General features: G+C 48.4%; 44 protein-coding genes (1 of these 44 running past the window's edge). 33 read left to right on the top strand and 11 right to left on the bottom strand.

Features of this window, described 5'->3' with window-relative positions:
- The 11 genes from HQ49_RS01470 to HQ49_RS01420 form a co-directional block, all read left to right on the top strand.
- Nucleotides 1-1,307, top strand: the 3' portion of a protein-coding gene (locus HQ49_RS01470; protein WP_080745521.1) for a nucleoside kinase. It extends 358 nt beyond the left edge of the window; 1,307 of the gene's 1,665 nt are visible here — the last part of the coding sequence; its start codon lies beyond the left edge, outside the window; it ends in the stop codon at nt 1,305-1,307.
- 1,085 nt (nt 1,308-2,392) lie between these two features.
- Nucleotides 2,393-3,211: a 3-deoxy-8-phosphooctulonate synthase gene (gene kdsA, locus HQ49_RS01460; protein ID WP_039418035.1), complete on the top strand. Its 819-nt coding sequence runs from the start codon at nt 2,393-2,395 to the stop codon at nt 3,209-3,211.
- A 72-nt stretch (nt 3,212-3,283) separates the two neighbouring features.
- A complete protein-coding gene (locus HQ49_RS12380) occupies nt 3,284-3,409 on the top strand; it encodes a hypothetical protein (protein WP_262498669.1) in 126 nt (41 codons plus the stop codon).
- A gap of 50 nt (nt 3,410-3,459) precedes the next feature.
- The gene (locus tag HQ49_RS01455) at nt 3,460-4,887 is read left to right on the top strand and encodes an aspartate ammonia-lyase (RefSeq protein WP_039418034.1); all 1,428 of its coding nucleotides are present in this window, start codon (nt 3,460-3,462) and stop codon (nt 4,885-4,887) included.
- Nucleotides 4,888-5,033: 146 nt separating this feature from the next.
- The gene (locus tag HQ49_RS01450) at nt 5,034-5,942 is read left to right on the top strand and encodes a Ppx/GppA phosphatase family protein (protein ID WP_039418033.1); all 909 of its coding nucleotides are present in this window, start codon (nt 5,034-5,036) and stop codon (nt 5,940-5,942) included.
- Entirely contained in the window at nt 5,939-6,970 is a 1,032-nt protein-coding gene (locus HQ49_RS01445) for a phosphatase PAP2 family protein (protein ID WP_039418031.1), read from the top strand. The genes HQ49_RS01450 and HQ49_RS01445 overlap by 4 nt, the downstream gene beginning before the upstream one ends.
- 217 nt (nt 6,971-7,187) lie before the next feature.
- Nucleotides 7,188-8,339: a choice-of-anchor J domain-containing protein gene (locus HQ49_RS01440; RefSeq protein WP_080745520.1), complete on the top strand. Its 1,152-nt coding sequence runs from the start codon at nt 7,188-7,190 to the stop codon at nt 8,337-8,339.
- Nucleotides 8,340-8,577: 238 nt separating this feature from the next.
- Nucleotides 8,578-9,537 (top strand): ROK family protein, encoded by a 960-nt coding sequence (locus tag HQ49_RS01435; protein ID WP_018965110.1) that lies wholly within the window; start codon nt 8,578-8,580, stop codon nt 9,535-9,537.
- Nucleotides 9,522-10,073, top strand: coding sequence for an NUDIX domain-containing protein (locus tag HQ49_RS01430; RefSeq protein ID WP_039418027.1), 552 nt, complete (start codon nt 9,522-9,524; stop codon nt 10,071-10,073). The genes HQ49_RS01435 and HQ49_RS01430 overlap by 16 nt, the downstream gene beginning before the upstream one ends.
- The gene (locus HQ49_RS01425) at nt 10,073-10,984 is read left to right on the top strand and encodes a bile acid:sodium symporter family protein (protein WP_046200998.1); all 912 of its coding nucleotides are present in this window, start codon (nt 10,073-10,075) and stop codon (nt 10,982-10,984) included. Before HQ49_RS01430 ends, HQ49_RS01425 begins: the two co-directional genes overlap by 1 nt.
- Entirely contained in the window at nt 10,981-11,418 is a 438-nt protein-coding gene (locus HQ49_RS01420; RefSeq protein WP_039418024.1) for a DUF695 domain-containing protein, read from the top strand. Before HQ49_RS01425 ends, HQ49_RS01420 begins: the two co-directional genes overlap by 4 nt.
- Nucleotides 11,419-11,727: 309 nt before the next feature.
- Here HQ49_RS01420 and HQ49_RS01415 read toward each other — a convergent pair whose 3' ends face one another.
- From HQ49_RS01415 to HQ49_RS12480, 3 genes are all read right to left on the bottom strand, one after another.
- Nucleotides 11,728-14,553, bottom strand: a complete 2,826-nt coding sequence (locus HQ49_RS01415; protein ID WP_039418023.1) for a M16 family metallopeptidase — start codon at nt 14,551-14,553, stop codon at nt 11,728-11,730.
- 150 nt (nt 14,554-14,703) lie between these two features.
- Nucleotides 14,704-15,432 carry a nitroreductase family protein gene (locus HQ49_RS01410; protein WP_039418022.1) on the bottom strand — a complete coding sequence of 243 codons (729 nt, stop codon included), beginning with the start codon at nt 15,430-15,432 and terminating at the stop codon, nt 14,704-14,706.
- A 342-nt stretch (nt 15,433-15,774) separates the two neighbouring features.
- Nucleotides 15,775-15,834: a DUF1661 domain-containing protein gene (locus HQ49_RS12480; protein WP_235317537.1), complete on the bottom strand. Its 60-nt coding sequence runs from the start codon at nt 15,832-15,834 to the stop codon at nt 15,775-15,777.
- Between HQ49_RS12480 and HQ49_RS11095 the strand changes: the two genes are divergently transcribed.
- Nucleotides 15,821-15,895: a DUF1661 domain-containing protein gene (locus HQ49_RS11095; RefSeq protein WP_152566925.1), complete on the top strand. Its 75-nt coding sequence runs from the start codon at nt 15,821-15,823 to the stop codon at nt 15,893-15,895. The two genes, HQ49_RS12480 and HQ49_RS11095, sit on opposite strands and share 14 nt — an antisense overlap.
- Before the next feature lie 254 nt (nt 15,896-16,149).
- Here the strand turns inward: HQ49_RS11095 and php1 are convergent, their stop codons facing one another.
- The 3 genes from php1 to HQ49_RS01390 are packed head-to-tail and all read right to left on the bottom strand — an operon-like array spanning nt 16,150 to nt 20,207.
- The gene (php1, locus tag HQ49_RS01400) at nt 16,150-16,908 is read right to left on the bottom strand and encodes a polysaccharide biosynthesis protein-tyrosine phosphatase Php1 (protein WP_052073409.1); all 759 of its coding nucleotides are present in this window, start codon (nt 16,906-16,908) and stop codon (nt 16,150-16,152) included.
- Nucleotides 16,909-16,916: 8 nt separating this feature from the next.
- Complete coding sequence (gene ptk1 / locus HQ49_RS01395) at nt 16,917-19,385, bottom strand: polysaccharide biosynthesis tyrosine autokinase Ptk1 (protein ID WP_039418019.1); 2,469 nt, start codon at nt 19,383-19,385, stop codon at nt 16,917-16,919.
- A gap of 18 nt (nt 19,386-19,403) precedes the next feature.
- Entirely contained in the window at nt 19,404-20,207 is an 804-nt protein-coding gene (locus tag HQ49_RS01390; protein ID WP_039418017.1) for a polysaccharide biosynthesis/export family protein, read from the bottom strand.
- Nucleotides 20,208-20,467: 260 nt separating this feature from the next.
- Here HQ49_RS01390 and HQ49_RS01385 point away from each other — a divergent pair, with 260 nt between their 5' ends.
- From HQ49_RS01385 to HQ49_RS01295, 19 genes are all read left to right on the top strand, one after another.
- The gene (locus HQ49_RS01385) at nt 20,468-21,340 is read left to right on the top strand and encodes a GLPGLI family protein (protein ID WP_230623967.1); all 873 of its coding nucleotides are present in this window, start codon (nt 20,468-20,470) and stop codon (nt 21,338-21,340) included.
- A gap of 20 nt (nt 21,341-21,360) precedes the next feature.
- Nucleotides 21,361-22,236 (top strand): GLPGLI family protein, encoded by an 876-nt coding sequence (locus tag HQ49_RS01380; RefSeq protein ID WP_316931227.1) that lies wholly within the window; start codon nt 21,361-21,363, stop codon nt 22,234-22,236.
- Nucleotides 22,237-22,239: 3 nt separating this feature from the next.
- Nucleotides 22,240-24,873, top strand: a complete 2,634-nt coding sequence (locus tag HQ49_RS01375; protein WP_235290022.1) for a carboxypeptidase-like regulatory domain-containing protein — start codon at nt 22,240-22,242, stop codon at nt 24,871-24,873.
- 599 nt (nt 24,874-25,472) lie between these two features.
- Entirely contained in the window at nt 25,473-26,489 is a 1,017-nt protein-coding gene (locus tag HQ49_RS01370; protein ID WP_039418015.1) for a DUF6261 family protein, read from the top strand.
- Between the two features lie 188 nt (nt 26,490-26,677).
- Nucleotides 26,678-28,657, top strand: a complete 1,980-nt coding sequence (locus HQ49_RS01365; RefSeq protein WP_039418013.1) for an OPT family oligopeptide transporter — start codon at nt 26,678-26,680, stop codon at nt 28,655-28,657.
- A gap of 16 nt (nt 28,658-28,673) precedes the next feature.
- A complete protein-coding gene (gene pepT / locus HQ49_RS01360; protein ID WP_039418011.1) occupies nt 28,674-29,891 on the top strand; it encodes a peptidase T in 1,218 nt (405 codons plus the stop codon).
- Nucleotides 29,892-30,026: 135 nt separating this feature from the next.
- On the top strand, nt 30,027-30,734 hold the full coding sequence (locus tag HQ49_RS01355; RefSeq protein WP_052073410.1) for a HesA/MoeB/ThiF family protein: 708 nt from the start codon (nt 30,027-30,029) through the stop codon (nt 30,732-30,734).
- A 44-nt stretch (nt 30,735-30,778) separates the two neighbouring features.
- The gene (locus HQ49_RS01350) at nt 30,779-31,513 is read left to right on the top strand and encodes a type III pantothenate kinase (protein ID WP_039418008.1); all 735 of its coding nucleotides are present in this window, start codon (nt 30,779-30,781) and stop codon (nt 31,511-31,513) included.
- On the top strand, nt 31,506-32,810 hold the full coding sequence (locus HQ49_RS01345) for a hypothetical protein (protein ID WP_039418007.1): 1,305 nt from the start codon (nt 31,506-31,508) through the stop codon (nt 32,808-32,810). Before HQ49_RS01350 ends, HQ49_RS01345 begins: the two co-directional genes overlap by 8 nt.
- Before the next feature lie 41 nt (nt 32,811-32,851).
- Nucleotides 32,852-34,204 carry a tetratricopeptide repeat protein gene (locus HQ49_RS01340; protein ID WP_026292329.1) on the top strand — a complete coding sequence of 451 codons (1,353 nt, stop codon included), beginning with the start codon at nt 32,852-32,854 and terminating at the stop codon, nt 34,202-34,204.
- A 30-nt stretch (nt 34,205-34,234) separates the two neighbouring features.
- Nucleotides 34,235-34,939: an LPS export ABC transporter periplasmic protein LptC gene (gene lptC / locus HQ49_RS01335; protein WP_039418006.1), complete on the top strand. Its 705-nt coding sequence runs from the start codon at nt 34,235-34,237 to the stop codon at nt 34,937-34,939.
- Nucleotides 34,936-36,189: a hemolysin family protein gene (locus HQ49_RS01330; protein ID WP_018965821.1), complete on the top strand. Its 1,254-nt coding sequence runs from the start codon at nt 34,936-34,938 to the stop codon at nt 36,187-36,189. The genes lptC and HQ49_RS01330 overlap by 4 nt, the downstream gene beginning before the upstream one ends.
- A gap of 106 nt (nt 36,190-36,295) precedes the next feature.
- Entirely contained in the window at nt 36,296-38,443 is a 2,148-nt protein-coding gene (locus HQ49_RS01325; RefSeq protein WP_039418004.1) for a peptidylprolyl isomerase, read from the top strand.
- 426 nt (nt 38,444-38,869) lie between these two features.
- Entirely contained in the window at nt 38,870-40,144 is a 1,275-nt protein-coding gene (locus tag HQ49_RS01320; RefSeq protein ID WP_039418003.1) for an MgtC/SapB family protein, read from the top strand.
- A gap of 437 nt (nt 40,145-40,581) precedes the next feature.
- Nucleotides 40,582-41,232 (top strand): hypothetical protein, encoded by a 651-nt coding sequence (locus HQ49_RS11620; protein ID WP_052073408.1) that lies wholly within the window; start codon nt 40,582-40,584, stop codon nt 41,230-41,232.
- 165 nt (nt 41,233-41,397) lie between these two features.
- Entirely contained in the window at nt 41,398-42,042 is a 645-nt protein-coding gene (gene pdxH / locus HQ49_RS01310) for a pyridoxamine 5'-phosphate oxidase (protein ID WP_039418002.1), read from the top strand.
- Between the two features lie 36 nt (nt 42,043-42,078).
- Nucleotides 42,079-42,483, top strand: coding sequence for a rhodanese-like domain-containing protein (locus tag HQ49_RS01305; protein ID WP_039418001.1), 405 nt, complete (start codon nt 42,079-42,081; stop codon nt 42,481-42,483).
- 89 nt (nt 42,484-42,572) lie between these two features.
- Nucleotides 42,573-44,918, top strand: coding sequence for a GH92 family glycosyl hydrolase (locus tag HQ49_RS01300; RefSeq protein WP_039417999.1), 2,346 nt, complete (start codon nt 42,573-42,575; stop codon nt 44,916-44,918).
- A gap of 24 nt (nt 44,919-44,942) precedes the next feature.
- Nucleotides 44,943-47,243, top strand: coding sequence for a GH92 family glycosyl hydrolase (locus tag HQ49_RS01295; protein WP_039417997.1), 2,301 nt, complete (start codon nt 44,943-44,945; stop codon nt 47,241-47,243).
- 15 nt (nt 47,244-47,258) lie between these two features.
- Here HQ49_RS01295 and HQ49_RS01290 read toward each other — a convergent pair whose 3' ends face one another.
- From HQ49_RS01290 to mltG, 5 genes are read right to left on the bottom strand one after another with little or no spacing between them, the layout of a single operon-like run.
- Nucleotides 47,259-47,861: an L-threonylcarbamoyladenylate synthase gene (locus HQ49_RS01290; RefSeq protein ID WP_018965999.1), complete on the bottom strand. Its 603-nt coding sequence runs from the start codon at nt 47,859-47,861 to the stop codon at nt 47,259-47,261.
- Nucleotides 47,862-47,867: 6 nt separating this feature from the next.
- A complete protein-coding gene (locus tag HQ49_RS01285; protein WP_039417996.1) occupies nt 47,868-48,572 on the bottom strand; it encodes a ComEA family DNA-binding protein in 705 nt (234 codons plus the stop codon).
- Nucleotides 48,573-48,603: 31 nt separating this feature from the next.
- Complete coding sequence (locus HQ49_RS01280; protein WP_080745519.1) at nt 48,604-49,263, bottom strand: ABC transporter ATP-binding protein; 660 nt, start codon at nt 49,261-49,263, stop codon at nt 48,604-48,606.
- On the bottom strand, nt 49,260-50,009 hold the full coding sequence (locus HQ49_RS01275; protein ID WP_039417994.1) for a tRNA threonylcarbamoyladenosine dehydratase: 750 nt from the start codon (nt 50,007-50,009) through the stop codon (nt 49,260-49,262). Before HQ49_RS01275 ends, HQ49_RS01280 begins: the two co-directional genes overlap by 4 nt.
- Complete coding sequence (gene mltG / locus HQ49_RS01270; RefSeq protein ID WP_039417992.1) at nt 50,006-51,100, bottom strand: endolytic transglycosylase MltG; 1,095 nt, start codon at nt 51,098-51,100, stop codon at nt 50,006-50,008. The genes HQ49_RS01275 and mltG overlap by 4 nt, the downstream gene beginning before the upstream one ends.
- 1,194 nt (nt 51,101-52,294) lie before the next feature.
- On the opposite strand from mltG, the gene HQ49_RS01265 reads away from it, so the two are divergent.
- Both HQ49_RS01265 and HQ49_RS11925 read left to right on the top strand, forming a co-directional pair.
- Entirely contained in the window at nt 52,295-55,588 is a 3,294-nt protein-coding gene (locus HQ49_RS01265) for a helicase-related protein (RefSeq protein WP_039417991.1), read from the top strand.
- Between the two features lie 8 nt (nt 55,589-55,596).
- The coding region (locus HQ49_RS11925) for an Eco57I restriction-modification methylase domain-containing protein (RefSeq protein ID WP_039417990.1) at nt 55,597-57,671 on the top strand (2,075 nt) is incomplete at its 3' end.

The raw sequence follows: 57,671 nt of genomic DNA, 5'->3' as shown, positions 1-57,671 counted from the left end.
TCGTGCGGATCAAGGAGCGAATGGAGTCGCTTATAGCCGCAGACATACCCTTCCAAGCACATTGCGAGCGCACCGAAGAGGTGGCGGCCATGTTCCGTTCGATGGGTTATCAGGACAAAGCCGATTTGCTGGAGACCAGCGGTATGCCTTATTCGCGTTATTATGATTTGGATGGCTACCCCGATCATTATTATGGTAGCCTCACTCCCTCGACCGGTTATATCGGGCTGTTCGGCTTGGAGCCTTATTTGGACGGAGCCCTTCTGCGTATTCCGAGACGAGACAAGCCGGAGGAGCTGGCACCATTCGTACCCCAACCGATGATGAGGCAGGTATTCGCCGACCACGATCGGCTTTTGGATATTCTGCAAGTGACCCACGTGGGCAGCCTGAACAAGGCTATCGACCGAAACGACATATCCACGATGGTACAAGTGTCGGAAGCTATGCAGGAGAAGCAGATCGCCGCTATAGCTGATGATATAGCACATAAATATAAGGAAGGCGTCAGGGTAGTACTGATATCGGGACCTTCTTCCTCGGGTAAAACCACTTTCTGCAAAAGACTGCAAACGCAGCTCCTGACCAATTATATTCGCCCCTACGGACTTTCGCTTGATGACTATTTCATCAACCGCGAGGATACGCCACGGGATGAATCCGGAGACTATGATTTCGAATCGCTCTACGCATTGGATCTACCTCTTTTCAATAAGGATCTGAAGCAGATGATCGCCGGCGAGGAAGTGAGTCTGCCCACCTATGACTTCACAACCGGCATGAGGGTGTACAAAGGAAATACCATACAGCTGAAAGACGGAGACATCCTAATCCTCGAAGGCATTCATGCACTGAATCCGGAACTGATACCCGGTGTGCCAGAATCAAGTACGTATAAGATCTATGTGAGTGCTCTCACAGCAATAGGATTGGATGCACACAATCGAATCCCCAGTACAGACAACCGACTGATCAGGCGATTGGTGCGTGACTATCGCTATCGCAATTACTCCGGTCTGGATACATTGCGTCGTTGGCAGAGTGTCCGGCGAGGAGAGGAAAAATGGGTATTCCCGTTCCAAGAGAATGCACATGTCATGTTCAATAGTGCTATGCTCTACGAGTTGGCTGTTTTGCGAGCTTATGCGGAGCCGATCTTACAGGCGATCCCTCGTAACGAACCGGAATATGCTGAAGCCCGCAGATTACTACGCTTTTTGAGTAGTTTCCGCATGATACCGGCACGTCTGCTCCCGAACAACTCTCTGATGCGTGAATTCCTCGGAGGAAGCACATTCCACTACTGATGCCGAATCAGGCCCTAATAGCAGGAAACAAACCGAGACTTGGCTAACATTTGAAGACATCGGCTGAGTCATATCTCGGCATATTTTCAGCAAACGAAACGACGTAGTCGGGCTATATAACCGACCTCAATTCATTAAAATACGAACCAAGAGCGAAAGTCATTGGTTCGTATTTTTATTTGTACACCTGATTGAGTATCCGAATCGGACTCATCGGGATGGAGCTTTTTTGCTACTTTTGCAGAGCGATGAAAAAAACCTCATGAATGTATGTCCATATATTGGAGAAAGCTAATTTATCAACGAAAAAACTTTACTCGCAACTCAATGAAAACAGATATGTACTCCGATTCCTATATTACACCTTTGGTCGTAGGTCTATCGTGTCCTGCCTGTATAAGCATATGCCATCGCAGCATGCGGACAAGGGGGGGGTATTCTATGAGGAGTAAGGCCGTATAGTCTTTCGATAGCTCACCTGATACATAAGGCACCCGTCGGATTCAAGGGAAAATCCGACGGGTGCCTCTGTTTTATCCACTCAAGAAAAAGCCTTTGGGGAGTTGCAATTTATATACAAATCATTTTCGATTCATATATTTATTGAAAATCATTTATATACAAAATGAAAACGATTTATATATAAATCGAAAATGATTTGTATATAGATTGTTCATCGAACTAATAAAAAGAGCTCTTCGATCTGAAAAAGGCTGTCATGCGATCCCTTTTCCTTCGAATTCCGATCTCTCAGAAGTGCTTATTTGGAATCATTCCAAACATTTCTTCGTTGTTGAAAACTTTTTTGGCGCATATTTTTCGGTGAATATTCCGTTTTTTTAGTCTCGAAAATGACCCATGCCGAAAGATTTTGCTTTTACCTTATACTCATCTAATAACGAAAGAGAAAACAGGTTGCCGTTCTTCATTCATCCATAGCCGTGACGGTCATTTTTTACTTGTTCTGAGCACTTTTTCCTCTTGATTCTTGGCCGGCCGATCGACGGAATCAGCTACTCTCTATTGATTAAGGAAGGGCTTTTTGTACTTTTGGCTGACAGAAACGATTTATAACTTCCGAAACGATGACGAACTCCAACTCCTTATACGAGAGACTACAGACAGCGGACTCATTCTTTCTGATGGCAGGACCCTGTGCCATAGAGAGCGAAGACATGGCACTGCACATCGCAGAGCGAATAGTAGAGGTGACTTCCCGACTGGGCATCCCCTATATATTCAAGGGATCGTACCGCAAGGCCAACCGCTCGCGTATAGATTCCTTCACTGGCATAGGCGACGAAAAGGCTCTTCGCATTCTCGGCAAGGTAGGCCGGGAGTTCGGTGTTCCGACGGTGACGGACATACATGAGACACACGAAGCGGCTATGGCCGCCGAGTACGTGGACGTACTCCAGATACCGGCTTTCCTCTGCCGACAGACGGATCTGATCGTGGCGGCTGCCCGCACAGGGCGAATCGTCAATGTGAAGAAAGGACAGTTCCTGTCCGGCGAAGCCATGGCTTTCGTGGCAAGAAAGTGCCTGGACAGCGGCAACAGCCAAGTGATTCTGACCGAGCGCGGCAATACCTTCGGCTATACGGATTTGGTGGTGGACTACCGGAATATTCCCACGATGCGTTCGCTGGGCTTTCCCGTGGTAATGGATGTGACCCACTCGCTCCAGCAACCCAATCAGGGTAGTGGCGTGACGGGGGGGAAACCCGAGCTGATAGAGACCATCGCGAAGGCTGCCATAGCCGTAGGTGCGGACGGTCTCTTCATCGAGACTCACCCTGATCCTGCCTCGGCCAAAAGCGATGGAGCCAACATGCTCCGACTGGACCTGCTCGAAGGGCTGCTCACGAGGTTGATGCGCATACGGGCAGCAATCAGGGATTGAGCCTGCAAGCAGCCGTCTTATCGGCCGATCACACACATATTAGGAAGGTGCTGTCGGGAGCCAAAAAGAAATATGATCGAGAAGGAAACGAGGCTTATTCGCTCTTCCTTAGAGATCCCGACATTATATCCCCAACCGGTGAACTCCCCTTTCCATAGCGAGAGTCGCAGCATCCCTCTCTTGGCTGTACATAAATAACTTGTATCTTTGTGCAACTATAAAAAAGAATCAAATACTATTCCCCTTTTATGGAATTAAAAAAGACTACACGTATCGAAAGCGATCTTATCGGAGAACGCGAGATACCCGGCCATATTCTATATGGCGTACAGACGCTGCGTGGTATAGAAAACTTCCCTATCAGCAATTTTCATCTGAACGATTATCCCCTGTTTATCAATGGCTTGGCCATGACGAAATGGGCGGCTGCAGTGGCCAATCATCGCCTCGGTCTGCTGACCGATGCCCAGAAAGACGGCATCGTGAAAGCCTGCAAGGAAATTCTCGAAGGCAAGCACCACGAGCATTTCCCCGTGGATATGATCCAAGGTGGTGCAGGAACGACCACGAATATGAATGCCAACGAGGTGATTTGCAACCGTGCCTTGCAGATCATGGGACACGAGGCAGGCGAGTTTGCCCACCTCTCGCCCAATGATCACGTGAACTGCTCGCAGAGTACCAACGATGCTTATCCGACAGCTATCCACCTCGGCCTTTACGCTACATATCTGAAGTTCCGCCCCCATCTTCTGGATCTCATCGAGTCGCTGCGTGTCAAGAGTCGCGAATTTGCCCATGTACTCAAGATGGGACGTACTCAGCTCGAAGATGCTGTGCCCATGTCTCTGGGACAGACGTTCGGCGGATTTGCTTCCATCTTGCAGGATGAAATCAAAAATCTCGACTTTGCTGCCGAAGAGTTCCTGACCGTGAACATGGGTGCTACGGCTATCGGCACGGGTATCTGCGCTCAGCCGAACTATGCCGAATACTGCATAGAGGCCCTTCGCGAAGTCACCGGCTGGGACATTCGTCTCAGTGCCGATCTGGTGGGAGCTACGAGCGATACTTCCGTGATGGTAGGATATTCGTCTGCTTTGCGCCGTATCTGCGTGAAGGTGAACAAGATTTGCAACGACCTGCGTCTCCTTGCCAGTGGTCCTCGCTGCGGTCTGCACGAATTCAATCTGCCCGCCATGCAGCCGGGATCGTCCATCATGCCGGGTAAGGTGAATCCTGTGATTCCGGAAGTAATGAATCAGATCTGCTACAAGGTGATGGGCAACGACCTGACCGTAACGATGGCAGGCGATGCAGCCCAAATGGAGCTGAACGCTATGGAGCCTGTGATGGCACAGTGCTGCTTCGAAAGCTCGGATCTGCTCATGAACGGATTCGATACGCTGCGTACGCTCTGTATCGATGGCATCACGGCCAACGAGGACGAATGCCGCGGGTATATCCGCAACAGCATCGGTATCGTGACGGCTCTGAATCCGATCATCGGCTACAAGAATTCGACCAAGATCGCCAAGGAAGCGATGGAAACGGGACGCGGCGTTTACGACCTCGTCTTGGAGCACGACATCCTGTCGAAAGAGGATCTGGATACGATACTCTCACCGGAGAATATGATCAAGCCGGTCAAGCTCGACATCAAACCGCGTCGCTGACCCCTTTAGCGAAATATGAAACGGGGCTGTGCGAGGAGGAGAGACTCCTGTTCGCGCAGCCCTTTTCGTTTGACTTTATACCATGCGGAGAGATGGATGTGGGAATGAACGCTAACGACTATCTTTGCCCGACTAAGCATTAAGGAATGGAAAAGGTACATTATGCCGCCATAGACGTCGGCTCGAATGCCGTGCGCCTGCTGATCAAATGTGTCAATAGCGAAGGGATGGATGAACCTCTCAGCAAGGTGCTGATCATGCGAGTCCCCATCCGTCTGGGCGAAGACTCTTTTACCAAAGGATACATAGGAGAGGAAAAGGTAGACAACATGGTACGGCTCATGCGGGCATACAATGAGATGATGCAGATATACCGGGTAAAGGACTATCGTGCCTGTGCCACCTCCGCCATGAGAGACGCATCGAATGCCGAAGCCGTGATTGCACAGATCCGAGAGAAGACGGGTATCCATATAGACATCATCGATGGGGATGAGGAGGCCCGCCTCGTCTCGGACAATCATATCGAACAGATTATTTCCGACGGAGGCAATTACATCTATCTGGACGTCGGTGGAGGTAGTACCGAGCTTACGCTTTTCTCCGACACTCATGTCAAGCATTCGCAGTCGTTCGACATCGGTACGGTACGTCTGCTCAACGAAAAGGTTCGCCCCCATGTCCGGGAAGCATTCCGCTCGGAACTCATGGCCATTGCAAAAGAATATACCGACATTACGATCATCGGTACGGGAGGCAATATCAATCGCCTTGTCCGTCTGAGCGGATCGGATAGGGGTTCTTCTCGCTATAGCATCATGCCGGTAGAAGCACTGCACAAGACATACGACCTGCTCAAGCCTATTTCCACAGAAGAACGAATGGTGCGCTTCCACCTCAAACCCGACCGTGCGGATGTAATCATCCCGGCAGCCGAGATTTTCCTTGAGGTGGCGGACATTACCGAAGCTAAAACCATCATTGCTCCTATCGTAGGATTGGCAGATGGTATCATCGAAGACCTCTATACACGCCACCAGTCTCGACCCTCATGAAACGACAGCAGAAACAGCGGAGGAAAGCAGGGACAATCTCTGCCACCGTAGGGCAAGCCTATGCCAATCGGCTACTGATCCTCACAGAGGTATTGGCTTTGCTTTACGTCATCATCACGGGGATCATCCTCCTTATCATGCGCCCCACCATGCCCGATGCCGACACACTGCTTCTCAATCGGGCGGAAATACTTGTAGGAACAAGCATATTCGCACTGCTCTATTATCGCTCTCCTTCTCGATTCACTTGGGCACTGCGTATCATCTTTCAGCTAATGCTGCTCAGCTATTGGTATCCGGAGACCTTTCTCTTCAATCAGCACTTCGACAATCTGGATCATATCTTCGCCCGGGCCGAACAGATCGTTTGCTTCAGTCAGCCGGCTATTTGGTTCAGCCGGCTATTCCCTCACTGGATAATAAGCGAAGTCCTCCACTTCGGCTACTTCATCTATTATGCACTTATCGTCGGAGTCATTCTCTTCTACTATATCTCCAATTACAGGCAGGCCGAACGTGTGGCTTTCGTGCTGTTCGGCTCTTTTTATGTCTACTATCTGATCTATACCCTCCTGCCGGTAGCCGGGCCACAATTCTACTTCCCCGCCATCGGCTGGGATAGCGTAGCGGCAGGGCGATTTCCACCCATCGGTCAGTACTTTGCCACACACCCGGAGCTGCAAGAGATGGAGGTGGCGCATCAGGGACTGTTCTATCGTCTGGTCAATATGTCGCAGCAAATGGGCGAACGCCCCACTGCGGCTTTTCCCAGTAGTCATGTGGGCATCACGACGGTGATCTTCGCATTCTTCCACCGAAGCAGCAGGAAATTATTCTGGTACCTCCTGCCCATCGGTATTTGCCTGACACTGGCGACCGTCTATATACAGGCACATTATTTCATCGATGTATTGGCCGGATTGGCCACGGGATTTTTGTTCTATTACGGAGGCAATAAGCTCTATTCGTGGATCGACATCAAGATAAGTGGCAGATGGAGTCGTAACCATCAAGCAGGAAGCGTGTAATTCCCGATAGTTCACAATGGCAAAAACAAGGGAGGAACCTGTCTACAGCGTACAGATAATTCTCCCTGTCGCCTGCGACTACCGGAATGTGCAGAATCCGTAATCTTACATCGATTTTGCCGAAAAGATTTTTTTATCTATATTCACGCAATTCTTCGATTCCCCTTGGTTTCGGGGGAGCATCAGTCACATAATCACTATATAATATGCAATAGTCATGAAACGATTACTTCCATTTCTCGTTATGCTGGTACTGCCTCTGTCTCTACTTGCACAAGGCCTGACCCGAGCAGAAGCACTCGCCCGAGTGAAAAACATTTATGGGGAGCAATGCTCAACCTTTGATTTCGCTGTCAAAGAGGATGTCATCCCACCTCAGACTTTTGACCAATCGGAACAGTCATCCCCCGTTCAAAATCTGACATACGAGATTGACGGTGATCAATTGACCCTCAAATGGGAAGCTTCGGAAACTAACGGGGAGATCCTACTCGTGAAAGAAGATTTTACAGAGTACGATCCTGTTTCTCTGCTACCCACCGGGTGGACAGCCATAGATGCTGACGAGGACGGGAATGGTTGGCGTGCGGGAGGCAATAGTTATCTGTACGACGGATTGCATGTTGCCATTTCGTTCTCATCATGGAATGGACTCGCCGATCTTAATCCCGACAACTACCTGATTACGCCCGAGGTCTCGGGAGCAAACCGGATTACCTATTTGGTCACACCGGGCGATTATAATTGGCCGGATCACTATGGTGTCTTCATCTCTAAAGCGGGAACATCGGCAGCGGACTTTGTCCACCTCTTCGACGAAACGCTTATTGCTCCAAGCTCAAAGGGTGTTATGAAAGATGGACGTTGGTATCAATTCCAGGAGCGCGAACTAATTCTGCCGGAAGGGACCAAATACGTAGCATTCCGTCATTACGATTCGTCGGAAATGTTCGCCGTGGTAGTAACGCAAGTCCGGGTCTATGGAAAGGCTTCCCCGTGTTACAACATCTACAAAGACGGCTCACTGCTTCAAGCCAATGTTGAGGGAACGAGTTTTACGACACCTCTTCCGGCCCAAACGAGCGAATACTGCGTCCGCGCAGTCGTTGATGGCGTCGAAAGCGATCCTGCGTGCGTGACCGTGGAGATGACAGCCCTCGCTGTGCCGGATGCACAGACGATAGAGATCAGTGGAGAAGAGGGGCGGATCAGAATAGCGACTTCTCAGCCTGAGACGATGCGCTTATTCGACTTGCAGGGACGCATGTTGCTGACCGGAAAAGTAGCGGGCGAAACAACGATCGCGATCGCTGCCGGCCTATACGTTGTGCAGGTAGGAGGCATTAGGCAAAAAATAAGCGTCCGCTAAAAGCGCCCCCCCAAGAAAGGGAGCCACAACGTCAGGAGCTATCCTTACGTTGCGGCTTCTGCTTTTGTTGGAGGAGGTGGATCGTTTCCTTGTCCGAAGGATCGACTTGTGCGATGGATGTCGTCCCAAATGCACTTATCGTCGAAATCCGCAACAACAGTTTGTGGACATAACAGACAGAAAAACAAATATCTTTGTGGAAATCGCTAAAAGTAGAACATCAAAACACGCTGTTTCAATGGAAAAGCCTTATGTATTAGGAGTGGATGTGGGCGGTACCAACACCGTATTCGGAGTGGTAGACGCTCGTGGCAATTTGGTTATAAGTTCGTCCATCAAGACCGGAGCGCACAACGATCTGAACGATTATATCAAAGATCTGACTGCCGGTATCAATCAGTTGATTGAACAGGTAGGAGGGAAAGAGAAAATAAAGGGTATCGGTGTAGGTGCTCCCAATGGAAACTATTATACCGGATCGATCGAGTTTGCGCCCAATTTGCCTTGGAAGCAGACCAAAATACCCTTTGCCCAAATGCTGACCGATTCATTGGGTATCCCCACGACACTAACTAATGATGCCAATGCAGCGGCAATCGGCGAGATGACCTACGGTGCTGCACGCGGGATGAAAGACTTCATCGTTATCACGCTCGGCACGGGAGTAGGAAGCGGTATTGTGGTCAATGGTACCCTTGTATATGGCCACGACGGCTTTGCCGGTGAGCTGGGGCATATGATCGTTCGCCGCAATGGCCGCATGTGCGGCTGTGGCAGACAAGGCTGTCTGGAGACTTATACATCGGCGACGGGAGTGGCCCGTACGGCTCGCGAATATTTGGATATCCGATCGGACAAGAGTTTGCTCCGGAACATTCAGCCCGATCTGATCACTTCGAAAGATGTATACGATGCGGCTATCAGTGGCGATGGCCTTGCACAGGAGATATTCGAGACCACGGGGGCTATCCTTGGAGAGGCTTTTGCAGACTTCGTCACTTTCTCCAGTCCGGAAGCGATCATCCTCTTCGGTGGCCTGACCAAAGCAGGCGATCTCTTGATGAATCCGATCCGCCACCACATGGAAAAGAATGTGCTGAATATCTACCGAGGGAAGACCAAGCTGCTCTTCTCTCAGCTCAAAGAGAGCGATGCCGCTGTGCTCGGAGCAAGTGCTTTGGGATGGGAGGCCAAATAAACGCTGAGCATCCGCTCGCACCCTTCAGATACTGTCCGCGCTGCGGATACGATGGTTTTGTGGAGAGAAACTCGAAAGCCAAATCGTGTCCGCAGTGCGGATTGGTTTATTATGCCAATCCTTCCGCTGCGACAGCTTGCTTCATCACCGATAGCGCGGGCAAACTATTGGCCGTGCGCCGAGCCAAAGATCCGGCCAAAGGCACACTCGATTTGCCCGGCGGCTTTATGGATATGGACGAAACAGCGGAAGAGGGTATCATCAGAGAGATCCGTGAGGAGACGGGAATAGAAGTCGATGCAGTATCTTATCTCTTCTCGCTTCCCAATATCTATCCCTACGGAGGGATGCGTGTCCATACGGCCGATTTGTTTTTTGCAGCTCAAGTTTCTGATTTTTCCTCAGCCATCGCGAACGACGATGCAGCCGAATTGGTGCTATTGGCTCCGGAGGATATAAACCCCGAAGACTTCGGATTGGAATCCATTCGTCGGGCTATGGGGCTATGGTTAGCTCACAAAAAGAATCGAGACTAATGAAGACACTGAAGAATCTGGCACTACCCATCGCCATGGCCTTGGGCGTATTGGCATGGCCTCTGCTGTCGCCACTGGCTTTTCTGATACCCTACATGATCTTTCTGATGCTGTTCTTTACTTTCTTGAAGATCTCCCCTCGGGATATGCACTTCTCCCGATTGCATCTGCTATTAGCCCTTATACAAATTACGCTCGCTATAGGAGGATTTTTCGCTTTTAGGTTGCTCGATCCCATCGTGGCAGAAGGCGTTATGATCTGTTTTATCTGTCCTGCTGCCACGGCTTCGTCTGTCATCATCGGAATGCTCGGAGGCAATATCGCCTTCGGTGCTACGTATGTGCTACTGACCCACATGGGAGTAGCGGTATTGGGGCCTTTGCTGTTTTCTTCGCTGAGTACGGCACATGCCGATATGCCGTTTTGGTCTTCCGTCATCCATATTCTTTGGGGAGTCTTGCCTCTGGTGGTGGTTCCTCTATTGGCCGCTTGGATCATTCGTTTTACGGCCCCTCGGACACATGCCCGGCTCCTGCGCATTCCCCAAATAGCTTTTTGGCTGTGGGTCGTCTCGCTGGCTATCATCATGTCCAAAACGACAGGCTATGTGATGGAACAAGGCTCCGACAGCATCCGTTTGGAGCTGCTGTTGGCATTAGGCGGTCTGCTAAGCTGTTTGCTGCAGTTCGGATTGGGCAAGTGGCTGAGCAAACGATATTTGAACGAAAGTGTGACGGCCGGTCAGGCTTTGGGACAGAAAAACACGTCACTTGCCATTTGGATGTCGCTCACCTACCTGAATCCTATAGCTTCTATCGCTCCTGCAAGCTATGTGGTATGGCAAAATTCAATCAATTCCATCCAAATCTGGCTATACGATAAACGAAAGAATAAAATCGACCGACAATGAAACTAACAGACCAATGGTTTACCTCCATCAGTGAAGATGAGAAGGGCAACCTTGTATTCGTCAATGGGCGCTTGGAGCTTGACGAATTCCGACTAAGCGGCAAGCTGAAAATCCGAATCGAGATACGCTGGCCTTATGAAGCCGACGAGCAAGGTCTGCCTACGGAATCGGCAGGCAAACAGATCGAAGAGATCGAGCAAATCGTTCGCAAGGCTATGGAAAAGGATAAGCTGGCCATCATGACCGGTAATTATACCGGAGGCGGAACGAAGTATTGGGTCTATTATGCCCGTACGGAACGAGTATTCGGCGAACGGCTCAATGAGGTGTTGGCTCCTTACGAGAGACTTCCGCTGAAGATAGAATGCGAAATCGATGCCGACTGGGAAGAGTATCTCGATATGCTCTCGATGAAAGATGAAAATTCGATATAGCCATTATGCCCCGTCCCTGTGCCGACCGGAGCTATTCTTGGATCCTTTAGAGCTTCTGTCCGAAACTACTATTAGATTTCGCCGAAACTACTATTAGATTACCTCAAAACTACTAGTAGATTCTTGCGCCACTAATATTTGGTTTGGAGGCACTGAAAAATAAGTCTTCACAAAGTCTGCTTGAAGTGACGTTCTTATCTCTATTTTTTTGGCCTTATTCCTCGGCTGAAAACACACAGAGGGCGCATCGGTAAGACGCGCCCTCTGCTTTTTAGTCACCCTTATTTTCAGGGTGTCGTTTATGTTTGCTTATTGAGCCTTTGCAGCAGGAGCCATCATGACAACAACCCGATTGTTCTGCTTCAAGATGTCTGCCGCAAACTTTTGCAATTCAGCAGGAGTAAGACTGTTCAGTACAGATTCGTAGTCTGTGATGAAGTCATTTCCTTCGAAGAAAGACGATTTCATGGCTTCGAGCCAGAAACGGTTCTCGCGCAGACTCTCTTTGTGCTGCTTGTTCAGGTTTTCGATAGTCTTCTTGAAGTACTCCACATTGGGGCCCTCTTTGGCAAGCTTCTCCAACTCAGCAAATACGATAGCATTCATTTCCTCGGCACGAGTAGGATCCGTGGGGAAATAGATCTGCATCAGAGCCTTGGGTTGAGGATATTGCTCGACACTACCGAATGCCGCCACACTGTATGCACCGCCTTCCTTCTCGCGAACGGTAGCCGTGTACACCTGATCCATTACAGCTGAGAAAACCTCCATCAGGAGACTGTTCTTGAGCGTGTATTCCACATTGCCGGACACGACATCGAATATAGTAGTCGAAGGAGTATCCATTTCTTTGTTGAACTTGCAGTCGATCTTTCCGGAACGGGCAGCGGGTACCTGAGCCTTGTGCATCTTATCGCCACGCTTGAGATTGGGCAATGAAGCAAGATAAGTTTCGATGAAAGGCTTCATCTTGGCTTCATCCAGATTGCCGATAAAAAAGAACGTGAAGTCGCCGGCGTCAGCGAATCGCTCTTTGTAGAAAGCCATTACCTGATCGTAATTCACTTTCTGCACGTCAGCAGCCTTCAGGGTTTTCATGAGCATATTATCACCATACATAGTATGACGGATAGAGTCCATAAGCGCAGCCATCGGATTGGCTTCCTGGTTTTTCAGGTTGTTGTACAGCTTCTCCTGTGTAGCCTTGAATGCTTCGGGATCCTTACGGTTAGCAGTCATTTGGAGATAGATCAACTGGAAGAAAGTTTCCATGTCTTCTACAGTCGTTTTACCTGAAAGGCCTTCGGTAAGCAGAGATAAAGAGGGAGATACGGAAGCAGAGCGACCTGTCAGCACCTTATCCAGCTCGATCGCATTGAAGTTGCCCAAGCCACCCACGTTCATGAACGAACTCATCACAGATTGGTTGGGAGCATTCTTTCCGGAGAGGATACCACCGGGGCTGACAGCACTCATCAGGATCTCGTTCGATTTGAAATCGGTCTTCTTGAGATAAACCTTGATGCCATTGCTGAGCGTAAGCTCTGTAGCACCGAACTTCTGGTCTTTCTTCTCGGAAACGATCTTTCCGGCTTTAGGAGCTTTCTCCATCAGTTTTTGGTCGGAAACTTCGTCTTTCTTGGCTTCTACTTTTTGCTGGCGAGCAGCTTTGAATGCTGTGAGGAAGTCTGCTTCGCTCGGGATCTTGGCTTCAGCCTTTGATGGCCCCGTGAGCGTAACGACTGCATTCTTCACGGGATCGATCATCTGAGCGATAGCCTGATTGAATGCTTCCACAGGAACCTGAGGAGCAAAAGCGTTCACCGTCTGATATTCCACCTCGATACCGGGGATATAGCCACCATCGGTGAAGTAAGTGGAGTATTCGTTGGCATAAGCATTGTTTTTGCGCTTCTCTCTCTCGTTGTATTGGTTTTCGTATTTCTTCAATACGTTCGTGCGTGCACGATCGTATTCGCCCTTGGTGATACCAAACTGACGAAGTCTTTCGATCTCTGCTACCAATGCGTTCATCGCTTTCTCCGCTTCACCCTCACGAACCGTGGCAACAAAATTGAATGCGTCTTTAGTCTGGGTAATGTACATGTAGTTGGAGAAGAAAGCAGCGGCACTGAGGAAAGGAGCGTTAGGCTTGTGAGTGATCTCGGCCAGACGCTCGTTCACGGCTGTAGTAATCACCTGCTTCATGTAGTCCTCGACGAGACCGAATACCGAACCACGTACTTCCTGAGGAGTGGGGTCGGCCTTGAAGCTGATAGAGAGCTGCGTGGTAGTAGCCTCGGCGTCGGTAGCAATGGCTACGATAGGCTCATCGTTGTCCTCTACGGTCGTATAGATACGCTCTGCGGGATTCACGGGAGCAGGAACGTCCTTGAAGAGTTCTTTGATCTTGTTCTCCACATAGTCCACATCGATATCTCCCACGATCACCAGACCTTGCAGGTCGGGACGATACCATTTCTTATAATAGTTGCGCAGCTCATCGTGCTTGAAGTTGAGCACAACGTCCATCAGACCGATGGGCATGCGTTCTGCATATTTATTGCCCGGCAGAGCTTTGGCAAGGATAGCTTCGAACATACGGAGCTGAGCATTGCGGCGAGCACGCCATTCTTCGTGGATCACACCGCGCTCTTCATCGATCTCATGCCCGTCGAGGGTAATATTGTTACTCCAATCATGTAGGATAAGCAAGCAGGAGTCGATGATTCCCTGACGTGTAGTCGGCACATCCATGATCGTGTATTCCGTCTTGTCAAATCCGGTAGAAGCATTCAGGTTCTGGCCAAAACGTACACCGATCGTTTCGAGATAGTTGATCAAGTTCTTGCCGGGGAAATTCTTCGTACCGTTGAAAGCCATGTGCTCCAAGAAGTGAGCCAAACCGGACTGGCTGTCTTCTTCAAGAATAGAACCCACTTTCTGTGCGATAAAGAAATCGGCACGATCTTTCGGGTTCTCGTTGTGACGGATGAAATAGGTCAATCCGTTGTCCAACTTACCGACACGAACAGCCGGATCAGTAGGGAGTGGCTGAGCCTGTTGGGCTGAAAGCTTCATCGGGATGAATGCCACAAGCAGAAGGCCAAGTGATAAAAATCTTTTCAATTCCATAAGTATTCTTAGGTTACTTGTTTGGTTGTTAAGTAATTCCGGCCAAAAGTACGGTTTTTTCGTTGAATCAGCCTCCTGTCAGTTTGGCAAGATAGACAGGAGACAGGAGCTGAGACAAGCCGAATTAGCCGGACGGATCGGCCAAACAGATCAGTCCACACGGCGGTAGGTCTCTTCGAAAGGAATCCGAAAACGTTCGCCCCAAATGCCTTCGGGCGTTCTGATACCGCATGAAACGATCATATTGATCTGAGCAGCACGCGGCAGTCCTAGTATTCTCTTCACACGGAGGCTGTCGAAGCCCTCCATCGGGCAGGTGTCATAGCTGGTCTCTGCCATGGCCAGCATAAAGGTCTGTGCAGCCAATGCGCAGCTCTTGTGCATCACCGTACGCATGTCTCCCTCGGATACTTGTCGCGGTACCGGTTTGGACAATCCGATCACCTGTACCAAAATCTTGCGCAGGCTTCCCAGCAAACCGAAGCAACGACCATATAAAAATGGTATCAGTTTCCGATAATAGGACTCCAGCCGTTTGATTCGCTTAGACTGCTTTTCCTCCGGACTGTTATGCTCCACATTACCACGCTCAAAGGAGAGTACCGCCTCGGCATGCCTCTTTACCAAGTCGGGGCGAACCACAAAAACCACCATCTGCGGAGCTGAGGTAGCTGCTTTCTGTTCGAGACAGGCTTGACCGAGTAGTTTCAGCTTTTGGGGGTTGACTACATGGTAGGCCTCCCACAGCTGCATATTGGAGCTGGTAGGAGCCAGAGTGGCTAGTCGGATACACTCTTTGACCCGATCCGCATCTATCGGTTTTTGACTGTCATAATGACGCACGGAGCGTCTGTACTGCAATATATCTTGAAGATTCATCGTCTGTTTTTTATGAAGTGTCACTTTTTTACATAGTTGACGTATAAGCCCTGTAGAGAAGACATCTGATGTGTGTCTTTTTGCTTATCCAAGTATATGCTTATCGCCTGTAATTCAATAACTATGCACTTAGCCTCTTGGTTCGAGAAACAAAATGAAACATATGCTTTCCGGTAGAAATAATCTCAACCGAAATCAAGATTCAAGTCCGTACCCCAAAAGTTGAATCTTCGCCCCTGCCGTCTCTTATTAGTATAGGCCGGAGTGTAAACTGATAATGGGCCTTAGAAGAGACACTGTAGTTTTAATCACGAACTAGACCTCTTCGAGTGTCAACTTTTTTCAGTACACGTCAGCCCTAAAAAAGTGGCGCGTCAACTTTTTCGTTTTGGCTCGAGAAATAAAAAATTCCTGCGCCTTAACGAAAAAAATCTCAAGCCACATTTTCCGAGTCATGAATTGATGAACTTTCCAGACGTAAATGATCTGAAGGGCCGGGAGTCTTATCGAGCTGATGAATCGTTTAGGCCTAAGATGCCCCGCATGGATCATGAATTGTAATGCGTAACCTTTGATTGATACCCGGATAATGAAGAGGCTGTCTGATGAAATGTGTGCTCTTCTCATGGCCTTTTCAAGAGCTACAAGAAATAAAAAATATAGGCTGACTCCAGAAGTCGGAATCAGCCCATATTTTTCATTCCTACACAAATGCTTTTATCGAACAGCAACGGAAGACAACAATCGAGCGTTATTTTCGACCAAATACTTGATTTTTCCCTCCATATCCCGAAGCAAAGAAGCTTTGGAGAGTAATCGGACTATAGGTTGCGGGTGGTGTATGTCCGTCCCTATGAGATCGTAATAGCCGGCCTCAAGCAGTGCATAGGCTTTCTCTGACACAAATGAACTGTATGCCCCGAACAGGGAAAAAAGGTTCAGTTGGAACAACACTCCTTGCTTTTTGATCATCACGTAATCCTTCTCCTCCATGTACACATAACGTTCGGGATGGGCCAACACGGGAGAAAGGCCTTTGAGTCGCAAATCTGCAAGTAACCCCATCAATCCCATGGGGGGGGCCATATAGGAGGTTTCGACCAAAATGTGCCGATCCCCCAACGTCAGGAGTGGTTCTGCCAACCGATCAGGAAAAGTGGCATCCAACATATACTCTGCAGCAAGTCGCAGGCGTGAAGCCTTATCAGTAGATGTTGCGGCAAGAAGGTCTTCGAAGCGTGCACGAAGGAAGAGAGCATCATTCGACGGATACTCTTCCATAATATGGGGAGTGAGTATATGCCGCTTGACGCCTATCTCTTCCAGTAAATCGATTATAGAGAGGGTCTCTTCGATAGATTTTGATCCGTCGTCCACTGCAGGCAGCAGATGACAGTGCATATCTATCATCTCGTCGAACCATCCCTGTTCAAAGGGATTGACTTGCTTCGTTTTCCTCCTAAAAATAGAAAACACCCCTTCTTTTAGTTCTTCTTCATCGGGCTCTTAAACTTCATCTTCCTTTTTGAAGCAGAGTGGCGATGATGTTTCCTTTCCTGTTTGTCATAGGCTTCATAGCCATAGCCATAGTTATAGCCGTAAGTATATCGGTCGCTTGAGCTTGAGTAGGTGACGCCGTTCAAAACGAGACACAAATTCGCAAACTTGTTTTCAACATACAAACGTTCTATTTCAGGTAAATAGCGCCTGTCTAAAAGTCCTTGACGTATGACGTAGATGGTCAGATCCGCAACTCTATTGGTAATCATGGCATCAGCTACGGCCATAGCAGGAACTGAATCCAAGAAAACATAATCGTAACGACGATTAAGCTCATCTATCAGATACTCCAAACGATCCGATAGCAAGAGTTCAGAAGGATTCGGTGGGACAGGACCGGCCAGAATTACATCTAAATTCTCGCTATGAGGCGAATGTGTAATTAGCCTGTCGATCGAAACGCTCTCGTTGTATAAGAAATCCGTGACACCGGTATTGTTCTGAGTCAATCGGTTGGAGAGGGATCCTTTTCTGATATCCAAATCCACTACTATGACTTTTTTGCCCGTAAGTGCTAGCGAAATAGCCAGATTCATAGTCACAAAAGATTTCCCCGAGCCAGGATTGGCAGAGGTGAACATCACGGTCTTGAGTTTGCTTGATTTTACACGCATAAACTCCATATTGGAACGCAGTATTCTGAAAGCTTCACTCGAGGAGTCTCTACTACCGGAACTAACCACCACATCCAAGTCTTCTTCGTTTCGGTGCCCTAGATAGGCAGGTATTTCGCCCAAGAATGGGATAGACAATCCTTCGAGGTCTTTACGCCCACGCACACCCTTATTCAATTGCATTTTGGCGTAGATATAGACAGATGGGAAAATCAATCCAAGCAGGAAGGCTGCAAAAAAGACAATCGGCTTACGAGGAGAGATGGGTTCCAAAGAACCATCAGCAGAATCAACGGTCTTTGCATTGCTCTCTGTTATAGCCAAACGAAGAGCATTCTCCTCACACTTGTTCAGCAGATACAAATACAGTTCTTCCTTGATTTTCTGCTGACGCAGGATCGTGGACATGATCTTTTCCTGAGTAGGTACAGCGCTGATCTGCTCTTTGGTTCGAGACATTTCTTTGTTGACCTCTCGGAGTTGTAAGTTCAAGGTCTTAATATAATTGTCGACAGCTGCATTGATCGATTTTCGCATCGCTACGAGCTGCATACCTACCTCTTGTACCGCAGGACTATTTTCACTTGAACTTTGTTTCAATCTTTCATATTTGAGCTTAAGTTCGTTGTACAGCGTTATACTATTGTCAATTCCTCTTTCCGTCAAGCCCAAATTGGCCGGCATGAGTTCATTATCGGTGCTGGTTTGTCTCAAGAATGACTGGATGTACTTGGCCAAAGAAAGGTTTCGCTCTACGATAAGCTGATCTTTCTGTAAGTCGGCACTGCTCTTGAGATATGCACCTACATCGGTGGAGATGTCCGTGATGTTATTCCTTTTCTTAAACGTTTCGATCTCCGTATCTACCGAACCAAGTTCTCCACCGATCATTGCCAAACGCTCATCGATAAAAGACGCGGTACTGATAGCGACACTCTTCTTATCGTTCATGACATCATCATTATATGAAGCGATAAGAGCATCGATAAAATTCTTTGCACGGTCCAAGTCTTCGTTTTTCAATGACAAATTGACTATCGTAGCCTTCTTGTCGGCCAAAGACACCTGCAGATTCTGATTATAGCGCTCTGCGACCTTACGAGTATTTTCTTTCTTTACATATAGAACCTCTCCCTTCCATGAATCTGCAAAGAAGAGTGTGGTATCCAATTTTAGTTCTCCAACAGGAGTCGCAATCGGCTTCCCAAAAGAACCGTCTATTTTAATATCGCCTATTCCATTGCGCTCTTTCTGCTCAAAATGGGTCAGCTCAAAAGAACGCGCATCTTTGATCCGAATCCTAAAGGAGTAGCTTTCGGTAGAATCCCTGTCAGTAATCTGTATACTTACGGGACTGTTGCCATACAATGATTCATTGCGCCAAAAGCCCTGTTTGGATATGGATACATCTAAGTCGAGCTTATCGACGACAACAGCAGTCAGACGCTTGGATTTGAGTAGTAGAATCTCGTTCTCTACTTCCGAATTCCCCGTCATTAAGCCAAGTTCCTGAAACTGCTGCAGGCCGCTTGTCGCACCGCTTTTCTCCGCACTTTTAATCAGTACGGTAGCCTGTGCGTGATAGATCGGGGACTGGCGTTGGATATAAATATAGGCGATGAGCAAACAAGCCAATACACTCGCTACGATCCATCTCCAAGATGCAAGGAGACCAAGAAAAAACTCTTCTAAAGAAAAGATTGTGGAGTCTTCCGTATCGGAAATATAGGATCTGCCTTGCTGGGTAAATGTGTTTTGAGGGTCTTCGTTCAAGTTCATTCTAATTCTCGGTTTAAATTATTTAGACTTATCTATTATGGTAATCGTAAGCGTGGAAATGGATACGAGCGTGGATGTTACCCCGAGCCATACATTCACATTATTGTTCTGATTGATTTCGCTCATCTGTGTTTTCTTGCTGTTCGGCTCTACGTAAATGACATCGTTTTGATGGAGATAATACACCGGGCTTGTCAGCAAGTCCGCCTTCCTGAGATCCGCCAGGAAAACCTCGCGATGACCATTGGTTTCTCTGATCACAAAAACCCTATCGCGACGGCCATAGATTGTCAGGTCTCCGGCTAGTCCAATAGCTTCCAAAAGAGTTATTCGTTCTCCCTTTACAGACATCGACCCCGGATGATTTACCTCTCCTAAGACGGATACCTTGAAGTTTTGGAGCTGTACGGTCACTGTCGGGTCTTTAATGAATCCACTGGAAATAATTCTCTTCTGGATCTCTTTCTCCAGTTCGGTACGAGTAAGACCCTCTACATAGATTTGTCCTAAAATCGGATAATTGATATATCCTTTCGAATCGACTAAGAATCCCTCATTTGTATTGGCTCCGTAGCCGTTTCTGGCCAATGCTCGTGTAGTCAGCACTTGATTGTAAGGCGTTGAAAGTTCTGGATCCATACTGCTGACAAGGATATTCAGCACATCGTCTTTCTCTATTTTTACCTCATATGGTTTAGCAATGATCTCCCGATTAAAAGTTTGGATATCTTGTAAATAAACAACCTTTTCTCTTTGGGAACGGCAAGAGGTAAAAAGCAAAACGAAAAAAGAAACGAACAAAAAAATACCAAGAGTGCGCATAATTGGTAGGTGGTTTAAAAAGGGTTGTTGATGTACATTATAGTACAGCGATGCAAAGATAATCACAATCCAAATATTTGGTCGACTCATAAAAACTCCTTTTATCTCGATATATATTCATGATAGTTTTTTTGAATGATTATTCGAGGAAGAGAATCTTGCGCGGATTGGGGGTGGTCACTACGTTGTGTTTGATAGCCGGAAAATGCCGAGTGGATTTTGTTAACTTTGTTCATTCTCAATCATTAACAACTCTGCTTATGAAAAAGATATTATCGCCGGTAATCCTCTTTTGTGTTTTATCCTCTTTCGGTATGGCGCAAGTGGGAATGCCACGAATCAGTGATATGAGAGGAGTGCGTATGGATACTGTGTCTAAGAAAATAGAGGATTATGCTCAACGGCGGTTCTTTTATAAGATGGTTTTTGTGGAAGATACCCTGAACCGAGAAAAGAAAACCGAGGCACAGTGTGTATTGGAGATCGGACGGCGTGGCAGCAGCTTCATGGATTTGTATCAGTTGGCCTGGGATTCTTTGTGCGATGCCGTTACCCGACGAAAAGGTTCGATGATGGAGCTATTCACAGAGGGTGCCGGCTTGATGAAAAAGGTAAAGTGGAGAATAGTCCTGCTGAAAGGGTATCCTGAAGGAGCGGACCGCCATCAACAAGAGGTGCCATTGACAGGTCGGTATGAGTATCAATGTCCGTCGCCATCTTTCGATTGGCAGATCGGTGAAGAGACCAAAGAGATCATGGGATATACCTGTCGAAAGGCCGCCTGCCACCACAGCGGACGGGATTATACGGCTTGGTATGCCGAGGATATTGCCCTCTCGGATGGGCCGTACATTTTTCGAGGATTGCCCGGCCTGATCGTGGCCATCGCCTCAGAAGATGGAGAATATACATTCGAACTGAATGGCATGCAGGAGATTACTTTCCCCTCACCTATATATCTGTATGATAAAAAAGTGCAAAGGCGTTCGCGCGAAGAAGTGCGCAAGATCGTTCGGAACATTTCGGAGAATTATACCGAGACCATTATCAATCAGGGAAGAATCAGGTTTAAGAATCCGGAAGATGCTCAACGCATCAGAAATTTGCCGTACAATCCCTTGGAGAAAGAATAAAAACCAATAAAATACTCAGCATGAAAAGGACCTTTTTCTTCCTGGCATCTTGCTTTTTCATGAGCATGACGTTCATACAGGCACAGATGCCACGTATCGTAGGTGCAGAAGGAATGCCGGTAGATACTGTGCCCAAGAGGGTGGAGGACTATGCCAAACAGCGGTTTTTTTACAAAGTCTCTTTTGTGAAAGATACCACGAAACGAGACAAAGAAACCCAAGCACAATGTGTATTGGAAATAGGGCAGCGAGGGAGTTGCTTCAAAGACTTTTACGAGTATGCAGCTGACTCGGTGAATGATGCCGTAGCTCGGAAGAAAGGGACTGCTATGGAGATCTTTTCGAAGGCTTATGATTACGTCAAGAAGACGGAATGGCGGATTCCTGTACTTAAAGGGTATCCATTGGGACAAGATTATCATCAATATGGAGATCCGATAGTGGGTTCTTATGAATATGGTTGTCCCTCACCTGTGTTTGACTGGAGCATCGGTGAAGAGACCAAAGAGATCATGGGGTATACCTGTCGAAAGGCCACCTGCCACCACAGCGGACGGGATTATACGGCTTGGTATGCCGAGGATATTGCCCTTTCGGATGGACCGTATATTTTTCGAGGATTGCCCGGCCTGATTGTCGCTATCGGTTCGGATGACGGAGAATACATATTCGAATTGAATGGCATGCAGGAGATTACATTTCCGTCTCCGATTTATCTCAAGAAAAATGCCTTTACGAAAGTCGGCTCACGCGAAGAGATGCGCAAAACGATTCGTAATATCCACGAACATTATGCCGAAGTCGTTGCCAATTCGCCAGCTTTTGTCAATTCTCCGATACCGGTAGACTTTTCTCATCTGCCACCTCAGCCGTACAATCCCTTGGAGAAGGAGTAGAGAATGATGAATAGGGCTGTCTCTTCGATTTGGGTGTGTTTGTGGCTATGCTTGGCGGGTTTGTTGCCTGTCGCTGCTCAGGGAGCGGCCGGGCAAATCCTTGCCGGTCGTGTGATAGATGCCGAGAGTCGCGAGCCTCTTGCCGGAGCTGTGTGCCAGCTCTTGGATGCCTCCGGCAAGCCGCTTGCCTTCGTCCTTTCGAAAGCCGACGGCTCGTTCTCTCTGGAGAAAAAAGCCGGTGGAAAACTCCTGAGCGTAAGGCATATGGGGTACAGGAAGATGAGCAAAGCCATCGATGCGGCTGTCTCTTCCCTGCTTTTTGCTTTGGTGCCGGCCGACGTCAAGCTGAAGGAGGTGGTGGTGCGTGCCGAGCCGGTACGCAAGCTGGGAGATACGATTGCCTATTCGGCAGCGGCTTTCGTGGGGCCGGACGATCGCTATCTGGCCGATCTGCTGCGCAAGTTGCCGGGTATAGAGGTCTCGGCCAACGGTCTCATCAAATATCAGGGCGAGCCTATCACGCACATGTATATCGAAGGCGTGGACATGCTGCAAGGTCGCTACAATCTGGCATCCCAAAACATGCCTCAAGAGGCGGTGAAAACCGTGGAGGTATTGGAGGGGCATCAGCATATCAAGACGCTACGGGAGACGGTGCCGGAGAAAAGGGCTGCACTCAACATCAAACTCAAAGAACGCTTCAAGGTGCGTCCCTTCGGAGAGGTAACGGCCGGAGGGGGCTTCTCCGAGCTGTGGACGGGTCGCCTCTTCGGGATGCAGATAAGCCGGAAGGTGCAAGCCCTGCTCACGGTCAAGGGCAACAATACGGGCCACTCCGTGAACGAAGAGGCTGTCCGGCTCTTGGATATAGACGGCATCATGTACAACGCATCCGATCGCGAAGAGGTGCTGACCCATGCCGGCTTTCGCTCTCTGCCCATGAGCCAAAGTCGCTATCTGATGAATCGGTCGGGGACGGGGAGCTTCAGCACGGCGATCCCTTTGGGGGCGGATATGACCCTTACGGCCAATGCCTCGCTGCTGACCGACAGACGGGAGCAGACGATCCTGCAGGAGCAGACCTATAATCTGAGTACGCCGCAGGAGGTATCCGTTCGGGAGGATCGCTATACGAAGAACAAGGCTCGCAGTGCGCAAGCCGACTTCTCGTTCGAGAACAATGCTTCCCGATTCTATCTGAAAGACGATCTGAAGCTCACCCTCGGTTCTGATCGGGAGGAGGTGCGGCTGGCTACAAATACGGCCGACTACTTGCAGACGGGCAAGTCGCTCCCCCGCATCGTGCAGAACAATCTGACGGCGGTGCTGAAAGACGGCCGGCGCAGCTATCGTCTCTTTTCCTTCGGCAAGTATATGGCTCGGGATGAAAATATGTTGCTGAGCGAGCCGGCAACGGGGGCTTTGCAAATGGATCCCGACGTGCGGATGCGCGATTGGGTCACGCGCAACGGCCTCGAATCCGATTTCCGTTTCGGCCGCGTGGCACTGCATTCGACCACGACGATGGGCTACCGAGGGGGACAGGTCGATTACCGCTCCTCGCTCTCACAGCCCGAAGTGGAGGGCTTCGGCGGCACTTACGGCTACCGTGCCGGTCATTGGGAGCTGAGCGAGACACCTTCGTTTTCCTATCGTTTCGGCCGCACCTATCACCGTCTGGACCTGCCTGTCGCGTGGCATCTCTTCACCTTGAACGATGAGTCCGAGGAGGGACGGCGACAGGCGAGTCGCGCCACCTTTTCGCCGGCTCTCTCCCTGCATTGGGAGTTGGGGGCGGCATGGAAACTGAACGCTTCCGTCCGCCACGGTCATTCGTATGGCAGTCTGGAGGGATTTTGCTCCGGCTATACGCGCAGGGACTACCGCACCTATCTGCTTCCTTCGGGCTTCATGAGCGAAAGGCGGTATTCGGGGGCAAACTTTTCGGTCGATTATGGCGATGTGCTGCACCTCTTCTACTTGCATCTGAAAGCGGGGTATTCGCGCAGCCGCTCCAACGAATTGCCGCATTTCGACTACTCAGAGGAACGTAATATCATCCGTTACGAACGCTATTGGCACGATCTCGATGCTTTTTTCGCCGATATGCGTCTGAGCAAATTTTTCTTCCCCGTCAAGGCCAATGCGGTGCTGAATGTGAGGTACAGCCGTTCGGAGTCGCTTCTGAAACAGTCCGGACACCTCATCGGCGGACGTGGCAACAGCCTCTCCGCCGAGCTTACGCTGAGCAAGCGGTGGGGTGGGAGACTTTCCGCTTCCTACAACCTCGCGGCGAATTATTCTTGGATGGAGACGGGAGCCAACGCCCATCGTTGGTTGCCCCACTACCGGCATGCGGCCAATCTGACCTTCCTGCCTATCCCCCGTCTGACGCTGCGCATGGCCGGCGAATATAATACCACCACACTGGAGCCGGGGCATGTGCATGAAGATGTATTCTTCGACTGCGAAGCTCGCTATAGTATCAATAAGATTTGGGAAATAACCGTTTCGATGCGCAATCTATTCGATCGTCGTATGTATCTTATCCGTCAGCTGACGGAGTATAACGCTTTTTCCACCGGTATCCCCATTCGCGGTCGTGAACTGATCACTACAGTCTTCTTTCGCTACTGATATTCTTAATTCGGTATAGCAGCCGAGGATCGTATTGAAGATTTTCCTGAGTTTCGATACTGTTTTTCTTTTCAGCGAGTGATTTAATCGAAAAAATTCTTTGTCGCAGCCATGTAAAGCAAAATTTACAAGAAAAAAATTCATGGAATCAGACTTACAAATAGGAATTTAATGGAATAAATTCTTCGTTGCAACCTGAAAATACCGATTTCTTGGAAAAAATTCATTGCTGCATCTTGCATAAAGGAATTTTCCTGTAAAATAGATATGTTGCAAGCCTGCAACAAAGAATTTCGATGGAATAATTCTCAAATATAAACTCATAACAATAAATCCCTGTGCATAAAATGACTGTTGCCGAACAGTAACAAGAAAATTTGACGCAAAAGTCGATAGATGCTTCTATTGATCTTTACTCCAATATACATGATTGGCAAGAAAATGCCTCTATATACCCGTTATCATGACCGTACGATTACTATCAGATAGAGTAAAGGATGAAAAATGTATGTTTTGTATTGGTTTTCTATCCGTAACAAAAATATATACTATCTTTATCAGAGTAAACGATATTGTTATTCTCAAAAATTTTTTCAGATATGATCGAATCCATACAGATTACTGCTTTTCATAATGCCGAGCTTCTCAATTTTATGATTGATGAGGTCAAAGATGCCCGTACTCTTAGCAAAAATGAGATTATTCCTACTTTGGATGAGCTGGATAAGGTACTGGCTGTTTTCAAAAAAGGTATTGCCATGAACAAAGCAAGCGAATACTCAGCCAAAGTAGCTGCTCTCGATGCCGTTCGTGGCGAAGCATTTCGGAATTTTATGGGCTGCATACAGGGTGAGACCTATCGGCCTGAAGAAAGCCATCGCGAAGCGGCAAGGCGTCTGATAATTCTACTTAAACCCTATCGCAACCTGAATAGAAAGAGCTATCGGAACGAAACCGAGCTGATGTACAAGCTGGTGGAGGTATTGCGAAGCGATAAATATGCTTCCGATGTGCAGACCGTAAAAGTAACGGCTTGGATTGATAAGATGGATGAGGCAAATAAGGCATTCGATCAGCTGTTCGACCTGAGAGACAATACGGAGGGCGAGCGTCCCGTCATCAACAACCGGGAAGTGCGCCATAGGATAAAGTTGCACTACAGCCGACTTTTTGAAATCATAGGAGCCTTGCTTGTTCTGCATCCGGATAAGCCGTTAGAGGGATTTGTGGGTCGTCACAATGAGCGAGTAACCAAGATGAAAACGCTCTTTGCTCTTCGTGCTTCCATCGGAACGAAGTCGATCCAAGCGAAGCGAGCCGTATTGCGCAGTCTTGCTTCCGATCTCGGTTGGCCATTACCTGCCGGGCAGCAGGACTATGAATTTTTTGCCGGCACGCGTATCCTCCATCCGACCGAACGCCGCTGGTACTGCCTCGGCAAGAAGGATGATATGATCACGCTGGTTCCTTACAAAGCGAAGAAAAAACCGTCCTCTTCCTCTTCTTCGAATACTGCGATCGAGTTGCCCGACCTTCCGTCCCTCCCCCCGTCCCAGCCCGATGACGATACGACAGGAGGCAGCAGTGAGCAGGGCAGCGGAGGCGGCGGTCTGTAGTCGATCGAATCCGAAGCGCATCGTACGGATATACAGTCGAGGAAGATCGGACTTCGTGCCCGATCGAAAGGACTGATTTTCAACGGAAGTTGTATATATTTGGGCGTTTCGTTTCGGTACGACCCTTCGCCTCCCTGTTGCGAAGGGAGGGCGGTGCAAAGAGCAATCCAATCAAACACATATATTATATGGAAAACAAACAGACAACGAGCAAGCTGCCCGAAAATGCATATCGGGAGCTAAAGCCGGGCGAAGAGTACAAGCCGGTGATGCCTGCCGGCAGTACGCCGCGCGAGATTACCTCCTATTCCGTCCTGCTGGGTTTGGTGATGACGGTTATCTTCTCCGCTGCGGCAGCCTATTTGGGGCTGAAAGTGGGACAGGTATTCGAAGCCGCCATCCCGATCGCCATCCTGGCCGTGGGTATCGGCACGATCACGGGACGCCGGAATATGCTGGGGCAGAATGTGATCATTCAGTCCATCGGAGCCTGTTCGGGCGTCATCGTTGCCGGTGCCATCTTCACGCTTCCTGCCCTCTACATTCTGGGTCTCGAAGCCAGTTTCCTGCAGATTTTCCTCTCCTCGTTCATCGGCGGCTGTCTCGGTATCCTGCTGTTGATCCCTTTCCGCAAATACTTCGTCAAGGACATGCACGGCAAGTACCCCTTCCCCGAAGCCACGGCTACGACGGAAGTGCTGGTCACGGGAGAGAACGCGGGCAAGCAGATGAAGCTGCTGGTGGCCAGCGGGCTCATCGGCGGTCTGTACGACTTCATCGTGGGCACCTTCGGCTGGTGGACGGAGAACGTTTCCACCCGGCTGGCCGGCTGGGGAGGCGTGCTGGCCGAGAAGTACAAGCTGGTCTTTAAGGTCAATACCGGTGCTGCCGTCCTCGGTTTGGGCTATATCATCGGTCTGCCTTATGCCACGATCATCTGTGCCGGTTCGTTTCTCGTTTGGTTCGTTATCGTGCCCCTTATCGGCTACTTCGCCCCCGGTATGACTCAGGCCGTCGGCGACGGTGTGTCGCTGACTATCGGCCGGATGAGTCCGGAGGATATTTTTGCCGTCTATGCACGTCCTCTCGGTATCGGAGGTATCGCCATGGCGGGTATCATCGGAATCCTGCGCTCGTCGGGCATTATCGGTCAGGCCGTCAAGCTGGCCGGCAGGGAATTGACCGGCAAGCGAACGAGTGCCATCGAAGAGCCGCGCACGCAGCGCGATCTCTCGATGAAGTTCATCACGCTGGGCGTCATCGTCGCTTTGGTGGTGACGATGCTTTTCTTCCAGTTCAACGTGCTGTTCAACTGGGGGCATACACTGGTATCCCTGCTGATCGTATTCGTCATTACCTTCCTCTTTACCACTGTGGCTGCCAATGCCATCGCCATCGTGGGTAGCAACCCCGTATCGGGCATGACTCTGATGACGCTGCTGCTGACCTCCGTGGTTCTCGTCGGAGTGGGCGTAAGCGGCAAGCCGGGCATGACGGCTGCGATGATTATCGGCGGTGTGGTGTGTACGGCCTTGTCCACGGCCGGCGGATTTATCACCGACCTCAAGATCGGCTACTGGCTCGGCACTACGCCGAAGAATCAGGAGAAGTGGAAGTTCCTCGGCGTTCTGGTGGCATCGGTCACCGTAGCCGGTGTGATGATGATCCTGAACAAAACCTATGGCTTTACCGGCGATCAGGCTCTCGTGGCTCCGCAAGCCAACGCCATGGCAGCCGTGATCAAGCCGCTGATGGAAGGCGGCGAAACGCCTTGGATTCTCTACGGCGTAGGGGCTATATTGGCTTTGATCCTGACGAGTATAGGCGTGCCGGCCCTGCCTTTCGCCCTGGGTATGTTTATCCCGTTGCAACTAAATACGCCTCTCCTCATCGGCGGACTCATCAGCTGGTTCGTCAGCACCCGCTCGAAGGATGCCTCTGTCAATAAATTCCGCAAGGAGCGCGGTACGCTCATCGCCTCCGGATTCATCGCCGGAGGAGCTTTGATGGGAGTGGTAAGTGCCATCCTCAAATACATGGAGTTCGATGCTTTTGCCGAAGAGTGGCATGCCATGGCAGGTGCCGAATGGTTGGCCATCGGCATGTATGCGCTGATCATCCTCTACTTCATCGTCGATAGCGTCAGAGGCAAGAAACACGAAGCATAACAACGAAACAAAGAATATGAAACTGAAAGAAAGATTTCTCCAATATGTAGGCTTCGATACGCAGAGCGACGAATCCTCCACCACTTTCCCCTCCACGGACAAGCAGCTGGTGCTGCTGCGTCATTTGGCCGAAGAGATGAAAGCCCTCGGCCTGTCCGAGGTCGAAATGGACGAGTACGGCTATGTCATGGGCAGCATCCCTGCCACTCCGGGCTGTGAGCATGCGCCCGTGATCGGATTCATTGCGCACGTGGATACGGCTCCCGACATGAGCGGCAAGGACGTGAAGCCGCAAATCATCGAGAACTATAACGGCGGCGACATCCGTCTGAACGAGGAACTGACAATGCGTGTGGCGGATTTCCCCGAGTTGGCGTTCTTCAAAGGACATACACTGATCACTACGGACGGTACTACCCTGCTCGGTGCCGACGACAAAGCCGGTGTGGCCGAAATCATGACGGCTGCGGAGTATCTGCTCGCGCATCCCGAAATCAAGCATGGCAAGATTCGCATCGGATTTACTCCCGACGAGGAAATCGGTCGGGGGGTGGATCACTTCAATGTCGAGCGGTTCGGTGCCAAGTTCGCCTACACGATGGACGGCAGTATAGAAGGAGAGCTGGAGTATGAGAACTTCAATGCTGCTTCGGCCAAACTGACCGTAAACGGCCGCAATATCCACCCCGGATATGCCAAGGGCAAGATGATCAATTCGCTGCAAGTGGTATGCGATCTGCATGCTCTTCTGCCCGAGGCCATGCGACCGGAGGCTACTGCCGGCTACGAAGGATTTTTCCACCTTATCGGCATCAACGGTTCGGTAGAGAAAGCGTCGGTGTCTTATATCATTCGCGATCATGATCGCAAACTCTTTGAAGAGAAAAAAGAGCTGATCAAGGCTGCCGTAGCCTACATCAACCGCAAGTACGGTTCCGACATCGTTTCGCTCGAACTCAAAGACCAGTATTACAATATGCGGGAGATGGTGGAGCCTCATCCTGAGATTATCGAAAAAGCCATCGCTGCCATGAAGCTTGCCGGTGTAACGGCCAAGGTACAGCCTATTCGCGGCGGTACGGACGGAGCCAGACTCTCTTATATGGGACTCCCGTGCCCGAATATATTTGCCGGTGGGATGAACTTCCACGGCAAGTTCGAATACTGCTCGCTCGATTCCATGCAACGGGCGGTGGACACGATTTGCCATTTGGCTGCTCTTTGGGCTGAATAGTCATCGCACAAAACAAATGACGATCTATTCTTTCCTTTCTTACGATCATTGATAGAGAATGGTTTGAAAGCTTGGAGGGAAAGCCTGCACAATGGTTTTTCCCTCCGGCGTTTCCTCCGTCCGATTCATTTGGTTATGAAACAAAACTTTTCCGAACGTTACGCTCGTCAAACGGCTCTTCCCGAAGTGGGAGCCGACGGACAGCAGCGATTAGGTAGCTCGCATGTCCTTGTCATAGGGGCCGGAGGCCTTGGTTGCCCGGTCCTGCAATATCTCTGTGCTGCAGGTGTGGGGCATATCAGCGTTGTCGATGATGATCGTGTCGGCATCAGCAATCTCCAGCGTCAAGTGCTCTATTCCGAAACCGATTTGGAACAGCCTAAAGCCATTATGGCTGTAGCTCGTTTGCAGGCGATGAATAGCGATTGCCGATTGGAAGCCTTCACCGAAAGATTTACAGAGCTGAATGCCGAGATGTTGGCCGGCGAGTGCAACCTTATTATCGATGCTTCGGACAACGCCGCGACGCGCTACTTGATAGATCGTACTTCTCTTGCACTCGGAATCCCTTGGGTGTATGGCAGCATTGCCGGGTGGAGTGGACAATCCACTGTCTTCGGTTATGGCCATCCGGTACGTTATCCGGATCTTTTTCCCTCCGGCGAAGCAGCTTCCGAGGAAGTACCCCCCGCCGTTATCGGAGCCTTGCCCGGTGCCGTTGGGTCTATGATGGCGGCCGAAGCCATCAAAATCCTCTTAGGACGGCCCACCGAAGAAACTCTCAGCGGCCGTCTCCTCCTAATGGATCTATTGCATGGCGAGTCGCGCACCATCCGCTATTAGCGATCTGAGTAATCAGAATAATTCCGATTCCCCTCCCCAAAGCCATGTCCTTCAATCTGATCGTCGATCAAGGCAATTCTGCCTGTAAGGTTGCTTTCGTCCGAAATAACAGCATAGAGAGCATTTCCTTCCTGCAGGGAAAAGCCGGACAGGCACTCATACCCCTCATCGCTCCCCACCGTTTCGATAAGGCTATCTACTCATCCGTGGGGCTTCCTGACGAAGATGCCGAAGCCATTGTGAGAGGCTGTGCAGCTGATTCCTTAATTATGGGAGCTGAGACACCCGTACCCATTCGCCTGCAATACGATCGCCGCACTTTGGGTGCCGACCGGCTGGCTGCAGTGGTAGGAGCCTATAGTCTCTATCCGAATACTGAATTGCTGGTGATCGACGCCGGTACTGCTATCACCTATGAACGAGTATCTGCTGATGGGATCTATCTCGGTGGCAATATATCACCCGGTCTCCACTTGCGCTTCAGGGCTCTTCATCACTTTACAGGGAGGCTTCCCTTGATCGATCCTTCCGGTATCTCTCCGAAAATAGCCGAGTATGGCTCCTCGACCGAAGAAGCTATCGCGGCCGGAGTAATTCATGGACTGGCAGGGGAGATAGACAGATATATTGACGATCTGCACGCTAAAGTAGGGCGGTCTGCCGTTATACTGACCGGAGGAGATGCCAACTATTTGGCACAGATTATAAAAAGCAGAATACTAATTCATCCCGATTTAGTACTTTTGGGCCTAAATAGAATTTTAGAATATAATGTATAAAGATTATAAGGGTTTGTATGCGTCGCTTCGGTGGTGTATCCTGATCATTGGGTTGCTATTTGCAGCAGACGGTATACAGGCTCAGAACAACAACTTTACCGAGTCGCCTTACACTCGTTTTGGTCTTGGTCGTCTCGGAGAACGGACGACTATTAGTGGACATTCCATGGGAGGACTCGGCGTAGGTCTGCGTCAGGGCACATATGTCAATGCCGTGAATCCTGCTTCATATTCGGCTGTGGACTCAATGACATTTATCTTCGATTTCGGTGCATCTACCGGAATTACATGGTATGCCGAGAACGGAAAAAAGGACAATAGGAAAATGGGAAACATTGAGTATTTCGCCATGCTTTTCCCTATTTCCAAATCCATTGCTATGAGTGCGGGAGTGCTTCCTTACTCTGCATCCGGGTACCAGTTCGGATCCGTTGATCAAGTAGAAGGAGGTAGCGTCCAGTACACCCGTAAATATCTGGGAACAGGCAATCTGAACGACCTCTATGTCGGTATAGGTGCAACTCCGTTCAAAAACTTCTCAATAGGAGCCAATGCTTCATTCCTTTTTGGACGATTCACTCACAGCAGGCAGGTTATCTTCTCCACGGAGGCTCCTTACAATCCCGTACATCTCTCGACACTGTATTTGAAGGCTGCCAAGTTCGACTTCGGTGTGCAGTATCATCTTCCTCTCAAAGCAGATCGTTCGCTCGTTATCGGTGCCGTCTATTCTCCACGGGTGAAGATGCATAGCGAGCTGACTCAGATTAAGAATCAGGTTCAGAACGGTGTAGTAGTGGAGAGCGAAACGCAAGAATATATCAAAGGCACGGACTACTATACCCTGCCTCACACATTGGGTATAGGTTTTTCTTATGAAAAGAAAGATAAACTTCTCTTAGGAGCAGACGTCCAATATAGTAAATGGAAAGGTGAGAAGTTTTATAAATCCGATTGCAAATTCCAAGATAGAATACGGGTATCTCTCGGCGGAGAGATCATACCGGATATAAATGCCGTTGGGATGTGGCCTAAAGTTCGCTATCGCTTCGGTGTACATGGTGAAAATTCTTACCTGAAAGTGCCGACTAAAGGCGGTGTGTATCAAGGATACCATATCGTAGGTGCTGTATTCGGTATAGGTATCCCGCTCAATGACAGACGTTCGTTCGTAAATGTCTCTCTTGAATATGACCGGTTGATCCCGAAGGAGGGTATGATCAAAGAAAATGCTCTGAAATTGACCTTCGGCCTCACGTTCAACGAGTCATGGTTTAAAAAGCTGAAACTGAACTAATAGAAGGAAAAATGTTGGACATTAAAAGAATAAAGAAGAAAATGAACGCAAGAAATTTGTTTGCAACGGCAGCATTGCTTTTTACCGCAAGCACTGCTTTTGCTCAAACCGGAGCCCAAACAAATACCCCATTCGGTAGTGGAGAAGACAGTATCCGCTGTCGCCAAAACATAAGTCTCTTTACCTCTTATGCGAAAACGGGTAATTACAAGGACGCTTACGATTTTTGGGAGAAAGCCTATGAGGAGTGCCCGGCTTCCACGAAGAATATCTATATCTACGGTGTGAAGATTAGCGAATGGCGCTTACAAAACGAACAGGATCCGGCCAAACGTCAGCAGATCATCGATAAAATTCTAAAGCTGTATGATGACCGCGCCAAATACTTCGGAGAGGATCCCAAGTATGGAACGGACTATATAATGGCCAGCAAGGTGTCGGACTACATGCAATACATGGGCGATAAAACGGATTATGACAAGGTTTATGAATGGATCAAGCCGACCATCGATCAGCATGGAGAGAATGCTACGCCTCGTGCTTTATTCTATTATGCCTACTCTTCTCTGAACAAAGCCATCAGAAATGAGGCATGGCATGAAACCTATATTAAGGATTATACGTTTGCATCCCAGGCTATGGAAAAGCAGTTGGAGGTAGTGGATGAGCAGGGCAAAGAATTTATTCAGCCGCTCAAGACCCAGATCGACGAACTCTTTGCTCAGAGTGGTCTTGCAGACTGTAATACTTTGGTGAAAATGTATGGTGATAAGCTGGAGGAGAACAAGACGGATACGACTTTCTTGAAGAATATGCTCGGTATGTTCCATGCTTCTGATTGTGAGACTCACCCACTTTATTTCCAAGCCAATAAATACCTCTTTGCCGTACAGCCCTCAGCTATAGCAGCTATGGGTCTTGCCAAAGAAGCAATGGAAGGAAATCGATACAATGAGGCCAGCGACTATCTCCAAAAGGCTATCGAACTGAGTAAGAATGCCAAAGACCGTGCAGCCTGCAACTATACGTTGGGTCTGTTGGCCATGAAGCAGGGGAGTTACTCTACGGCACGTTCGTATTGTAACAAAGCTCTTGCCGAAGATCCTGCGATGGGCGATGCTCTTATCCTGATTGCCCAGATGTATGCAGCAACGGCCAATACTGTCTTCCCCGGTGATGCCATCAAGGCACGCTGTGTATATTTCTTGGCAGTGGACAAGCTCCAGCGTGCCAAGAGTATCGATCCTTCTTGTGCTCCCAGAGCCAATCGTCTGATCAGTCAGTATAGCCGCAACTTCCCTTCACCGGCCGATGTGTTTATGCATCCGGATTTGGAAAAAGGTAAGAGCCTCTTTGTCGGAGGATGGATCGGCGAATCTACTGTCATTCGCTAATTCCATTCCGGTACGCAAATTCGTTTGCGCATGGACCCCGGCCAACGAATAACAACTATCAAGAACACAACACTGCTTCTGTTGGAAGCAGTCGTTGTGTTTTTCTGTTTCTTATCTTTCGCCGCTTGCCGGAGGGGTAAAACAGAGGTGTTCAAACATGACCTAAATCTGGATTCGGCCTATTCGATGCACACGACTGATGTCAATACGTTAATATCCGATTCCGGATTGGTACAGTTCAGGATGAAAACCAAAGATTGGTTCATATATGACAGGGGTGAAAAACCTCACTGGCTATTTCCCCATGGAATCTATGTAGAACGCTTCGACACCCTGAATCACATCTTAGCCACTATCGTGGCGGATACTGCCTATTATATGATCGATGAAGATCGCTTTATTCTCATTGGTCATGCACATATCCGCAATATGAATGATGAGAACTTCCATTCCCCCCGATTTATATGGGATAAGAAGAACGCCATCGTTTATTCCGATGATACGGTCTACATTCAAAGCCCCGACAAAATACTCCGAGGAACATCTTTCACCGCAACTCAAGATATGGGTGAGTACACCATATTCAATCATTCCGGTGACTACTATGTGAGTGAAGAGGAGGACAAATCTGCCGACACTATACCGATTCATAGAGGAGATCGGACGGCAAGGCCTACCACTTCTCCTTTCATGCCGAGACCATCGGCCTCTCCAACCACCAAAGAGCAAAAATGAATTACCTGTACATACTGATTACACTTTTACTCTCCGGCTTTTTTTCCGGTGCTGAGATTGCGTTCCTTTCTTCGGACAAACTGCGTCTTGAGTTGGACAGGAATAAAGGCGATCTCACGGGCAGAGCATTGAACTTGCTGTATCGACATCCTGACCAACTGGTGACCACCCTTCTTGTAGGTAATAATATCGTTTTGGTGGTCTATGGTCTGCTGATGGCAGGATTGCTGGCTGCACCTTTGACACAATGGATTGATAACGATGCTATGATCGTCATTCTCCAATCTGTCTTATCCACTATCGTCATACTGTTTACCGGGGAATTTCTACCCAAAGCCATTTTCAAGACCAATGCCAATATGATGATGAGGGTATTTGCTCTCCCTATCGTGGCCATCTATTATCTGCTTTATCCTCTGTCTAAACTCTTCACCGGTTTATCTCGCTCTTTTATTCGTCTGGTAGACAAGAATTATGTGCCTACAACAGTAGGGTTGGGGCGTGTAGACCTCGATCATTATTTGGCTGAAAACATGTCCGGAGAAAACGAACAGAACGACTTGACTACCGAAGTGAAAATCATCCAGAATGCTTTGGATTTTTCCGGTATTCAGGTACGTGACTGCATGATCCCGCGCAACGAAATGATCGCATGTGAACTTCAAACGGACATCGAGGTACTCAAAAAAACTTTTATTGATACAGGTCTCTCCAAGATCATCATTTACAGGCAGAATATCGACGACGTAGTGGGATATATTCATTCGAGCGAAATGTTTCGTGGGCAGGACTGGCAGAAGCGTATCAATACTACTGTCTTCGTACCCGAAAGTATGTATGCCAATAAACTGATGCGCCTACTCATGCAGCGCAAGAAGAGCATTGCGATCGTCATCGACGAACTGGGAGGCACGGCCGGGATGGTCACTTTGGAAGATCTGGTAGAAGAGATTTTCGGTGACATAGAGGACGAACACGACACGCGTAAGATCATAGCCAAACAGCTCGCTCCCCATACCTATCTGTTTAGCGGTCGTATGGAAATAGATGATGTAAACGAGCGTTTTGGCTTGTCCCTGCCTGAGTCTGACGACTACCTTACCGTGGCCGGATTTATTCTGAATACCCATCAGAGCATCCCGATGACCAACGAAGTCGTGGAGATCGGCTCTTATACTTTTACTATTCTTAGATCCTCTTCTACGAAGATCGAACTGGTAAAAATGTCCATCGACGACCAATCGAACTAAAAAACAATCAATTGAAAGGCTTGGCATTTTGAAGTCGGTTTGTATCTTTGTGGCTTAATAAACACATTCTTAATAGTGCATAATAAATAGAAAACATAATAACAAAATGGCGACATTAGAGAAAATTAGGGGTAAAGCCGGTTTACTCATCGTAGTGGTGGGTGTGGCTCTTTTTGCCTTTATTATCGGAGACTTTCTCCGATCCGGATCTACTTTCTTCCGTCAGAGTCAAGAAGTAGTCTTGGACATTAACGGAGAGAAAATCAAAATCTACGATTATCAACAGCGTCTCAAAGTGATGGAGAAACGCGCCGAACGCAACGGAACAAAGATCACCGACGAACAGCGTGCTTCTCTGAACAATCAGCTGGCACAGCAGTATGTACAAGATTATGTACTCCGGCAGCAAGCTGAGAAGTTGGGCCTTAAGGTAAGTCCTGAGGAGTTATTGGCTTTGATTATCGGCGATGGTGTTCAGCCCTCGATGTTCGCCCAACAGTTTTTCTCTCAATTTGGCATCAATAGTTCAGACAAGGCTGCTGTGAACGATTTTCTCAATCAAATCAGCGAAAAACAGATTAAAACTCTCCCTGCCGACCAGCAAGGTTATTTGTACGAAATCCAAAGCGAGTGGCAGAACGTGGAAAAGCAAATCGCAGATACGCGTATGCAGGAAAAGTTGGGAGCCCTGCTAACCCGATCTTATGCCATTAATGATATTGACGCCAAATACGAAGCGGGAGTCCCCAGCCGCGAAATAGCCGTAGCACAAGCTCCTATATCGGTGCTTGGCGATACTTCTATTCGTGCAACAGACGAGGAGATCAAAAAATACTATAATGAGCACAAAGAGTTCTTCGTGCAGAAATATCCCTCTACCATCGTCCAATATATCAGCTCTCAAGTAGTACCGAGTGCTCAGGACATGGCTAATGCAGAAGTGGAGATGCAGAAGGTACGCACCGAGATGCAACAGCAAAGCGATATGGAAGCTCTTGCCCGCAACTATTCGGATAAGTTCGTATCTCCCTCCTTCCTGACTTCTGCCGAACTCGATCGTATGAATCTTGGTGCAAACATCACCGAATTTATCAAGACCACGACACCGGGTGAGGTTAATGTGCCGATGTTGGAGAATAACCATTATTCTTTGGTAAAATTAGTGGCTAAAAAGTCCGGCTTCGAGTCGCTCAATATAGCGGTCATTGCACTGGACTCTGCCAATCTGTCTAAGGCCGATAGCCTTTGCGATGCGCTGAATGCAGGCGGTGACTTCGCTGCTGCGGCTCGTACATTCAGTGCAGATCCCAGCTCTCGCGAAGTAGGGGGTGTATTGACATTCCCCAATCAGTTCACCCAAATGCCGGATAGTGCCATTACTGAGGCTATGGCTCAGCAGCTGCGCCTCGACACTCTTTTCAGCGTTCCGGTAAATAGAGTGATCAAAATGAATCAGGACAAGTTCGTTTTCCTGGCTAAGGCATTCAATCCCAAGCCGGCTGTAGAAAAATACAGAATTGCCTATATCGGAGTAGATGCTAACTTCTCTGATGAGACATACAATAAAAAGTTTGCGGAGCTGAACGAGATGTTGAACTCCGGCAATCCTTTCTCCAAACTCGCGGAACAGGCACGCAGCAAGGGCTTGAGTATAGAGGAAAATGCCGAAGTGACGGTATTCTCGGATCACGTAGGCAATATCCCCTCCTCTCGTGAGATCGTTAGCTGGGCTCTCAAAGCAGAGAAGGATGAGGTAAACGAAAAGATCTTCCGTTGCGGTACCGATTATTTGGTGATTGCTGCCGTAAAAGAGCAGATCCCCTCCGGCTATCGTCCTATGGACAAGATCAAAGAGCAAATTGCTAATCAGCTGCGTGTCGAAAAGCAAGGCGAGAAACTGGTGGCTGATCTGAAAGCCAAGAAATTGGACAATCTCGAAGCCTATGCTTCTGCGATGAACACAAAAATCGACACGCTTGCGGGAATCAGCTACTCTCCGCGTGGAGGTGAAGCAGCCGAATTGGCCGGATATTCCATGTCTACGCCGCTGACTAAGCTGTCCGAACCTTTTGCTGCTCGCAACTACGTGATGGTAGTAAAGCCTTTGACGCAAAATGAAAAAGCTGCCGGTCAGAGTGTAGAAGCTCAGGTAGCTCAAAAACGTCGTGCCCTCGGTCAGCAGACAGCGTACCGTGCATTCCGCAAAATGCTTGACCAGGTGCCTGTCACAGACAACCGTGCCCGTTTCTACTAAGCCATACATAGGGATGTAATACCTTATTGTATTTCTTACTGTTTGTAGCCCTGTTCCCTTTTGGGAGCAGGGCTTTTTATTTTACATGAGAAGGAATAATACTTTGTAGTCCGCATAAGAATTGATCTGGCCGGAGTCCTTTTATTTTACGAGAGTAGGGATAATACGGCCAGAAATCTGCCTTGTACTACAGTAGGAGAACCTTCCCTTTTTCATAAAGAGGGAGGAGAATAGTCTAAGGCAAAATGCCCCTTTGACGAAAAGAATTCATCCTCTCGCATTCCGGATCTGCATCATCTGAACAAGCAATGAAAGGACTCTGTCGCTCCAAATTCACACGGATTAGTGTCTGTCTTTAGGCTTCACCATGCCGTAGCATAAGGGGTTTTATATACCTTTGGAAATAATAAAATTGGATCACTCGCTATGGAACTTTGGCAATCGATACCGAAAGAGTTTATCAACTTCATGCTCGTCATACTTTTTTCTTTCAGTATGGGGATGGAGCAGCACAAGCAAAGTAAGGCCAATACGGAGAAGAGGATTTTCGGAACAGACCGCACTTTCACCTTTTTCGGGTTATTGGGCTATATCCTCCTGCTCCCATCGAAAGAGGAGATGTGGCCGTTTCTCATAGGTTTTATCGTCATTGCCTGTTTCATGATGATCTTCTATGTGATGAGAATCCGCGAAGAGGGACAGTATGGACTGACGACTGTGATGCTGGGACTTTTGGTCTATACCTTCCCCCTTGTCATAGAGCGTTGTCCTCTTTGGATAGCTCTTCTTGTTTTCGTCGTGGTTTTGATCTTTGCCGAGATCAAAAAGCCACTCCAGAACTTCAGTGCACAGGTAGGGGAGAATGAGTTTATCACGCTGGCCAAGTTCATTATCATTGCCTTTATAGTCTTACCCATGCTGCCGGATCAGGAGATTTCGGCTTTGCTTCCCGTCTCTCCTTATCGAATCTGGCTGGCCGTTGTTGTGGTTTCTGCGGTATCGTACTTCAGTTACCTGCTTCGCCGGTATATGTTTCCCAAGGCCGGTCTGATCCTTTCGGGAGTGCTCGGAGGCCTTTACAGCAGTATGGTCACAACAGTCATTTTGGCCAAGCAAAGCAAGGAGGGCAAGCACAGCCCTCGCATGTATGCCGGATCCATCATTATCGCTTCCGCCATGATGTATTTCCGCGTATATATCCTGCTCTTTATCTTCAATCAAAGCCTTGCCCTCAGCTCATGGCATTATTTCTTGCTCCTCTTCCTTGTCTCAGCTGCTGTGGGTTATCTTCTTTATAAAAAAGGGGAAAAGGCCAAAACCCTCGACATGCTTGATGCTGCCAACGATAATCCGTTGGAGTTTAAGGTCGCTTTGGTTTTTGCCATCCTTTATTTGGTTTTCTCGGCACTAACGCAATTCATGATCACGCAGTTCGGATCGGCCGGATTGACTACACTCTCCTTTATCGTCGGGTTCACGGATATTACCCCCTTCCTGCTGAACCTCTTCCAGGGGCATTATGAGATTACGTCCACGATGATCCTGATCGCCACCATGCAGGTCATGACCAGCAACAATATCCTGAAAGCCGCATACACGAAAGTGTGGAGCACGCCCGAGACCACCAAATGGACGTGGAGAGGCTTTGGCCTTATTATAGCATTGAATCTGGCCGTCATCCTCCTGCTCTATATGCTGTGATGCATCGGCCTCCTAAAACCCCGGTTTGCCCAAGCTAAAAACATGCCCCGATCAAACTATATAGTTTGGTCAAACTAAACTATATAGTTTGGTTCAACCGAACTATATACTTTGGTCGAACCAAACTATATACTTTGACAAAGCCAAACTATATACTTTGGTTTAGCCCCCTTTAGACCCTTGCTATCGGCAGCATCTACATCCCTGAAACAGAGGCTATAAGACCCCAATCGGAAACCCGCAAATAAGTGGATCCCTTCCAATGGTTTCATCTTCTTTCCTCTTGGCAAGAATCCGTTTGAGTGACAATACAAGTGCTTGGAAAAAAGTCTTTTATCTTATCTCTTGAGAAGAGATAATCTGTAGTTTTGTGCTCCGGAGTTGAGGCAAACTCAGCTCGATATAATGATTGTTCGGTTCTGATATATCCATTGAGAATGAGAAAACTCGTCTATCTGTTATTTGTTTTCCTCCTGCCATTCTCTGCTTGTCAAACCCAAAGAGGAGAAGGAAAGGGTAGAGAAGAGGCTATTATCCTGAACGACAGTGCCGTAAGGATGGCATTGCTTGGGGATTCGATCGAAGTCGTGAGAGCCATTCGACTGCTTGACGAGGCTACGGCTATCGATCCCGATTACTACATCGCGTACCGGAATAAGGCCGCTTTCTTGCGAAAGGTCGGACAGATAGAAGGTCTCTTTTCTGCTATGAAAGAGATGGAAAGGATCAGACCCCGGGATCCCTATACCAAAACGATGCTTGGAGCTTGCTATGAACGCTACTCGAAAGATATACGGCGAGCGATGCTCAAGTATGAAGAAGCGGATCGGCTATACAGGGTTATGTCCGATTCGATCACTCCCGAATCAAATACATATATTGCTTTAGTCACGAGTAGAGCAGGGAACCTGAAGCTTCTGGGGAGGCAGGCCGAAGCCGATAGCTTGTTGCAAGCTCTCTCCCAAGGCTATTCTGAGGATGAATCGATAGAAAATTTTGCCTTAGAGGAGGCAAAGATTTTGTTGGATAGACCACGTGAGGAATTGCTCGAAATGGTCTTCTCTTCCCCTGCTGTCGGTATTCCCTGATCAAGGAAAAGGCTTGCCCGATAGGAGCCGTCTGTCCCACTTGTCTATCGTAGAATAGTAGGGTGATGGACTTGTCCTTGTGGCCTGCTGTCGGTGATTCATGGCTTTTTTGGAACGACAATTCAAATGGCATAACTTTGTCCGGACAATAAAAACCACAAAAGCATGGATTTACATTTCGAAAATATCCGGCGGGAATACGACAAACGAAGCCTTTCCGCCAGCGACCTGACACCTACTCCTTTCGACCTTGTCACCAGATGGCTGCAAGATGCGGTCGAAGCCAAGACATATGAGCCTACAGCCGTTATCGTCGGGACAGCTACTCCTGACGGCCGTCCCAGTACGCGTACCGTTTTGCTGAAGGAGTTTATGAACAACGAATTTATCTTCTACAGCAACTATGAGAGTCGCAAGGGACAGCAAATGGCTGCCAATCCGCACGTCTGTCTCACATTCCTCTGGCATGAACTGGAGCGTCAGATACATGTGGAGGGGGATGTACGCATTTTGGAGCCGGAGCTTAGCGATGCTTACTTTGCCACACGCCCGTACAAAAGTCGGGTAGGGGCACGCATTTCACCACAGAGTCGTCCCATACCGGGACGTTCTTTCATCGTACAGGAGTTCATGAAAGAGTCGCTCAAATATGCCGGTCGCACTGTGCCACGTCCTGACACTTGGGGAGGCTTTGCCGTAAAACCGATACGAATAGAATTTTGGCAAGGGCGCGAAAGTCGCTTGCACGATCGCTTCCTGTACGAACTCCAGCCCGATGGTTCTTGGTCTGTTCACCGCTTAGCTCCATAATTCTTCGTCACTCAATACAAAAACTATCCCATTCGAATGAAACAAAAACTAACTCTTGCGATACTGTTTATGTCTTTCGTTTCTTTCTTTGGTTGTGCCTGCAAAAATGCAGCGCAGACAGATACCTCGGCGGACAAGTCGATCGTGAACAATGTCAATGCCGATCGCTTCCGCGAATTATTGGCTGATCCCGCCATACAATTGATCGACGTTCGTACTGCGGAAGAGTATGCCCAGGGTCATATTGCCAATGCCAAGCTATTGTCCGTCTCGGACAGTAACTTCAAGGAGCAGGCCGATCAGGAGTTGGACAAGGCTCGTCCCGTAGCCATTTACTGCCGGAGCGGAGGACGAAGTGCCAAAGCTGCCGATATTCTTTTGCGTAGAGGCTATTTTGTTTACAACCTTCTCGGCGGATACAAAGGCTATCCGTACAAGTGATTAATCGTCTGAGAACCATGGGGAAGAGCGAGCCACGAAGCAATGCCCCATGGCTCATGTTTCTTTCCTTTTATAGTTTCTCTCCGCCAATGGATTGCCCTAAGTCCTCATATATCGTTCGAATAGCAGCCATCCTCTGCTTATTTGTCGGCAGGCCTTTGTCTGCGCAGAACTATGTGGATTATGTCGATCCGCTGATCGGTACGTTAAGCTCTTTCGAATTGAGCGCGGGCAATACCTATCCGGTCATCGGTATGCCGTGGGGGATGAATAGCTGGACTCCGATGACCGGTATACCCGGTGACGGCTGGCAATATACCTATTCGGCACACAAGATTCGCGGATTCAAACAGACTCACCAACCCAGTCCGTGGATCAACGACTACGGCCAGTTCTCTCTCCTTCCTCTTACAGCACCGTCGAGGCCGTCTTCAAGTGACTCCGTGGCTCTGACTAAGTGGTGCAAGCAACTCTTTTCGGACGAACAGGCTTCGTGGTTCTCGCACAAAGCGGAGACGGCGACACCATACTATTATAGTGTCTATTTGGCCGATTACGACACACGTGTGGAGATGGCTCCGACCGAGCGGGCAGCTATCTTTCGCATACGTTATTCCGGCAATGCCGCGAGCAGCTCCGGTCGATGGCTCCGTCTCGATGCCTTTAGCGATGGTTCGGAGATTAGCGTCGTAGATCCGTACACCGTAGTGGGCATATCTCGCAAGAATAGTGGAGGTGTGCCGGCTAACTTCGCCTGTTATTTCATCTTGCAGTCCGATACTCCTATGGTCGATGTCCTGCTTCAGACAGATGCCGGCAAGACAGGCGAGGGTGCAAGGGCGTGGGCAGCCTGCTGCTTCGATTCGCAAGAGGTTACCGTTCGGGTGGCATCTTCTTTTATCAGTGCCGAGCAGGCCGAAAGAAATCTTGCAGAAGTCAAAGGGCGGAGTTTCGACCGGATCAAACTCGCCGGTCGCGAAGCTTGGAATAAGGTACTCGGACGCATACACGTAGAGGGAGGAACGGAGGACGAGCGTACTACATTCTATTCCGCCCTCTATCGCTGTCTGCTTTTTCCCCGTCGCTTCTATGAGGAGGATGCTTCCGGCAATCCTCGGCATTACAGCCCCTACAATGGAGAGGTGCTTTCCGGTTATCTTTATACCGATACCGGATTTTGGGACACTTTTCGTGCCCTTTTCCCCCTGCTCAATCTACTGTATCCCGATGAAAACATTAAAATTCAGGAAGGTCTGCTGAATGCATATCGCGAGAGCGGTTTCTTCCCCGAATGGGCCAGTCCGGGCCATCGGGATTGTATGATAGGCAACAACTCTGCTTCTGTCCTCGCCGATGCCTACCTCAAGGGCGTTCGGGTAGGAGATACCCGTACGCTGATGAACGGACTCTTGCACGCTACGAAAGCCGTCCATCCGAAAATCTCCTCCACGGGTCGTAGAGGTTGGGAGTGGTACAACTCCTTAGGCTATGTTCCGGCTGATGCAGGCATCAACGAAAGTGCTGCCCGTACGCTCGAATATGCTTATAACGATTGGTGCATCTTCCGACTTGGGCGCACATTGGGTTTGGATAGAGCTACGTTGGACACATTGGCTCATCGTTCGATGAACTATCGTCATCTGTTCGATCCGGAGACCAAACTCATGCGTGGCAGGAATCGGGATGGCAGTTTCCGAACGCCTTTTTCCCCTTTCAAATGGGGAGATGTATTCACGGAGGGCAATGCCTGGCACTACACTTGGTCGGTCTTTCATGATGTGCAGGGGCTTATCGACCTGATGGGAGGCGATCGCCTGTTCGTGTCTATGCTCGATTCCGTATTCAATACCCCTCCTATGTTCGATGAGAGCTATTACGGATTTGTCATCCACGAAATCAGAGAGATGCAGATAACGGATATGGGCAATTATGCTCATGGCAATCAGCCCATACAGCATATGATATATCTGTACAATCATGCCGGCTATCCGTGGAAAGCGCAGGAGAGACTACGCGAAGTGATAGGGCGGCTCTATCGTCCTACTCCGGACGGGTATTGTGGCGATGAGGACAACGGACAGACTTCGGCTTGGTACGTTTTCTCGGCTCTTGGATTCTATCCTGTCACTCCAGCAACGGATCAGTATGTGCTCGGCTCTCCGATTTTCTCCAAGGTAATACTCTCTTTTCCCGACGGACACAAAACGGTGTTGCATGCTCCCGCCAACAGTGCCGATACACCTTACGTTCGGTCGATCAGCGTAGATGGAAAAGAATGGACCCGCAATTACCTGACTCACGAACAGCTTCGCTCTTCTGCATCCATTCAGTGGACGATGGATGCAAAGCCCGATTATAGCCGCGGTACGAAAGAAAGCGACAGACCTTATTCCTTCTCTATAGAGCAACAGACCCACGTTAATCACAGTAATTAATCATACATTTCCCCTCTTCGGACTATGAATACGAACAAAGCATTTACGCCTCGATCTGTGCTGATGAGCCTGCTTGGCTTCTTGATTCTTACACTAAGCTCTGCCGGATGTAAAGACGATGTCCAGACGGACATATTCAAGGATCCGGTGGACTATGTGAATCCTTATATGGGCAATATCAGCCATCTGCTCGTTCCCACTTTCCCCACTGTACATTTGCCCAATAGCATGTTGCGCATGTGTCCGGCGCGGGCCGACTATACTTCTCAGTTGATGGACGGACTGCCCTTGCTGCTGACCTCCCATCGTGGAGCAAATGCGTTCCGCCTCAGTCCGTTGAATCAACTGCCGGATTCCATCCCCACAGTTGCGAGCTATACCTATGACAATGAATCGGTACATCCCTACCGCTATTCTGTTTTGCTCGATGAGGAGGATGTAGAGGTGGATTTTGCTCCTTCTTTTCGCAGTGCCATTTATCGCCTGCGCTTTAATGCCGACAGTAGCCGCCATTACCTCGTCGTTCACTCTGAGAAAGGAGAATTGACTGCCGAAGGCAATGTCATATCCGGCTATCGGTATCTTCAGGATAGTACGCGGGTATTCCTCTACATGGAGACGGAGCAGCAGCCTGCGGCCTACGCCCGCCGTTCGGAAAAGGGCGAGTACATCTGGAATAAGGGGGCGGCAACGGGCAAAACTCTCGTGCTGAACTACGATCCGGTCGGATCGGACCTTTTCCTTCGCTATGGTATTTCTTACATCAGTGTGGCACAAGCCAAAAAGAATCTTCGTCAGGAAATACAGGCTTACAATGTGGAAGTGGTCTCTAAAATGGGACGGAACGAGTGGAATAAAACTTTGGGAAAAGTTCGGATCGAAGGAGGTACGATTCCTCAGCGACAGGTATTCTACACCAGTCTTTATCGTACCTACGAACGGATGATCAATATCTCGGAGGATGGTCATTTCTACAGTGCCGAAGATCATGCTGTGCATCCGGACAGGGGCATTCCCTTCTATACGGACGATTGGGTGTGGGACACCTATCGGGCTGTACATCCGCTGCGTATTCTTTTGGAGCCGGAGATGGAATCCCACATGGTCAATTCCTACATTCGTATGGCCTTGCTGAGCCCCGAGAAATGGTTGCCTACCTTCCCCGAAGTCACGGGTGACAGTCATCGTATGAATGGCAATCATGCTATAGCCATGCTTGCCGATGCCTATGCCAAAGGTCTTACGGGATTCAATCTGAATGAGGCGTATACGGTAGCCAAAAAAGTGATGGCCGAGAAGACGTATGCACCCTGGCAGCGTATGCCCAAAGGTGCACTCGATCGTTTTTTCGATGAGAAAGGCTACTACCCTGCACTGCCACAGGGGCAAAAGGAGACAGACCCTACCATACACTCTTGGGAAAAGCGGCAGGCTGTAGCCGTTACGCTTGCTATCGCTTATGACTACTGGTGCTTGAGCCGGTTGGCGCAGTTCTCAGGGCATGAGCACGAAGCGCGCGAGTTTCTGCGTAGGAGCTACGACTACCGGCATCTTTACAATTCGGAGACGGGATTCTTCCATCCCAAAGATGAGAAAGGACGCTTCATTCAGCCTTTCGATTACGAATTTGATGGAGGTCCCGGCGCACGTGATTATTACGATGAGAACAATGCATACACTTATCGCTGGGATGTGCAGCACAATTTTCATGATTTGATTGCCCTGATGGACGGACCGGAGCAGTTCGTTCGCTTCTTGGACGAGACTTTCCGCACTCCGATGAGCACGTGGAAGTTCAACTTTTATTCCAAGCTGCCTGACCAGACAGGCAATGTAGGTCAGTTTTCCATGGCCAATGAACCGAGCCTGCATATACCTTATTTATATGTCTATGCCGGTCAGCCATGGCGAACGCAGAAGTTGATCCATGAGCTTGTAAACGAATGGTTCCGAAACGACCTGATGGGAGTCCCCGGAGACGAAGATGGAGGAGGGCTGAGTGCATTCGCTGTCTTTTCGATGATGGGGTTCTATCCCGTCACGCCGGGTTTACCGGTCTATGTGATCGGTAGTCCTTTCTTCAGTAAGATAACGATCGATCTCGGTGGCGGCAACCACCTTACGATCATCGCCAACGGTGCCGGAGCAGAAAACAAGTACATCCAAAAGGCTGTGCTCAACGGGAAAACTTTGGATAAAGCATGGTTCCAGCACAGCGACATAGCCCAAGGCGGCACGCTGGAGTTGAAGATGGGACCGCGCCCCAACAAACTATGGGGAGTCGATACGCCTCCCCCTTCTGCCGATCCCTATCCGGGCGACTGATCTGTTTCTATAACCCTAAAGCTTGCTTCCGCCTTCGCGAAGGATGGTGTAGGGCGAGGTGGTACAGTCTACTACGGTGGTCTGCTCGAACGGGATGATCCCTCCGTCGAGTACCATTTCTACCGTAAGGCCATAGCGTTCTTCGATCAGCTCGGGATCCGAAGCGTATTCGGGCGTTTCAGGATCGAGGGGGAGCGAGCCGGTCAGCAAAGGACTGCCGAGCGATTCGGCCAGAAGACGGGTCAGCGGATGAAGAGCCAGGCGGATACCTACTTGCTTCCGATTCTTGAATACCTTGGGCAGCGAACTTCCCACCGGTAGGACGAAGGTATATTTCTGCATATGATTGTCCTTCATATAGCGGAATGCCTCGTTGTCTATACGGCAGTATTCGGCTGCCATGCTCATATCCGAACACATGATCGAGAGGCTTTTGCGCCGAGGATCCACGCCTTTCAGCTCGCATATCCGCTCCACGCTCCGATTCTGGAGAGCATCGCATCCGTAGGCATATCCTACTTCGGTGGGGTAGATAATCACTTTGCCATCGCGAAGAGCCGATACGGCACGCTCCAATTCTCGTCTGTTGGGGTTGTCGGGGTAAATCTTGATGATCATATTATTTCAGTGTATATCGAAATAGGGTGAAAGTCTTATACTGTCTTCTTTTGTGAAGGTCGGTAGCTTCAGCAGTTGTACCCAGCTACCCTGCCATTGGCTGCTGCGCAGCAGCCGTTTGATCTCGTCCCGTTGCTTATAGTTGATGTAAGGATGCCGAAGGATACTATCCCCTACGACTCCTTTTAGATCGATACGATCCGGCTTGATTCCTATTTTGAACCACGGTCTTAGAGCACAAAACCGTTCATAGTCCATACCGTAAACTTCCTGTAGCTGTAGCACGGTATAGTAGCCACCAAGCTGTCGGCGGTATGATACGATGCGCCGAGCGAATGTAGGCCCTATCCCGGGTATGCGTGTGAGTGTGGCCGAGTCGGCTGCATTCAGGTCGATCACTGTACCACGGGGAAATTTGTCGGTCGATCGGGCATAGGCTTCTCTGACAGGAGGCCCCACGTAGTCTGCATCGGTGACGATGCTGTCCCGGACTTTCTTGGGGGATCGCTTTGAAGGGGAATAAGATCTGACGTAATCCTTCTTTTCCTCTTTTTCCATCGGCTGATCGGCCTGCGTTTGAACAGCTTCGGATAAGGGTGCGCTGCCACTGGCCGGCCTTGCTTTGAAGATGAATAGCCCGATGATGACCATCATCAGGAGTAGAGCGCTGATAATGCTTTCCGATTTGCCGAAGTGGAAGAAATCTTTCATCTACGTGTCGGGAGCTTGTCTTGTGGTTGGTTTATTCGGAGAAGAGCAGCCCATCGCGCATGTGGAGGATGCGGTCGGTGCCGGCTGCCAATTTCTCATCGTGGGTGACTATCAGGAAGGTCTGTCCCATCTCTCGGCACAGACGGAAGAAGAGAGCATGCAGCTCTTCCTTGTGCGTTGAGTCCAGACTGCCGCTCGGTTCATCGGCAAGGACGATGGCCGGATGGTTTACCAAAGCACGTGCCACGGCTACTCGCTGCTTCTCACCGCCGGAGAGTTCCGAAGGCTTGTGCGAGGCTCTGCCGCTGAGGTTCAGCTCGGAAAGCAGTCGTTCGGCTTCTTGCGAAGCCTCTTTTCGGCTCTTTCCGGCTATCAGAGCCGGTATCATCACGTTTTCCAGAGCTGTAAATTCGGGCAGCAACCGATGAAATTGGAAGATGAATCCCAGCCGTCTATTCCGAAATTCGGCTTGCTTCCGATTGTTCATACCCATTATATCGGTGCCGTCGATGCACAATTCTCCACTGTCTGCCCGATCGAGCGTACCCAGGATTTGCAGCAGCGTAGTCTTTCCGGCACCGCTTGTGCCGACGATGGAGACTATCTCTCCGCGATCGATGGCAATGTCTACCCCTTTCAGTACTTCCAGTGAGCCGAAACTCTTGCGAATGTTGCGAGCTTCTATAATCATTGTTCGGTCAGTTTTTCTATTACATAAGCGGCTATCCTGCAACCGAAAATAGCCGGCATATAGGATATGGTACCGGCTGTGGAGCGTTTGCAGCGTTCTCCTTCGATCTCCATCACAGAACTTTCGTCCGGCAATTCGCTGCTGAATACAACCGGCACGCCACGTGATATTCCCAGCTTGCGGAGCCGCTTGCGGACGGCACGCGCCAACGTACAGTTGTACGATCGGGCTATGTCCGCCACCTCGATAAGCGAGGCATCGCGTTTGGCTCCTGCTCCCATCGAACTGATCACCGGCAGGCCTCGCCGCTTGCTTAGGGCGATGAGGAATACTTTCGGGCTGAGCGAATCTATGGCATCGACCACAAAGTCGTATTTGGCTGCATCCAGCAGCTCCTCCATGGCCTCATCTTTTAGAAAGGAGGCAACGGGGTAGACCTTTACCCGAGGATTGATATCCAGCAGACGATCGGCCAATACCTCTACTTTAGGCCGGCCGACGGTGCTGTGCAGGGCTATGATCTGCCTGTTGATATTGGACGGATTCACTACATCGGCATCTACTAAAGTAAGTTTGCCCACTCCTGCTCGGCAGAGCATCTCTGCAGCATAGCCACCTACTCCGCCGGTGCCGACGATCAGTATATGCGAGTGACGCAGCCTGTCGGCTGCTTCCGTGCCTATGAGCAGCTCCGTCCTCTCATCCCAACTGTCGCCCATGAGGAGCTTTTCCGTCTCTTCGGTCATTTGATCCCCCTTTCATCGAGTGCTTTGCGGTAGAGAGCCGCATTGCGTTGGTGTTCGGCATAGGTGTGGGCAAAACGGTGCCGGCCGGAGAAGTCCTCCTTGGCACACATATACAGATAGCCGTGCCGATCCGCTCGGAGCACGCTGTCCATGGTCGAGGTCTTCGGTAGCCGGATCGGGCCCGGTGGCAGTCCTTTGTTTTTATAAGTGTTGTACGGAGAGTCCGTCTGCAAATGGACATGCAGGATCCTGCGGATGGAAAAATCTCCTATTGCGAACTTCACCGTCGGATCGGCCTGCAGGAGCATTCCCTCACGCAAGCGACGGATATAGAGACCGGCTATCTGCGGGTATTCATCAGCTTTGCCCGACTCTTCCTCCACGATGGATGCGATAACGGATACTTGGATCGGCGTCAGCCCCAATGAGTCGGCTAGACTCCGCCGCTCAGCTGTCCAATAGCGATCGTAGTATCTCTTCAGCCTCAGCACCAACTCTTTCGGCCTGATGTCCCAATCCACTTCGTATGTCTCAGGCAGAAAAAGACTGCGGATGGAGTGTGGATCGAATCCCAGCGAATCGCAGAAAGCGGAGTCGGCCAACAGGGAAGAAAGCTCTTCCGGCTTCATCATCAGTTTGCCCGTCATCCTTCCGATCAGATCCTCCTGTGTGCGGACGTGGCGGAGGTGAAAGCGTACGGCCGACTGTTTCCCGTGCGCCAAAGTCTCCAATATCTGCTTGGTATTCATTTGTGGAGCTATCCCGTAGCGGCCCGGGCGGAGCTTCTCTCCTAATTTATAATAGCGAGCTGCCAGATGGAAAAACGAAGGCCTTCGCAGTCGGGTATTCTGCTGGAGCTGTCGCTCTACATCGGTCAGTGTCGTAGTCGGTCGGACGTATATATAGGTATTTTCCCGGGCATTGCCGGCAGGAGACAGCAGCAGGTAAGCTCCCAGCGAGACAAGGGCAATCGGTATGAGCAGCAGTGCCGTGACCCAAAGGATGAAAGCTCTTCTGCGCGTGCGACTCCTTCTTTTTTTGTGGGAGGCGGATCTGCCGGAGATCGTTTTCTTGCGTTTTTTCTGAACCATGCCCAAAGATAAAGCATTTATCCTGCTCCGGAGTTTCTCCAAAATCGTTACGGCTCTCCGCAAATCTCAAAGCGTGCATCGCTCCATATAGGTGTAAAAGCATGCAAGGCATACCCTTTCTTTGAGCAACTTAATTGCCCTCTCTTCACATCATATGCCTTCTCTAAAATTACGTGCCAAAAAAGTTTTCAACAACGAAGCTGAGTTTAGAATCATTCCAAATAAGCATCCGAAAGGAAGTGGATTTTGAACTCTGAAAGATGAGAAATCGGACTTTGTGAAGAAAAGAACCTCTATTCAAAAGATCGAATCACGATTTATATACAAAACGTTTCCGATTTGTATATAAATCATTTTCCATTTATATATAAAACGATTTTAATAAATATATAAATCGAAAACGTTTTGTATATAAATAGCAGCCTTCTAAAACCTTTTCGTAAGGTAATAAAACGACGACACCCACCCGATTTCTTCTTGAATCGGGCGGGTGTCGTATATGTTTTGGAGACTTACAGCAGAGCTACACCTCACTATTCATCATAGGCGTATCAGCTCTTCATCCGAATACTGCGATGAGAGATGCTTGTATCAGTCCCCATGAATCGTCTCAATGGATTGTTACTAAAAGAGAAATCCGTATGCATATCTATTGCCATATAACTGTTATTCAAGCGATTATATCTGGTGTGTAAGCCCTCTCCGATATACTCTTGTATACACTTCTGCGAGTAGCCTATCGCTCTGCAAATGTAGCAAAAAAGCCCAACCCCGATGCCCCGAAATCTCTGCTGTTTATCCCATCTGTCGCACTTGACAGCAGAAAAAGCGTGTCCTTAGTGGCTGCTTTCAAAAGCTTATCATAAATTTTTCCAAGATTTCCGCTTAATATATAGAATGTCAATTCCTTAATTCCCCTAATATGTGTTTATTTCGCTTGCTATAACTTCATATCTTTGTAGGCAAAATCGCTATACAGAAATCCGAAGAGAGAAAAGATATACAGCAATTCTATCAAAGAGGAGTTTTAGCAAAGCGAGGTGCTACAGGTACAGTTCAACAAACGGTTGAGCATGGATTTTAGTCTCGCCTATATTTATGCTTGCAATCGTAGGCACGCAAGCTTCTCTACTTTTTTCAGTGTGGCAGATTTGATTGATGCAAACTCAGGGGATTTAGTGAAATAAAGGCAGTATGAGTACTAAGTTTTTCAATAACAATCATGGTAATACACTCTTCGAAAAATTTAAGGGTATTGCAGAGGGTATGCCAAATCTCCATTCTTTTTTAGCTGTAGTAGGCTATTTCCGTTCTTCGGGATACTTTAAGCTACGAAAAGAATTGGGCGATATTTCTGAGATTAAGATTCTGGTAGGAATCAATATCGATGATATTTTTCGCAAGCACAACAAGGCTTTGTTGATGTTGGCCGATGAAGAAAAAGCCAAAGAGATTTACCACAGTGGATTTAAGGAAGATATCGTCAATGCTTTGTACTCACCCGAAGTGGAAGAAGGCATTTTGCAGATGTGTGAAGACCTCGTCTCCGGACGTTTGCAAATGCGTATCCATGCTACGAAGAACCTGCATGCGAAGTTCTATCTATGTTTGCCGGAAAACCACAGTGAGCATAGTGACGGTTGGGTGATTATGGGATCTTCCAACATATCCGACTCCGGATTGGGAATCAAGCAGCCACCCCAATATGAGCTTAATGTGGCAATGAAAGACTTCGATGAGGTCAAATATTGCTCCGATGAATTTTGGGCTTTGTGGAGCGAAGCGATTCCGCTGACAGCAGAAGACATTGGCGGTTATACAACGGAAACATACTTGGGCTATCAGCCCACACCCTATGAACTATATATCAAGGTACTGATTGACACCTTTGGTGATCAAATAGAAGACGATTTTTCTATTCAGTTGCCTGATGGTGTTAAGGATTTGAAGTATCAGAAAGATGCTGTTATCCAAGGCTATCAAATGCTGATGCAGCATAATGGTTTGTTCCTTGCCGATGTGGTGGGTTTGGGAAAGACAATGATAGCCACAATGATAGCCAAACGCTTTGTGGAGGAAAATGGCAGAAATACGAATATCCTTGTAGTCTATCCTCCGGCTCTCGAAGATAACTGGAAGAATACACTGAAGCTGTTCGGCATCTACAAGAAAGCACAATTCATTACCAATGGCAGCCTCTCAAAGATCCTTGAAGGACGTGACCAATATAAGGATAAGGAAGAATTCGACTTGATTATTGTAGACGAAGCGCATGGCTTCCGTAGCGATAGCTCCGGCAAGTATGATGAATTGCAGAAGATATGTAAGTCGCCATGTGCCAATCTGGGTTTCCTCAAGAGTTTACAGAAGAAAGTGATGCTTCTTTCAGCAACTCCATTGAACAATCGCCCGGATGATTTGCTGAATCAGTTGCTGTTGTTCCAAAACAGTCAAGGCTGTACTATTGATGGTATTCCCAATCTCAAAGGCTTTTTTACCCCACTCATCTATGAGTACAAGAAGTTGATGCGTGAACGTGCTCAGCGTGATGTCACTTCCGAGGTTGATAAAATATATGAGCAGATTCGTGGTAAAGTAATCGATAAGATTACTGTCCGCCGTACCCGAAACAATATTCTCAACGATCCAGACTATAAGGCGGATATTAAATCGCAGGGTATTATATTCCCCAATATCTTACCCCCAAATGAGTTGGAGTATGAAATGGATGTTGATACAAGAGGGCGTTTCTACGAGACTCTCAAACAACTCACAGATGGTCGTTCTGAAAACAATCCCGGGGGCAAAGGACTTGACTATGCTCGTTATCGTGCCGTTGAGTTTTTGAAACCCGAATACCGTAGCAAATACAAAAATGCGGTGCACATCGGTCAAACATTAGCAGGTATCTATCGTGTGCACATGGTTAAGCGATTGGAGAGCAGCTTCTATGCTTTCAAAAGATCACTTCGCACTCTCCTCCGTATCACTACCGATATGATTAAGATGTTTGAGGAGAACAAGGTTATCATTGCCCCCGATTTGAAAGTGAAAGACCTCCAAGCAAAAAATATGGAGCTTGACCAGATTATCGAGTATGCAGTTGCAAAAGGATATGTTCGAGAGGATATTCTTTTTACCGCCGACTGCTTCGATCCCATATTTCTAAATATGCTCCATCACGACAGGGAGATATTGCAACGCCTCAATTCCGACTGGGAACAGGAGCAAGACGACCCCAAATTTGACAAGTTCCGTGAAAATCTTACTCATAAATTCTTTGACAAAGCAATAAATCCATCAGGTAAACTGGTGCTTTTCTCCGAGAGCGTAGACACTTTGAGTTATCTCTATGAAAGACTGACAAAAGAAATTGGCCGTACTGACGTCCTTATGGTAACAGCAGCTAACCGTAACCGTTTGATGCCAACCATCAAAGAAAACTTCGATGCCAATTTTGAGAACGAATCAACGAAGTACAATATAATTATAACCTCAGATGTGCTTGCCGAAGGGGTAAACCTGCATCGTTCCAATGTAATTGTCAATTACGATTCGCCATGGAATGCCACCCGCTTGATGCAGCGTATAGGTCGTGTAAACCGTATCGGATCAGTTGCTCCCAGCATTTACAACTATATGTTCTACCCCTCGCAGCAGGGAGATAAGGAAATTCAGTTGTATAAGAATGCACTTGTTAAGCTGCAAGGTTTCCACTCTGCATTTGGTGAGGATGCACAAATCTACTCCAAAGAGGAAATCGTGAAGGTGTTCAAAATGTTCGACAACAATGTCAAGGATAGTATCGACAAGAAGATCGCTCTTCTTCGGGAGGTAAGAGACGTCTATAATAGTGATCGTAAGCTTTATCACAAAATCAAAGCATTGCCAATGAAAAGCCGTGTAATGCGTGAAAAAGATAAGCATAGAGGCAAGTCCGTAATCTTTGTTTCTTCGAATGTGAAAATGGAGTTCTACTTGGCTACGTCCAAGGGAGTAGAGGCGATTGATTTCTTGGATGCTGTAAAATATCTCAAGGCAAAACCGGAAGAATTGCCTATACCATTCACCAACGAGATAGAGCACTACAAGCACGTCAATTGTGCATTGGATCAGTACACTACGGAATATGTAGAGGCTGCTGATACCTCATCTATTAATCGTGTAGATCTTGATAAGACTTCGCTTGAAGCCAATAAATTCCTACGTACCATCAAGCAGATTACGACTGATACCCAATTGAAGTTGCAATGCGATACTCTCATCAGATATATCAATGAGGGGATCTATTCCCAATTACCTCGTTATCTGAAATCTTTGTCTCGAGAGTACAAAAATGATCGCCTCAAAATGAAGCAGGAAGAGTATAAACTGCAAATGGAAATCGACAAGTTGATCGTGGGGTATCAGACAATGAACAAGGAACAACGCCACAATGCTCAAGATCTTTCCAATCCACAAATCATCATATCTGAATACTTCAAATAAGAATTATTATGGCAAACGCATATACCCCCGATGCTCTAAGAATCCTGTTTCAATCGTCATTCAACTTGGAACAATGGTATTCGTTCCTGCAAGGTTTCTTCCACGTAAGTGAATTGAAAGAAAAGCCCGAAAGGATCATCGGTGATTCAGCTGATGAGGGTTATTACCTGGGAAGCATCGATACCACTGATAGTTATCGTATAGGCTTGTTTCATTACAAAATCAAGAAAGGTTCTGTTGTCAACAAGCGTGTAGGGCTTCGCAATCTTGTCAAGTCCTTTATCAATCCAACTTGGGGGGAATTTGATGCCGCTCTTGTCGTTTTCGATGATGGCAACCACTGGCGTTTGTCATTTATCAGTGATCTCAAAGGAGACAGTACTGCTCCCAAACGATATACCTTCGTTTTTGGTGAAGCTGCGAATTGCTATAATACGGCTGTTAGTCGCTTTGTTAAGCTTCAAGGGGCAGGAGTTAGTTTCAGCACAATCAAGGAAGCCTTCTCTGTAGAAGCTCTCAACAAAGAATTCTTTGATAAGTATAGAGAGCATTACGCAGATTTTGTACAATATATTACGGGAAAGCGTTATGTGAAGCAAGGAGGGAAGTGGATTGAGAAACTGATAAGTGAGCCACATGTCCAACTGATGGCCCAATTTATAGGAGATGAAAAGCGTGTCCGAGATTACATTAAGAAACTGCTTGGGCGTATTGTCTTCCTGCACTATCTGCAACGCAAGGGGTGGCTGGGAGTCCCTGATGGTAAAAATTGGGGCGAAGGTGATACTGGGTTTATGCAACATCTCTTAGAATTTGCTACACCTGAGCAAAAAGAAAACTTTGTAGAAGTCGTCTTAGAGCCTCTATTCTATGGTGCTCTCAATACAGACCGTACAGTAGAGGGTGACCTTTTTAACACAGGTGTAAACTTCCCCGACATTGGTACTACGGTGCGCATCCCTTATCTCAATGGAGGATTATTTGAGCAGGATGAAAATGATTTACTTACCGTCAAATTTCCCAGTGAATATTTCGCACGATTGCTCGACTTCTTCTCACAATACAACTTTACCATTGATGAAAATGATCCTAATGATGCTCAAGTCGGAGTAGACCCCGAGATGCTTGGGCGTATCTTTGAGAGTCTTCTGGAGGACAATAAAGAGAAAGGAGCATACTACACGCCTAAGGAGATTGTGCAGTATATGTGTAGAGAATCACTCATCGCTTATCTACAAACAGATATAGATGAACAGAGCGAGGCTCGCCAAGCCATTGCTGATTTTGTGCGTAGCAATGATGCTAATTGCCTTCTGAAATACGAAGCCGGACAGGAGACCTATAATCTTTCCTCTATAGTATTAGAACGACTTAAGGAAGTTAAAATTTGCGACCCTGCTATTGGGTCAGGTGCTTTCCCTATGGGATTATTACGCGAACTCTACCATTGTCGTATAGCTTTGGAGGAGTTGTCTGTTACTCCCTCTGAAATCAAAAGTCAAATCATCAAAAACAACATCTATGGTGTAGATATTGAGCAAGGGGCTGTAGACATAGCTCGCCTACGCTTTTGGCTCTCTCTTGTTGTGGATGAGGATATGCCTCATCCTCTACCCAACCTCGACTACAAGATTATGCAGGGAAACTCCCTCCTTGAGAGCTACAAGGGACATGATTTGAGCAAGATATTAGATAGTTCAAATATTGTCTATCCACAAGAGGCTGAGCTATATTTACAGTTTGCCGATGATGAAAGCAGCACAAACCAAATTTTGCTGCGTCGTAAACTCGAAGCCTACTATGGTTGCCATGATAGCAAAGAAAAGCAGCACCTAAAAAATGAAATTAAAGACATTATTAATCGGCAAATCGAGAACATTAGATTAGAGAAGGGGGTACAGAGAGCTTTACATGAAGAAGTCGAGGCTAAACGAAAAAAAGTGGCAGAACAAGAAGTCTTAGATATCTCCAATATTGATATCATGGGTAATCCATACTTCTTCCTTTGGCACACTTGGTTTGACGATGTCTTCAATCGCCCCTCAGGACGCAACGGTTTCGACATTGTCATCGGTAATCCACC

The sequence above is a fragment of the Porphyromonas gulae genome (assembly GCF_000765945.1).
GTDB lineage: Bacteria > Bacteroidota > Bacteroidia > Bacteroidales > Porphyromonadaceae > Porphyromonas > Porphyromonas gulae.
This window is presented reverse-complemented; position numbering and strand designations above follow the sequence as displayed.

Excerpts from the sequence above, each read along its gene's own strand:
- kdsA (WP_039418035.1), top strand. The coding sequence starts at position 2,393 with ATGACGAACTCCAACTCCTTATACGAGAGACTACAGACAGCGGACTCA.
- HQ49_RS12380 (WP_262498669.1), top strand. The coding sequence starts at position 3,284 with ATGATCGAGAAGGAAACGAGGCTTATTCGCTCTTCCTTAGAGATCCCG.
- HQ49_RS01455 (WP_039418034.1), top strand. The coding sequence starts at position 3,460 with ATGGAATTAAAAAAGACTACACGTATCGAAAGCGATCTTATCGGAGAA.
- HQ49_RS01450 (WP_039418033.1), top strand. The coding sequence starts at position 5,034 with ATGGAAAAGGTACATTATGCCGCCATAGACGTCGGCTCGAATGCCGTG.
- HQ49_RS01445 (WP_039418031.1), top strand. The coding sequence starts at position 5,939 with ATGAAACGACAGCAGAAACAGCGGAGGAAAGCAGGGACAATCTCTGCC.
- HQ49_RS01440 (WP_080745520.1), top strand. The coding sequence starts at position 7,188 with ATGAAACGATTACTTCCATTTCTCGTTATGCTGGTACTGCCTCTGTCT.
- HQ49_RS01435 (WP_018965110.1), top strand. The coding sequence starts at position 8,578 with ATGGAAAAGCCTTATGTATTAGGAGTGGATGTGGGCGGTACCAACACC.
- HQ49_RS01430 (WP_039418027.1), top strand. The coding sequence starts at position 9,522 with ATGGGAGGCCAAATAAACGCTGAGCATCCGCTCGCACCCTTCAGATAC.
- HQ49_RS01425 (WP_046200998.1), top strand. The coding sequence starts at position 10,073 with ATGAAGACACTGAAGAATCTGGCACTACCCATCGCCATGGCCTTGGGC.
- HQ49_RS01420 (WP_039418024.1), top strand. The coding sequence starts at position 10,981 with ATGAAACTAACAGACCAATGGTTTACCTCCATCAGTGAAGATGAGAAG.
- HQ49_RS01415 (WP_039418023.1), bottom strand. The coding sequence starts at position 14,553 with ATGGAATTGAAAAGATTTTTATCACTTGGCCTTCTGCTTGTGGCATTC.
- HQ49_RS01410 (WP_039418022.1), bottom strand. The coding sequence starts at position 15,432 with ATGAATCTTCAAGATATATTGCAGTACAGACGCTCCGTGCGTCATTAT.
- ptk1 (WP_039418019.1), bottom strand. The coding sequence starts at position 19,385 with ATGAACTTGAACGAAGACCCTCAAAACACATTTACCCAGCAAGGCAGA.
- HQ49_RS01390 (WP_039418017.1), bottom strand. The coding sequence starts at position 20,207 with ATGCGCACTCTTGGTATTTTTTTGTTCGTTTCTTTTTTCGTTTTGCTT.
- HQ49_RS01385 (WP_230623967.1), top strand. The coding sequence starts at position 20,468 with ATGAAAAAGATATTATCGCCGGTAATCCTCTTTTGTGTTTTATCCTCT.
- HQ49_RS01380 (WP_316931227.1), top strand. The coding sequence starts at position 21,361 with ATGAAAAGGACCTTTTTCTTCCTGGCATCTTGCTTTTTCATGAGCATG.
- HQ49_RS01375 (WP_235290022.1), top strand. The coding sequence starts at position 22,240 with ATGATGAATAGGGCTGTCTCTTCGATTTGGGTGTGTTTGTGGCTATGC.
- HQ49_RS01370 (WP_039418015.1), top strand. The coding sequence starts at position 25,473 with ATGATCGAATCCATACAGATTACTGCTTTTCATAATGCCGAGCTTCTC.
- HQ49_RS01365 (WP_039418013.1), top strand. The coding sequence starts at position 26,678 with ATGGAAAACAAACAGACAACGAGCAAGCTGCCCGAAAATGCATATCGG.
- pepT (WP_039418011.1), top strand. The coding sequence starts at position 28,674 with ATGAAACTGAAAGAAAGATTTCTCCAATATGTAGGCTTCGATACGCAG.
- HQ49_RS01355 (WP_052073410.1), top strand. The coding sequence starts at position 30,027 with ATGAAACAAAACTTTTCCGAACGTTACGCTCGTCAAACGGCTCTTCCC.
- HQ49_RS01350 (WP_039418008.1), top strand. The coding sequence starts at position 30,779 with ATGTCCTTCAATCTGATCGTCGATCAAGGCAATTCTGCCTGTAAGGTT.
- HQ49_RS01345 (WP_039418007.1), top strand. The coding sequence starts at position 31,506 with ATGTATAAAGATTATAAGGGTTTGTATGCGTCGCTTCGGTGGTGTATC.
- HQ49_RS01340 (WP_026292329.1), top strand. The coding sequence starts at position 32,852 with ATGAACGCAAGAAATTTGTTTGCAACGGCAGCATTGCTTTTTACCGCA.
- lptC (WP_039418006.1), top strand. The coding sequence starts at position 34,235 with ATGGACCCCGGCCAACGAATAACAACTATCAAGAACACAACACTGCTT.
- HQ49_RS01330 (WP_018965821.1), top strand. The coding sequence starts at position 34,936 with ATGAATTACCTGTACATACTGATTACACTTTTACTCTCCGGCTTTTTT.
- HQ49_RS01325 (WP_039418004.1), top strand. The coding sequence starts at position 36,296 with ATGGCGACATTAGAGAAAATTAGGGGTAAAGCCGGTTTACTCATCGTA.
- HQ49_RS01320 (WP_039418003.1), top strand. The coding sequence starts at position 38,870 with ATGGAACTTTGGCAATCGATACCGAAAGAGTTTATCAACTTCATGCTC.
- HQ49_RS11620 (WP_052073408.1), top strand. The coding sequence starts at position 40,582 with ATGAGAAAACTCGTCTATCTGTTATTTGTTTTCCTCCTGCCATTCTCT.
- pdxH (WP_039418002.1), top strand. The coding sequence starts at position 41,398 with ATGGATTTACATTTCGAAAATATCCGGCGGGAATACGACAAACGAAGC.
- HQ49_RS01305 (WP_039418001.1), top strand. The coding sequence starts at position 42,079 with ATGAAACAAAAACTAACTCTTGCGATACTGTTTATGTCTTTCGTTTCT.
- HQ49_RS01300 (WP_039417999.1), top strand. The coding sequence starts at position 42,573 with ATGGATTGCCCTAAGTCCTCATATATCGTTCGAATAGCAGCCATCCTC.
- HQ49_RS01295 (WP_039417997.1), top strand. The coding sequence starts at position 44,943 with ATGAATACGAACAAAGCATTTACGCCTCGATCTGTGCTGATGAGCCTG.
- HQ49_RS01290 (WP_018965999.1), bottom strand. The coding sequence starts at position 47,861 with ATGATCATCAAGATTTACCCCGACAACCCCAACAGACGAGAATTGGAG.
- HQ49_RS01285 (WP_039417996.1), bottom strand. The coding sequence starts at position 48,572 with ATGAAAGATTTCTTCCACTTCGGCAAATCGGAAAGCATTATCAGCGCT.
- HQ49_RS01280 (WP_080745519.1), bottom strand. The coding sequence starts at position 49,263 with ATGATTATAGAAGCTCGCAACATTCGCAAGAGTTTCGGCTCACTGGAA.
- HQ49_RS01275 (WP_039417994.1), bottom strand. The coding sequence starts at position 50,009 with ATGACCGAAGAGACGGAAAAGCTCCTCATGGGCGACAGTTGGGATGAG.
- mltG (WP_039417992.1), bottom strand. The coding sequence starts at position 51,100 with ATGGTTCAGAAAAAACGCAAGAAAACGATCTCCGGCAGATCCGCCTCC.
- HQ49_RS01265 (WP_039417991.1), top strand. The coding sequence starts at position 52,295 with ATGAGTACTAAGTTTTTCAATAACAATCATGGTAATACACTCTTCGAA.